Source organism: Streptococcus jiangjianxini (assembly GCF_040225085.1).
GTDB classification, from domain to species: domain Bacteria; phylum Bacillota; class Bacilli; order Lactobacillales; family Streptococcaceae; genus Streptococcus; species Streptococcus jiangjianxini.
The window spans coordinates 1-57,671 of the sequence record NZ_JBEHGL010000012.1; the positions used below are offsets into that span (position 1 = coordinate 1).

A 57,671-nucleotide genomic window follows, 5' to 3' on the forward strand; every position below is an offset into this window, starting at 1 on the left:
TGATGGTAGCCGTTTCAGTACTGGCTGATAAATTGTCAAGCAGGGTGCTTAGCTGTTTCTTACTATCCGTTATTCGGGAATTTAACTTATCTACTTCTGCTTTTTCTGCTTCCGTTACTACACCATCTGCTTCAGCTTCGGCTTTTTTGGTTTTAGCAGATTGAGCAACTTGCTCGGCAGTCGCGACAGCATTTTTAACAACCCTGAGGACTTCAGCTTCTTCAGCATCTTCTTTACCATTACTATCGGCATCGTTGACCTTTACTTCTGAAGTGGTGACTTTTGAAAGACGGTCTTTGAGTTCTTTTGTTTCTGAATTTTCTGGCAAAGTATCAACGAACTGTTCTGCTAATTTTTTGCTCTTAGTTACTTCTGCATTTAATGCATCGACTTCTTGTTTTTCTGCTGGATTGACAACACCATCTGCTTCAACTGCTGTTTTCTTTGCTGCAGCAGCTTTAGCTTTAATCTCAGTTGATGTCGTATAGAAGTCAGCCCTAGCAATGGCAGTGTCCGGTTTATCGGATTTGACCTTATTATCAGCAGTGCCAACAGTGACTTCTGAAGTGGTGACTTTTGAAAGACGGTCTTTGATGGTAGCCGTTTCAGTACTGGCTGATAAATTGTCAAGCAGGGTGCTTAGCTGTTTCTTACTATCCGTTATTCGGGAATTTAACTTATCTACTTCTGCTTTTTCTGCTTCCGTTACTACACCATCTGCTTCAGCTTCGGCTTTTTTGGTTTTAGCAGATTGAGCAACTTGCTCGGCAGTCGCGACAGCATTTTTAACAACCCTGAGGACTTCAGCTTCTTCAGCATCTTCTTTACCATTACTATCGGCATCGTTGACCTTTACTTCTGAAGTGGTGACTTTTGAAAGACGGTCTTTGAGTTCTTTTGTTTCTGAATTTTCTGGCAAAGTATCAACGAACTGTTCTGCTAATTTTTTGCTCTTAGTTACTTCTGCATTTAATGCATCGACTTCTTGTTTTTCTGCTGGATTGACAACACCATCTGCTTCAACTGCTCCTTCCGCTGCCTTGGTAGTTTCCTCCTCATCCGCCTTTGGTTCTTCCCCATTGTCTGGTTGGTCATCCAGTTCTTTTTCAACATCACTTGCTTCAGGTATTTGAATTCTATTAAGTCGGCCAATTAATTCCTTTGATTCAGGAATGCTATTCAACTTGTTAACTAACAAAGTCGCATTGTCTTTTGCATTTTTTATTTCTATAGCATCCCCTGTTTTCTCCGCTTCTTCTGCCGCATCTACTGCTTTTTCAGCCTCTTCAAGAGCATCATCTATATCATCCGGGCGACCATTGTGATTTGTGTCATTGACTTTTACTTCAGCTGTTTTAATACCAGCCAGACGGAGTAGCAACCCTTCTTTGCGTATATCATTTTTTAAATCATGAACCAATGAATATGCTTGTTGCTTTAATTCTTCTACTTCAGCATTCAGTTTCTCTACTAGAAATTTATCCGTTGAGTTAATAACACCTTTACCATTCAATTCAACTATTTTACTTCTAACATTATCTAACGCTTCTTCAGCAGCATTAACAGCTTTTATTGCTTCATCTATTGACGCGCTCTCATCTTTATCTCCACCTTCAGTTCCAGCCTTTTGTTCTACTTTCGGAGTATCTACTTTTGGTACATTAGATTCAGCCGTTTTATCTTCTATATCATCACCGGAAGCTTGACCGTTACTTTCTCTTCCAGTATCTCTCTCTTCGGGTACTTGAATTGGATTAATTTTGTTAAGTTCTTCCGTAAGTGAATTTTTAAACGCATCAGTTCTCAATTCTTGAACCAATTTCCACACTGTATTCTTCTTCTCGGCAAGTGCATTATTCAATTGAGTTACTTCATTTTTATCGGCAGAACTAATCAGAGCACCTTTAGCTTTCAATTCAGCTATTTTAGTTTCAACAGCTTTAAAAGCCTCTTCTGCTTCTCTAAGGGCATTTATTGCAGCTTGAAATACTTTATTTTCAGCATCCCAATCTATTTCTTCTTCACCAGCCTCAGCGTTCAACTGTGCTGGTTGCATTGTTTCTGCTTCAGTACTAACTGGTTGTGCTTCTTCATCAACTTCGGTAGGCGCAGGAGCTGTTATTTCTTGGTTTTGGCTTTCTGACACCTCAGCGTTGCTTGTTTCTGAACTAGCTGAGACGGTAGACATTGCGTCTGTTTCGGAAACCGGTTCTTTGGCAACCGCTTCCATTCCAGTGCTTCCTGCATTTGACTGAGCTACATTATCCGTACTAGAGAATTGCTCAATAGTCCCCTCTTGTACACTATCAGCTGATACTTCAGGTACAGCTAGACCTAAAAGAACAGTTCCTAAAAGAACAGATGCTGCTCCAAATGAATATTTACGAATAGAAAAGCGTTGTTTTTGATTTAAAAACATCGTTACCTCCTGATTTCCTTAAAAAATTGGTCACTCTTTAATAAATTATAAACAGCCATTTTATAATATAATATTTACATTATAAAAACAATATTTAACTGTTATTTTTTTGTATTCTTTTTTACCATAAAATAACAGTTATCCCCCTTAGATGACTTTATTTGATTATCCAAATGGGAAATCCAATAGATAAACCGGATTCTATTTTCATAATAGTGTTACATCCTTAAATTATTCTTAAAGAATGACTCCTTTATTTTTTAATATAACCTTCTCTGATAGTTTTAAAGAGCAAGTTGATGACTTAAGTCATATGTCAGATAACTATCATCTTTCCCCTTCATTTTTCACCAAGTGCCTTCAAAGCTTAAGGTGCTTCCTTCATCTGCTATTACTATCATAAAAAAGCTTACAGGACCCTCTTTCTCAACTTCCAATATTCTTGTCACCGGCTCAGGACACACTAAAAACCACAACCCCTTTTGCAACACTTGTGGTTATCAAATGGGTATGTTGTGGTTTTAGTGTTATTATTTTTTAATTATTCTTTCTTTATTATGGAATTTCTAATCAAGGTAAGTATGCATCGGATAGGTCAAGTATTCGACATCACGCGCTTTTTCACAGGTTACAAAACCTGCTGGTGCATCAAGTACAGTTGGGATACGATTGACGATGGTTGCGCAGGTATGAGCGACTGTATCAGGCTTGCTGACAGAGAATACCAAGTCTGGTTCTCCAATAATTTCCCAATCACACATGTCTCCATCGTCTTCACGATAGACTTTTCCAATACATTCAACTTCTAAAGTGATTCCTTGATGAGTGTGGATGGTTGTTACTGCCGACATACCGGTCACATCACCTGCTGGGATAGAGCGGCCAAGCGTTTCAGAATAAATGGTTTCATCTAAAATATAAGGGACGCTCTTTTGAGAAATGTCTTTGATGGTCCAATTCATTTTCGAACAAATCCCCTCAGCAGCATTCCACATGTAAGATGGCAAGCTTTCAGCAGCGGCAATTTCTTTGTCAAAACGATCTATGTCATATCCTGCACCATGCGCTTCTGCCAGTGCCAAGCCGTAATCTTCAACATTGTAGCTAACTGCTCCTTTAATCTTTGTAATCTTATTGACCCCTGCCATCATTAGACACGGCATATTAATCCAGTAAATATCTTGCATACCAGATCCCATAATCGTTACACCATGTTGTTTAGCCAGTTTATCCAAACGGTTGGTTTCTGATGGGGAAGTTGTCCAAGGGTAGATCGCTTCTTCGCAGGTTGAAATGACGTTAACGCCATGTTTGATGGCTGTTTCGTAAAACTCGTACATTTCCGGCATATAGGAGAAAATAGTAACAATGGCAATATCGGCATCACAGCTTGAAAAAACTGCTTCAGCATCACTTGAGATGGTAACGCCTGTTTTGTAACCTAAGTCTGCAAAATCACCAATGTCCTGTCCGACAACTGCTGGATTATTATCAATAGCACCAACAATCTCAGCCCCATGATCCAACAAGTAGCGAAGCAATACTTTCGACATTTTTCCACAACCATATTGAACGACACGTACTTTAGAGTTTTTCATTGTAAACCCTCCTTTTTATTTGTTATCGTTTTCACAATTATAGTATAATGTCTCTAGTAACTAGAGAGTCAATAGAGAGTCTAAAAAAACATGAAAACTATTTTACGTATCGGAGAATTCTCCAAACTGAACAATATTTCTATCCGTACCTTACGCTTTTACGATAAGATTGGTCTGCTTCGTCCCTACCAGATTGATGAGGAAACGAATTATCGCTACTACCATCTCAATCAATCTTCCATTGTGGACGCTATTCAATACCTAAGACAACTCGACTTTTCGTTGGAAGACATTAAAAAAATCTTGTCAGATAAGACAAGTCCCCATCTTCATCAATTAATCGAAAATCGCTATCAGGAGTTGCTTCAAGAAAAAGAAGCCTTGGAACATCGGATCGCAGAGATCGACGCTTTTCGCAAAGGTGCTCTGCTTTACACCGAGCATAAATCCAGCAGGGAACTTGCTATTGTGACAATGCCCGAGCGTTTCATTTGGACTTTTGAGTTATCCCGAAATATCTATCAAATGACTAATGAAGAGTATGAAATTTATTTGCGCTATTTAAAGCAAGAGATTTTTTCGCATAATCCCTTTTATGAACACTTTGGTAAAATCGGATCTCTCATGCAAGCCGAACAGTTTAGGCAACAGAACTGGGTGTCAACACAATTTGTTCTCTTTCACAATCCTTACTTCCAATCACCTCAGATCCAAAAGGTCACCCTAGCTGCCGGACAATATGCTATCAGCTACTGTTATTCCTTTGAGGAAGAGATTTCACAGCTGCCTCTTTTTTTCAAAGCACTGGAGGCTAAAGGGTTAAAACCAACTGGTCCTTACATCTGCGAGGTCGTCCATGAGCAACCAAACCTGCTTGAACAACAGAGAAATATGTTCATTAAAATGCAGGTCGCTGTTCAGGAGAAAAAGTAACTCTTCTTATCCGCAAAAAAACTCCCCTGAAACCAGGAGAGTTTTTCGATCATCTTGATTAAAGACAGGTAGCGTCATTAAGTCAGCTTCTAAAGCAATGACTTAAGGCTTAAGGCGCTTGCCATCTCCATCCATCCTAGACTTCTTGTCTTAACGACGAAGACCAAGAGATTGGATAAGATCACGGTAACGGTTAACGTCAGTGCGGCGTAGGTATGCCAACAAGTTACGACGGTGGCCGATTTTCTTCATCAAACCACGGTAAGTAGCGTGGTCTTTTTTGTGTTCTTTGATATGTGAGTTGAGGTGGTTGATTTCCCAAGTAAGCACTGCTACTTGAACTTCAACTGAGCCTGTATCACCTTCGTGACGAGCGTATTGTGAAATGATTTCATTTTTTTTCTCTTTTGAGATTGCCATAATATATTCTCCTTTTTTTGCTTTATCCGAGTCCTAGGATTGGCACTCCTAAAACCAAGAAAAAGTTGGTTTAGCTGCTTCCAGCTTTATCTATTCTATCAAATTCCTGACCTGTGGTCAATTTTTTTCTTTTTGGAAAATAGCAGAGCTGCTATCAAGACAGCCGCCATGCTTAGGATAAGGAGGCTGTACAAGCCAAAGACCGCTGTCGGCGCTGGCGCAAATCTAGTTAATAATTGTAGGGCGAAGGCTGTTGAACCTCCTCCCAGATTACACCCTAAGAGTACCAATATGGTTGCGGTGGCGAGCAGATGAGCTGGTATTTTTTCTGCGATGGTGTGAAAGGCATAGGTGACCGCTAGAGAATAGAAGAATCCTGATGTTAGAGCACCAATAACTAGAAGTAACCAACTATCAGCCTGCCAAAGCATTAAGCAAGCTAAACCAAAAATCAGACTAACACCAACTTGAAAATAATTTCCCAAAAAAGCCATCAAGGATGAATAAAGCGTCCCAGCTAAAATTCCCATAATCATCATGGCGCTCAGTAGAATACTAGACTGAGAGGCTGTTCCAAGACCTAGCTGCTCAACGACCTGAGGAATCCGGATAGTAACCGAGGAGTTAACCAGGATAATAAAGCCCGCATAAAAGGCGATACCAAGACTATACATAAACTGCTGACTGGAGAGTTTAGCCGACTTTTCATGATTCTCAGTCAACTTTTCCTGATGGGGCATATCAGGAACAAACGTTAGGTAAAGAAACAAGATAAACAGCCCTAGGCCATAAACGGAGAAAGACGCTGACCAGGAAATGTTTAAGAGTTGACCTGCCAAGAAGGTCAGCAAAGCCGACCCTAGCACTTCCATAGATCCTCTAAGGCCCAGCATACGGGTTCGCTCGTTACCTGTAAAACGCTCGCTGATGATATTAATGGCACGCGCGTTGAGCATGCCAATCCCAGCCCCTAAAAGAAGTCTTGATAGGAAAATAAGAGGATAGGCTTGAAAAAAGACTGGCAAACTACCACCAATAGAGAGTAGCAAAAGCCCGATGACGATCACGCCTCTTTCCTTCAAAAAACGATTAATAAAGGGGGTTAATAGAAGGATGGCGATAATAGCAAAAGACGACAAGGGGATTAAACGCTCAATTTGCGATGCCGTAAAGCCATCTTTCTCAAAATGGGCAATCATTTGAGGGAGGGCCGGTGAAACCGCAAAAGTTGAGACCATCATTAAGGATAAGGAGAGCAAACTAGCTCTTTCAAGGGTTGATTTCATGGGGAACCTTTCTTGCATAATTAAACTATGCTCAGTATAATGAATCTAAACTCATATCAATAGGACCTATGTCCTAAAAAGGATGTTGAAAATGATTTCAAATGTAAAGACACTAGACCATTACCTGAAAGATTCCAATTTAGCTCACTTCTTTCCCAAAAATTACCATAAACAACTTCAAGTAATCACTTATAACAAAGGGCAGGTTATTTGTTCTCAAGGTGACGACTTGGATTTCATCGCTTATTTCTTTGCTGGAAAAGCTAAGGTTATCCGTCAATCTGCCAATGGGAAAGATCATCTGCTAGAAACATTAGAGAAACCGACCATTATCGGTGACATCGAGTTGATGACCAAAAGACCGGCAGTTTCTTCTGTTATTGCTTTGGAAGAATGCACTTTGGTACAACTGCCACTCTTTGACAAAACAGAACTGCTATCAGACCCACTGTTTCTCTATCAGGTCGGTCGTGAAATCGCTCAAAAATGTTACCAACAAAATATTAGCTCTTCTGCCAATGTCAGTTATTCTGTTAAAGAACGTTTGGCCAGTCATATCCTTAACACAGAAAGTCAAGGAATATTTAGTTTAGAATTAACGCTTCTGGCTGATTCCTTTGGGACTTCATACAGGCATTTAGGCCGAGTGGTTAAGCAACTGATCACAGATGAACTCATTTCTAAAACAACTTTCAAACATTATGAAATCATCAATAGAAAAGAACTTGAGCAGCTAGCCATTCAAGAATAACTAATAGCACCCTTACCCATAAAGCAAAATCCTCAGTTAGAATGATATCTAGCCGAGGATTTTTGATATAAAACTTAGTTTTCTTTAGGCGCTGCTGGTAAGACTAAATTGAGGACAACACCAACAATAGCACTGAGGGCTGTTCCTGATAAGGTTAAAGAACCTAGATCAAGCACTGCGCCACCAAGTCCAAGAACAAGCATGGCACTCGCAATGATAAGGTTACGTACTTGGCCAAAATCCACACGACGCTCGATCAGAACTTTAAGTCCGTTGCTAGCGATAACGCCATAGAGAAGGATCGACATTCCACCAAGAACTGCATTAGGAATTGTTGAAATCAAGGCTGTGAATTTCCCAAAGAATGAAAAGGCGATAGCGATAAAGGCTGCATTTCGAATAACAGACACTGAAGCAATCCGAGTCATCCCGATAACACCAGTATTCTCACCATAGGTCGTATTGGCTGGTCCACCGATAAAAGCAGATACTGCTGTCGCCACACCATCACCAACCAAGGTCCGTTTGAGACCCGGATCTTTAAGGTATTGACGACCAGTAATTTGACCAAGTACGGTGTGATCTCCGATATGCTCGGCAATCGTCACAACTGCAATCGGAAGAATGGCTAACATTTCAGGACCAAAATACATCTCATAAGATTTGAAGATACCTGTTTTAAAAGGAAGATAGAATTGTGGCACTTCAAACCAAGCCGCATCTGTCACTGGCTTAAAGTCAACCAAACCAAGTAGCGCTGCTAAAATGTAACCGCCGATAATAGCAAAGAGAAAGGGAATAATCTTGATGAAACCTCTGCCACTGGTATTGATGAAGGCTGCAATCAAGAAAGTGACAAATGCAACTAAAATGTTGCGCCAATCTGCGTCATCAACAAAACCGGCATTGGTAACTGCCGAACTCGCCAATCCCAGACCGATAACAATAATCATCGGACCAATAACAATAGGTGGTAAGAGCTTGTCAATCCAAGATGTTCCAACTAGTCGAACCAAACCTGCTATAAGCACGTAAATGAGACCAACAAAGAAGACACCTGTTTGTGCTGCCGAAATATCTCCCCCCATAGCCTTCATGGCTGTAGCCATTGCGGTGATGTAGGCAAATGACGACCCCAAGTAAACTGGCACCTTAAATTGGGTAGCCACTTGGTAAATCAAGGTCCCTATCCCTGATGCAAAAAGAGCTACTGAGACTGGCATGCCTAAAATTAAGGGAACCAATATAGTGGCGCCAAACATCGCAAAGACGTGCTGGAAACTGAGAAGAAGTCCTTTTCCAAAGGCTGGACTCTCATTAACGTCTAAAAGCAAATCAACTTTATGAAGGTCTACATCGATGACGGAATGATCATCAGCGATGGAATGATTGTGTGACATATTTCCTCTTTCTCTGGGTATACAAAAAGTCATATCCTTTACGAATACAACCCCTTTTGCCTACACAAAAGGACCCAGCTATCTAATATAGTCATAGGCCCTCAAATATTATACTCTAAAAATCATCCGTCATGGTCGCTGAATGACTTTTGAGCTTTCTTTGATGTCTTTTTCACCTCACGGGATGAATTTAAAAACCTACGCTTTAAGTATTTTAGCATAAGCTCATTTAAAAAGCTACTATTTTTTCTAAAATAAACTCCTTAAACGGAACGAGTGAGCAGTTGGAAAGTCCTCTTATCAGGTAATCTTTCAGATCCAGACTGCCAAGTTTTTGGCTGAGATTGTTAATGAAAGGGTTATTGGGATTGTCACTAGCAAACCTAGTAAGCGTTTGGAACGAACCCTCACCAAGTCCCCTAAGACGAAGAAGGTGACAGATATGATTAGCCATTTTTAATCGCCACTTTTGACTGTTACAAGTGTTTCCATTCTCGATGTGGTAACCAGTCCCAGCAAAATCTCCTTAACGCCACTTAGCTCTGGCTGAGGTATGACATCAAGCAATGCTGATATGTCAATAATGCCCAGATTGGTAAAAGTCATCCGGCTACAACTATGGAAAGATAAGTATCCTGCTTTCTTAACAAAAATAACTCACTTTAATAAAGCAATCGTGACTTGTTAAATTTAATGGCGAATTATTTTATCTAAAATCACTTTTTTCTCCATATGATCAAAACTTTAATTGACTTTCATTTTGTGATATAGTAAAAGGTGCGAAATCTATCTATACATTTAGTAAAGGAAATCTTATGTCACCTATTGAAAAAATAACTAAAGCCCCTCATTTAATTGATATGAATGATATTATCCGTGAGGGAAACCCTACGCTTCGAGCAAAAGCCGAAAACGTTACTTTTCCATTATCAGACCAAGAGGTTATTCTTGGTGAAAAGATGATGCAATTTTTGAAACACTCACAAGATCCTGTTATGGCTGAAAAACTTGGTCTTCGTGCTGGTGTTGGTTTAGCCGCACCACAATTAGACATTTCTAAACGTATCATCGCTGTTTTAGTGCCAAATCCAGAAGATGAAGAGGGCAATCCCCCTAAGGAAGCCTACAGTCTCCAAGAAGTGATGTACAATCCTAAAATTGTCGCACATTCTGTTCAGGATGCTGCACTGGCGGACGGTGAAGGTTGTCTATCTGTTGACCGAGCTGTTGAAGGTTATGTCGTTCGTCATTCCCGTGTCACTGTGGAATATTTTGATAAAGATGGTCAAAAACATAAAGTCAAACTCAGAGGTTACAACTCTATCGTGGTTCAACACGAAATAGACCATACCAACGGCATCATGTTCTATGATCGTATCAACCAAGATAATCCATTTGCTATCAAGGACGACATGTTGATTCTTGAATAAAAAAGTCATCTCCCTTTTCGGAGATGATTTTTTGATGATTAAGCCACAATCGCTTTAGCAACTTCTTCAGTTGTCATGCGTGAGAAGTATTGTGTCGTATCAATGGTTTGCAATTTTGCTAGAACATCTTTGTACTCATAGCGAGTGCCAACTAGAAGTTCTTCGATGTCTTTAGCTGGTTTGACACCAAAGAAATCTCCGTAAATCGTTAACCCTTCAATGATTGAGTTTTGAACATTTGCATAAGTTGTGATTTTACCAGCTGGATAACGGACAGCGCGTGAAACAGTGTATTCTGGTGATGATCCAAAGATCCATTCCCATGTATTGAACTGATCCTCATATGATTTTTGGATAGCTGCCAATTCTTCATCTGAAAAGACATACTCTGTCATGTCAGGATATTCTTCTTTCATTTGATCCAAAAGAGCTTCTTGGAATTCCAAAATAGTCATTTTTTCTGGCAATTCATTATTGATATTTGTCACACGAGAACGAACTGACTTAACACCTTTAGACTCAATTTTATCCTTACTTACTTTTAGAGCATCTCCTAAGACCGTCATATCCACATCAAAAAGAAGGCAACCGTGGTGCATCATGCGACCTTTGTGGTAGGCTTGAGCATTTCCAGCGATTTTTTTACCATCAATCTCAAGGTCATTACGACCTGAAAATTCGGCTTTTACTCCTAATTTTGCCAAGGTGTCAATAACAGGTTTTGAAAATGTCTCGAAATCAAAAGAACCTTCCCCAACTTTGTTAGAAATAATGGTGTAGTTAAGGTTGTTCAAGTCATGGTAAACAGCACCGCCACCTGACAAACGGCGAGCAATATGAATACCGTGTGCGTCAGTGTATTCTTTGTTGATTTCTTCTATAGCATTTTGATGACGACCGATGATAATAGCTGGCTCATTGATCCAGAGAATAAACAATTCATCCTCATCAACTAATTCGCGAAAAGCGTAAGCTTCAAGGGCAATATTGTAATGTGGGTTGTTACTGGTATTGACAATATATTTCATCGAAAAACTCCTTTATGTTAGCTAATTTGCGTGTGCAAAATCGTACCCTTTTAGTATAATGCAAACGTTAGCAAATAACAAGATTTTGATATCTCGCAAGTTGGAAACTATACAATAACAGATGATAGTTAGCAAGAACAACTAATTACTAAGAAAATCAACTATGACTTAGCTGATACTTTCTCATCCTTTTGGATACCCTTTATCGTGCCGATCTCTAGGTTGTATTACTTACTGATTACCACAATTATCAAGGCATGCTATCTTTTCTTAAAAAATCCAGCTGAGCAAAAATAGTTCTTAATAAAAATGAACGATTGTCCTCAGTTAGGGTTAGCCTCTTCTTACTGGGATTTTGACCAATGCATACTCTAAAGAAATCAAAAACTAACTGATCATAGACTTATGAAACTAAGGAACTCACACATGACTGAATTAAAAAATTAGTAAAGTCATTAAGCGAGATGCTTTTGGATTTCGAATCTTTGAAAACTTCAAAAAATGGATTTATCTTGCTTTGAACACAACAAAAGAGAGAATCAATCTGATTCTCTCTCGTTATTAGCTCTCTGTCAAGCAACTCCAGTTGATAAAGAGCTGTTTATGGTTTAGGCGAAACACCACACCACGGTATTCGCCCTTTCTTGTCAATTACTTCAGTAGTTAGATAAGAATAAGCTTATTTACGTTTTGGTGGGTTATGGATAGCTTCACCCAATACGTCAGCAAAGGCTTCGTACATCACTTCTGAGAAGGTTGGGTGTCCGTGAATTGAAAGAAGAAGTTCATCTACTGTCAATTCATTTTCCATGATAGTAGCTGCTTCATTGATCATCTCAGCAGCTGCTGGGCCAATGATATGAACACCAAGAATTTCATGGTACTTAGCGTCTGCGATTACTTTTACAAAACCTTGGTCTTCGTTAGAAGCAATAGCACGTCCGTTACCAGTAAAGCTGTTTTTACCGATAAGAATGTCACCGTATTTAGCACGAGCATCTTCTTCAGTCATACCAACCATGGCAACTTCTGGATGCGTGTAAACAGCAGCTGGTGTAAACTCAAGGTTTGCTTTACGAACTTTACCATGGATCGCATTTTCAGCAGCAACTTCACCCATACGGTAAGCAGCGTGTGCAAGCATCTTAGTTCCGTTAATATCACCTGGGGCATAGATACCTGAAATTGACGTTTCTTGATATTCGTCAACTTTGATACGGTTGCGTTCCATTTCAAGGTTGAGGTTTTCAAGTCCGTTCATTTGTGGTACACGACCGATTGAAAGAAGGGCTTTTTCAGCAACAACTTCTGAACCATCATTAAGTTTCAAGGTCAATTGGTTGTTAGCTTCAACAATTTCTTCAACACCGACAGAAGTCTTGATGGTCATGCCTTTTTTCGTAAGGATTTTTTGAAGTTCAAGTGAAACTTCTTTATCCATAGCAGGGATAATACGGTCAGCCATTTCAATAACGGTTACTTCAACACCATATGAAGCCCATACAAGACCAAGCTCAATACCGACAACACCACCACCCATAACAGCAAGTGATTTTGGCATTTCACGAAGGTCAAGAATATCATCAGATGTTAAAACAAGTTTAGAATCAATTCCTGGGATATTGATACGTGAGACTTTTGATCCTGTTGCAAGGATAATGTTACGTCCCTTGATGGTTTCTGAACCAATAGTAACCGTTTTGTCAGGGTTAACTTGTCCAAGTCCGTTGAACATGGTGACTTTGTTAGCTTTAAGAAGACCTGCCACACCACCGGTCAATTTCTTAACCACAGAGTTTTTAAAATCAACGGTTTTATCCATGTCGATTGTGTAGTTGGTTGAAGCAAGGTTGATACCACGGCCTGCTGCATGTTTGATTCCATCAAGGATTTCAGCATTTTTGAGGTAAGTCTTAGTTGGGATACATCCGACATTCAAGCAAGTTCCACCAAATTCTGATTTTTCAACGATGGCAATTTTTCCACCAAGTTGAGCACCTCGAATAGCCGCATAGTAACCTGCAGGGCCACCACCAACAACGATAATATCGTATTCGTTATCAGCGAGCGGTGCTTTTTCAGCAGCTGGAGCAGCTTCTTGAGCTGGGGCTTTTGGCACTTCAAGACCTGCAGCCTCAAGATCTTCAGTAGTACGAGCAACATCAACATCCGATGCCGCTGATGAAGCTACTTCAACTTCCTCACCAGCCTCACCAATGTAACCGATTGTTTCGGTTACAGGAACTGTTTCACCAGCTTGACGAGTGATTTTCAAGAGAACACCTGAGTCTTCTGCTTCGATTTCCATGTTTGTTTTATCAGACATGATTTCAAGAAGAACATCACCTTCAGCGACAGTGTCACCTTCAGCTTTTTTCCACTCGATGATTTCACCCTCGGCCATATCAACACCGAGTTTTGGCATAATAATTTCAACAGCCATTATTGATTTCCTTTCGTAAGATACATTGGGTATTTGAGAAAAGGGTCTGTCTATTAGTCTTACTGAGACAGACAAGTCTAGAAACTTGTGACGACTGACTCTCCTTCAACCCATTTTAGTTTTTGTTCAAAGTAGATTAAATGAATGCACGCTATTGACCTGATCAGATAAGCAATTCAAATGGATTTTCCATCAAGTTCTTGAGGTCAACCATGAATTTAGCCCCATTCATACCATCAACCAAACGGTGGTCAATTGTCAAGCACATTGCCATGATTGGACGTGCCACAATTTCTCCATCAACAACAGTTGGTGTTGGGATAGTAGCACCGACACCAAGGATCGCCGAGTTAGGTTGGTTAATGATTGGGTTAAAGGTCTTGGTACCAAACATACCCAAGTTTGTAATTGAGAAGGTTGAACCAGACATTTCAGCCGCTTTGAGTTTACCGCTTTGAGCTTTCTTGATAACGTCTTTTGAAGCAAGAACAAAGTCTGACAAGCTCATCTTATCTGCACCATGAACAACTGGGACGATAAGACCATCGTCAAGACCTACAGCAATACCAAGGTTAACAAAACGGTGGAGCTCGATATCGTTAGCATCATTGATAAGAGAGGCATTCAAATATTCATGCTCAGGTTTCATCAACGTTTTAACAACTGCCATACCAATCAAGTCGGTAAAGCTGACTTTAAGTCCTGTCTTAGCCATGATTGGGTCGATGAGTTTCTTACGAAGCGCTATCATTTCAGTCATATCAATGTCATAGTTAAGCGTAAACGTAGGCGCTGTGAGGTAAGAGTTTGTCATACCCTTCGAGATCGCCTTACGCATAGCTGACATTGGTTTGTGTTCAACACCTTCAGGAAGTTCGACCACTTTTTCTTCTTTAGCAGGCGCTGATTCTTCAGCTTGGGCTGGTTTAGCTGCAGCAAGTGCCGCTAAAACGTCTGCTTTCTTAACCTTACCGTCAAATCCAGAGCCTGTGATGGTCGCAAGATCAAGTCCTTCTGCTTCAGCCATCTTGCGAGCCAGTGGCGTTGCTTTTGGTTGGGCACCTTTGAAGTTTTCAACATCTTGGGCGTGAACGCGTCCTTTAGGGCCAGAACCAGGAACAAGGCCTAAGTCAATCCCTTGCTCACGAGCTGCTTTACGAGCTGCTGGCGTTGCTCGAACTTTAACACCTTTTCCTTGTGGTGCAGCCGCAGGAGCGGGGGTTGGACTAGCTGCTGGAGCAGGTGCTGCTTCTGTTGTTGAACTTGCTTCCTCTGCAGGTGCAGCTGTTGTTTCTGCAGCCTCTGTAATTTCTTCACCGGCTTCACCAATATAACCAATTGTTTCGGTTACAGGTACCGTCTCACCAGCTTGGCGAGTGATTTTCAAGAGAACACCTGAATCTTCTGCTTCGATTTCCATGTTCGTCTTGTCTGACATAATCTCAAGGAGAACATCACCTTCGGCGACAGTATCACCTTCGGCTTTTTTCCATTCGATGATTTCACCTTCAGCCATGTCAACACCGAGTTTCGGCATAATAATTTCGACAGCCATAGTATTCCTTTCCTAGAATATTTGGGATTAGTCCCTTATTTCGTAAAAATAGATAAGAGGGATCGGAAATCATCCCTCATTTCCCTTCTTATCTTAACAAATTATCGTGATTAGTTACCGTTGTTAGCCATCTTACGAATAGCTTCTTTGATCTTCTCGACATCTGGTAAGATTGCTTGTTCAAGAACACGCGCATAAGGCACAGGAACATCTTCTGAAGCCAAACGAACGATTGGATGATCAAGATAATCGAAAGCTTCGCTTTCCGTTACTTTAGCAGCGATTTCGCCAATGAAGCCACCAGTCTTGTAGGCATCGTTAACTAACATCAATTTGCCGGTTTTCTTAACAGAATCAACGATCATATCCAAATCAAGTGGAATCAACGTACGTGGGTCAACCACTTCAACATCAATACCTTCTTCTGCAACTTCCTGCGCTGCTTGGAGAACGCGTTCTAGCATACGTCCATAAGAAACGATGGTAAGGTCTTTACCTTCGCGCTTGATGTCACCTTTTCCAAGTGGAATATAAAAGTCTGGATCTTGATTAACTTCTTCTTTTTTACCATAAAGTGCTTTTGGCTCCATAAAGATAACAATGTTGTTGTCTTGAATAGAAGACTTCAAAAGCCCTTTTGCTTCGTTAGCATTTCCTGGAGCAACAACCTTGATCCCTGGGATATGAGTCAACCAAGCTTCCAGTGATTGTGAGTGTTGCGCTGCAGAACCGATACCTGAACCTGATGCTACACGGAAAGTCACCGGTGTTTTAAGTCCACCACCAAACATGTAATTGTTTTTAGCACCGTTGTTAACAATAGCATCCATCATGATAGTGATAAAGTCCATGAAGGTAACGTCAACGATTGGGCGCAGACCAGTGATGGCTGCTCCAATTGCCGCACCTGAAATAGCAGCTTCTGAGATTGGCGTATCTTTAACACGTTTGGCACCAAATTCTTCAAGTATTCCTACCGAAGTCCCAAAGTCACCACCATAAATACCAACGTCTTCACCCATAAGGAAGATGTTGTCGTCTTTACGCATTTCTTCAGACATAGCAAGATTTACGGCTTCACGTAATGCCATTAATTTTGTTTCAGTCATTATTTATTTCCTCTACCTTTCTATCCTTAGTCTACCCATACGTCTTCAAAGGCTACTGAAAGCTCTGGGAATGGGCTGTTTTCAGCAAATTCGTAAGCTTCATCAACTTCTGCTTTAACTTGCTCTTGGATAGCATCTAATTCTTCATCCGTCGCAATACCTTCTTCAGTCAAATAAGCGCGGTATTTAAGCATTGGATCTTTTTCTTTCCACTCAGCCACTTCTTCTTTAGAACGGTATTTACCAGCATCAGAAGTAGAGTGCCCAAACCAACGGTAAGATTCAACCTCAACGATAGCAGGGCCATTGCCGCCACGTACATGTTCCACGGCTTTCCCCATTGTTTCGTATACAGCTAAAACATCGTTACCGTCTTCACAGTAGAAACCTGGAATGCCATATGCTTCGGCACGAGTGTAGAGGTGAGGCGTGTTGGTTGCTTTAGTGATATCCATAGAGATACCATAACGGTTGTTAATAATAAAGAAGATGACTGGTAATTTCCATGTTGCCGCCATGTTAACTGACTCATGGAATGAACCTTCATTAGTAGCACCATCGCCTGAGAAAGCAACGGCAATGTTACCAGTTTCTTTATATTGTTGTGTAAGGGCTGCACCAGTAGCTAGGGCAAATCCACCACCAACGATACCATTGGTCCCGTAGTTACCTTTTTCAAAGTCTGCCAAGTGCATTGATCCACCACGACCTTTTGAAACACCTGTCGCTTTACCAGCAAGCTCAGCCATCATCCCTTTAAGATCCATATCTTTAGCGATTGATTGACCATGACCACGGTGGTTAGAAAAGATAAGATCATCGTAGCTCAAGTGTGCAACAGCGCCAACATTGGCTGCTTCTTCACCAACTGAAAAGTGAGTCATCCCTTGAACAAAACCGCGACGAACGAGCTTGTTGATACGCATATCAAATTCACGAATACGTTCCATTTTCAAAAACATATCCATATGTTGTTCTTTAGACAAAGTAACCATACTGTCCTCCAATAATATATTTATCATCCTTCATACTAACGCAATTATTCACAATTTGCAAGAAAATGAACCGCTTTCTATCCTATAACAGTCCCCTTTTGATTTAATTTAAGTTAGTGATTTCACAAACTTTATAAGCCTGCTCTGTGCTCTATTAGTAACAACTGAAGCTTCATTTTTATGAGACTCAGACGACAGATAACGCTTCGAAGCGTGACATGCAATGAAAGTCAAAAGCAGAACAGGCGACACTGATGCCGATAGAACTAGTGCTCACTAAATCAAGTAAACACCGTCTGTTTTTCATTTTCGAATAATATGAAAGGAGTCCTATCAAACCGGATGATAAGGTGAAATGCCACAACAATAGGTCGTCATACTCTTCAAAAAGCTAGCGATAATCCAATCAGAATGATGGCAGTTGTACTATTTTTATTTCATGCACTATATAAATAAGGATCCTAGTACTCATCCAAAATCAAAAAATAACACGATGTATTAAATAGCAAAATAGGATTCCGCAGTGTAGAGCGAACGAAGTAAGCTTGAAAGGATCTTTTCGCCGTAGTGGTATGATTTGTGACAGTATTGCTGTCCCTAATAACGGAATCGTTGAGACCTAGGCTCAAAAATTAGGAATGAAATTCCGAAGGAGGTTACTTCCGCCCGCACTACTGAAGAAAAGATCAAAAAAGTTATTTTTTTGACATTAACTGAGTATAAACAGTAATGGCATAATCTTTCTGAGGCTTTTAATGTCCCAAAAAAGGTTAAAGAAAGGGATCCAAAATGGATATTTTCTTTAACCTTAGTTCTATTTTTATGAGACTGTCAGAGATTATGAGTTGATGGCAGCAAGAAGGGCTTCGATTTGTTTGTCCAATGCTGTTAAAACTTCTTCTGTTGCAAGGAATTTACCGTCCACCCATGCTGAATCGTTAACGGTTGCCGTTGTAAAGTGATCCACAAGATTTGTACGGATGAATGGAAGAAGAGAACGGTATTGGTCACCAGCTTGCTCATGTCCACCATTAGCAACCAATGAAACGGTTGTTACTTTATCGTGAATCGCAGATTCTGCAGCAGGATTTGCTGGGTCAAGTGAACGTGACAACCAGTCAAGAAGATTTTTCACTGTACCTGGCATAGCAAAGTTGTAAACAGGTGAGAAGAACCAAATAGCATCTGAAGCTTGAACAGCTTCACGTGCCTTGGCAACTGCAACTGGCACTGCCGCTTCCAAATCTTGTGAGAACACAGGAACATCTGAGTAGTCAAGGTAGGTCACAGTCGCTTTACCTTCAAGCGCTTTTTCCGCCAATTCAGCCATTTGGTAGTTGAATGACCCCTTACGTAGTGAACCAACAACGAATAAAATGTTTTTCATGTCTTTTTCCCCTTTGAAAAATGTTTTTAATTTAGTCACGATAGTCATAACGACTCTTTCTAGTTAGTAACAAATTATTACTATGTCGTTATAATATCAGATCATTTTTCGCCTGTAAAGAAAAAAGTACTATCTATTACAAATTTTTAAATTTCTTCAAAAGGTCTATGAGTTGTAACTGCTCTTTTTCTGTCAACACTGAAAATGACTCTTCCACACGCGCAATGTGCTCTGGTAACACCGCTTCAATCAAGCGGCGTCCCTCATCTGTCAAACCAATCACATAGGCACGTTTGTCATTATCATCTCGACGACGATAAATCCAGCCATTACGGTCCATATTTTTTAACACCACGGTCATATTTCCTGATGTGGCAAGGATAGACTCAATCAACTTGCTGATAGTCATCTCTCCCTTGGTGTGAAGCACATCTAGTACGCTAAACTGTGTCGGTGTAATCTGGTGTTTCTTAAAAACACTTGATCCGAAGGCATCTAGGGTTCTCTCCGCCTTACGAAAAACAACCATAGCTTTCAGGGCTGCGTTACTATCCAGTCTACTCATCACAATCTCCTTTGACATTTTTCCTAAGCTAGTTAGTGCCATCATATCATCAGAAGACCTATTTGGTCAAGGAAAAACAGGAGTTGAAAGCCTTCAAACTCCTGTTCTGATAAGGTTTTTAATGTTTTGTTATCGTCTGATTATTCTAAGCGAAGAAATCATCAAATAAGCTCAATTGGTTATCTTCTGGAAGATTGCCAAGAATACCCATATCAGACATTTTTTCCACTAAAGTAGATGAGAGACCACCGCGTTTGCGAAGTTCGGTTTTGGAAAGGAATTCCCCATCCTGACGAGCACGTACTACTTGTCTAGCAACGTTCTCACCAAGACCCTCAAGAGCTACAAATGGCGGAATTAAGGTGTCTCCATCAATGATGAATTCAGTCGCATCACTACGATAAAGATCTAACTTTCCAAAATGGTAACCACGCTCTAACATCTCATTAACCAACTCAAGCGTTGTAAAAAGATCATTTTCAACATTACTTGCTTCATTACGCTGCTTCTTCTCAGTAATATCTTTCATGCGAGCTTTGACAGCTGTCAATCCTCCACTCATGGTCTTGAGTTCAAAAGCTTTGGCACGAATAGAGAAATAAGCACAGTAATAATAAAGGGGATGATGAACTTTGAAATAGGCCACACGAAGCGCCATCAATACGTAGGCTGCCGCATGGGCTTTAGGGAACATGTACTTGATTTTTCCACAAGATTCAATGTACCAATCTGGCACATTATTATCGCGCATAGCCTGGATATAACCGTTGCGCTCTTCTTCGGGAATCTTCAACCACAGGCCCTTACGCACCCGCTCCATAATCGTAAAAGCCATCTTAGGCTCGAGCCCTTGGTGCATGAGATAAACCATGATGTCATCTCGACATCCGATAACGGTCGAAAGGTCAGCTATCCCTTGTTTAATCAAGTCTTGCGCATTTCCCAGCCAAACGTCTGTTCCATGGGACAATCCTGACAGTTGAAGCAATTCCGCAAAGGTTGTTGGGCGTGTTTCATTGACCATCCCTCGAACGAAGTTAGTTCCAAACTCTGGAATCCCAAGCATCCCAGTAGGAGTACCAATTTGCTCCTCAGTCACTCCAAGGATTTCGGTTCCTGAAAAGAGTGCCATTACCCCAGGATCATCGGGCAGGATTTCCGACGGATCAATACCAGACAAATCTTGGAGTTTTCGAATCATGGTCGGATCATCGTGTCCGAGAATATCGAGTTTCAAAATATTTTCATCAATATCATGGAAGTTAAAGTGGGTGGTTTGCCACTCAGCTGAAGTATCATCTGCTGGGTACTGAACAGGAGTAAAATCATAAACATCCATATAATTAGGAATAACAACGATACCCCCTGGGTGCTGACCAGTTGTTCGCTTAACGCCAGCTGCCCCCTTGGCTAGACGGTCCACTTCTGCATCTCGGTAGAATTTGCCATAATCACGTTCATAGCCTTTAACAAACCCGTAGGCTGTCTTGTCTGCCACAGTACCAACTGTTCCAGCACGAAAGGCGTACTCTTCTCCGAAAATATCACGAACATCCAAGTGAGCTGATGGCTGGTCATCACCTGAGAAGTTGAGATCAATATCAGGAACCTTGTCGCCATCAAATCCAAGGAAGGTTTCAAAGGGAATATCCTGACCGTCTTTTCTGTACAGAGTGCCACACTCAGGACAGTCTTTATTGGGCAGGTCATAACCTGAACCATAGGAACCGTCTGTGATGAATTCACTGTGTTGACAGTTAGAGCAGACATAGTGTGGCGGCATAGGGTTAACCTCGGTAATCCCAATCATGGTCGCAACAAAGGAAGAACCGACAGAACCCCTGGAACCAACAAGGTAACCCCGTTCGTTAGAACGGTTAACCAACATCTGAGAGGCCAGATAAATCACTGCGAAACCATTCCCCAAAATAGAGGATAGTTCTTTTTCAATACGCAGATCGATAATATCAGGCAGAGGATTGCCATAAACCTGAAAGGCTTTTTCATAAGTCAACTCAGCGACCGTTTCCTCAGCCCGATCAAGGTAAGGAGTGTATAGATCCCCTTTAACGACCTCAATCTCCTCAAAACGCTCTGCAAAAGCTTGAGTATTGGTAACAACCACCTGATAAGCTAATTCTTTACCCAAAAAGGCAAACTCATCCAACATCTCATTGGTTGTTCTGAAGTGGGCTTTGGGGAGCGGCGCTGGCATTGCGCCCTCACCACGTCCGATGGTACGGTTGATCATAGCCCCCTGACCAAGGCTACGAACGATAATTTCACGGTAAATCTCTTCTTCAGGCTCGATGTAATGAACATTTCCAGTCGCTAGAACTGGCTTGTCTAGGCGCCTACCAACTTCGATGAGCTTTTGAATAGCTTCTTGAATACCTACCTCATCCTTGATGGTTCCTTGCGCTAGGAGAGGAGCGTAGATAGCCGGAGGCATGATTTCAATAAAATCATAATATTTAGCAACCTCAACTGCGGCGTCGACCCCCTTGGTCAAGACAGCGTCAAAGACTTCCCCTTCAGAACAAGCTGAGCCGAGCAATAACCCTTCTCGGTGGTCGTTTAGGACTGTTCTTGGGATACGAGCCACTCCCTCAAAATACTTAACATTCGATAGAGATACCAGTTTGAAGATGTTTTTGAGACCAACTTGGTTTTGCACGTAGATCGTCGCATGTTTGACCCTAGCTTTCTTATAGGAATCCTCCGCCACCAATTTGGTATTCAAATCCGCCATATCTGTAATGCCATGACGATCCAAGACGTCATTGATAAAAATAAAGAGCAAACGGCCAGTTGCTTCAGCATCATAATTGGCCATGTGATGGTGTTCAAGCGCTACTTGGAAACGTTTAGTTAGAGGCCCCAAACCATGACGTTTGTATTCTGGGTAGAGATTACGAGCAAATTCCAAGGTATCAATGACAGGTTGCGTTATCAGTGGCAGATGATTGCGTTCGTAATTGGCGTTCATAAAGCCAACGTCAAAGGTGGCATTGTGGGCAACCAAGACGGTATCCTGACAGAAAGCTTGAAATTCTTCCAAAACCTGTTTTAGTGGCTTAGAGCCTTGAACATGTTGGTCAGTAATCCCTGTCAATTCAGTTGTAAAAGCAGATAGCGGATGGCCTGGGTCGATAAACTCATCAAACTGCTCGATGATATTGCCCTTGTGCATTTTTGAGGCTGCAATCTGAATCAAGTCATTGTTAACCGCTGATAATCCCGTTGTTTCCACGTCAAAAACGACATAAGTAGCTTCTTTAAGTGGCATAGAAACTTCATTATACGTAATAGGCACACTATCTTCTACAATATTAGCTTCCATCCCAAAGATGGCTTTAATACCTAGCTTGCGAGCGCGATGATAGCCATGAGGGAAACTTTGCACATTCGCATGATCAGTGATAGCAACAGCAGGATGGCCCCACTCCGCTGCTTTATCAATAAGCGATTCCACCGTTGGCAAAGCATCCATTGTTGACATATTGGTGTGAGCATGAAATTCCACACGTTTTTGGTCGTCTGGCATCAAGTCCTTACGTGGTGTATGGGCAATCTCCTTAATCTGCTGAACATTCATCGTCAAACTATTGGTAAAGCGGTTATTTTCGATATCTCCTTGGACACGGAGCCAAGCCCCTTTGGCAATCATGTCGTATTTTTTGAGCTCATCGTCATCTCTAGCCCATTTTTGCATGGCAAAGCTTGACGTATAGTCTGTCATTTTGAAATTGATGATATGACGCCCAGTACGTGTCGTTTTCTTCTCAACGTCAAAAACCATCCCCTCAAAGGTAATACGATTTTCTTCTGTCTGAATATCGATCATTGGTGTGATAGCAGCTTTTTCAAATCCAGCTTGGCGTTTAGCTGCTCTTTCCTTGTAGTCAAAAGCTGGAGAGGCTTTTGGCTCCTCTGGTGGAGGACCTGCAGCTTCTAAAGCTTTCTGAGCCTCAAGGTTTTCCTGCGCAGCTTGCTCTAAGAGTGCCTCACGATTACTTTCAAAAGAGGACTTCAGCTTCTCTGTCATGGCTTGGTCAGAAACCACTTCAAATGTCAGATCACCAAAGCCGAATAAGGCAAATTGTTGGGCTAGTTTTGGGATGTGATTCTTTTTGAAATGATCCTTGTTAGCATATTCTGGTCCTGTAATGATAACTTTTTGGCCATCGTAGGCAACTTGCAGTTTTGAAAAGGTAGCTTTAAAACCGGCACTGGCACAAAGTGGATGGTCAAAAGCTTCTTGATAATAAGCCTGCAAGAGCTCCTGATCAAATTCAGGATTGGTCACTTTAATATCAAAAGAAGCCTTGATGTCAGCATTCTTAAAGGTTGACACCAACCGCATCTCCAGTTCACGGTAAAGCTCGATTGGAAGAATGTGATCAAATGAAAAATGAAACTCCCAACGACGACTAAGAGAATGTACCTTAACCTCGGTAATATCGGCAGACGAAAAGGCCCTTGAACGACGATGTTCAAGCGGCATTTCGATTTGTTCCATGAGTTTTTCAAACAAGTCTGACATGATTTCTCCTTGATAATAACTGCTACTATTCTAACACAAAATCGAGGAGGACGACCATTAAAAAAAAGCTGGTAACCCAGCCTAAACTAATCTTTGTCCTAATCTAACCCAATCTGTTTGCCATATTTTGTTCCAATCATAGTCGCAATAATGGCTTTGACGGTGTCTCCTGGAATGAAAACCAAATTTGACAAAAGTGATGGAAGCAGCGCTGCATGGGTATAGTGTGCTAAGTAGATCGCACCGATGACATCCACGACTAAAACACCTGATAACCAGACAAGAGCAAAACTAACCAGCGGTTGAGCAAAAGGAAGTAGTCGACGTAGACCAGCAAACACAAGAGGCACGATTAACCATCCCATTACGTAACCTGCCGTCGGACCAGCAAACACAACCAAAGTCGTGCTACCACCTGTAAATACTGGCAAGAACAAACCAAGAATGAGAAAAATAAGAATGGACAAGGTTCCTTTTTTAGGTCCTAAAAGGATGGCAGCTAGCATGACGCCCATATTCTGAAGGACAATCGGAACAGGAATAAATCCTAATGGCAACGGTGGCATTAGTCCTAAAATAACCATCAAGGTTGCCATTAGGGCTATTTGAATAAGCGATTTAGTGCTAGTCATCGTGAGACTCCTTTAAAAAATAGATGTGATCATGAAGCTGACAGTTAGGATTAAAAACAGACCCACAATGTGGACAAGACCCAGACTTGTAGCCTGTAAGGGTCAGATAGGTTTGACAAGCACCACAAATAACAGGATAGCCTTCATCACTTGAAGTGGCTTCAAAGGGATGGTTTTCCATAGCATTATGGCACTTATAACAAGCATAATAAGACTGACAAGTCGCGCACTTTAAAGCGACAATATCCTCTTCAGAGTGATAGTGTTGGCAACGACTATTCTCATCTAGATTGATTCCCTTAAATAGCATAGTATCCTTTCCTAGGCTTCTACCGACTAGTTTAGCTTAGTCTTTTATTTGTGTCAACCATATACAATATAAAAGTTTACACTTTTTGTGTCCTTTTGATAGACCAGAAGGTCGATATAACGTCTAAAGGACAGAAGAAAGAAAAATGTGACATTGGATTACCAGTAAACCAAGGCTGAGAAATGTCGTTTTCATAATCTCTCTGCGCTTTTTCTATTTTTAACCTCAATAAAAAAGGCTGAAGGCGATCGTCCTAAAAGGACTTCCCCTTCAACCTGCTCATTTACAGAGCTTATTGCCACTATTAGAAATTACGGTTTGACTGATTGTAACCATAACGCTCTACAAAGTCTTCACGGAATTCAAGTAAATTGTCATCCATGATGGCTTGGCGCACCTTCTTCATCAAATTGACCAAGAAGTAGAGATTATGGTAAGAGGTCAAGCGCATACCAAAGGTTTCATCAGCTTTGAGTAGGTGACGAAGGTAAGCACGCGTGTAATTTTGACAAGTATAACAATCACAGTCATGGTCGAGCGGTGTGAAATCTTCGGCATACTTGGCATTTTTAACCACTAGACGACCTTCACTGGTCATGCAAGTTCCGTTACGAGCGATGCGTGTTGGAAGGACACAGTCAAACATATCGATCCCACGAATCACCCCATCAATCAAGCTATCTGGCGCTCCCACTCCCATTAAATAGCGAGGCTTATTTTCAGGCAAGAGCGGTGTGGTAAAGTCCAAGACAGCATTCATTTCTGCATGGGATTCACCAACAGCCAGACCGCCAACAGAGTAACCGGCGAAATCCATGGCTACCAAATCCGCAGCCGACTGACGACGGAGGTCCTCAAAGCCAGCACCTTGTACAATCCCAAAGAGTCCTTGATCGTGAGGGCGGCGATGGGCTTTTAGCCCCCGCTCTGCCCAGCGACTAGTCCGTTCAATAGAATGTTTAACGTAATCGTAAGGTTGGTAAAATTGAGGACATTCATCAAAACTCATCATGATGTCTGACCCAAGATTGTTCTGAATTGAGATCGCTTTCTCTGGAGAAAGGAACATCTTTGAACCGTTCAAGTGATTCTTAAAGGTTACCCCTTCTTCAGTAATATTGCGACTATCAGCCAATGAATAAACCTGAAAACCACCAGAATCCGTTAGGATAGCTTGATCCCAATTCATAAACTTATGAAGACCACCCGCACGGGCAATCAGCTCATCACCTGGGCGCAGCCAGAGGTGATAAGTATTAGAAAGGATAATGCCTGAACCCATTTGCTTGAGTTCTTCTGGAGACTGCGTTTTTACCGTTGCTTGTGTACCAACTGGCATAAACATGGGCGTTGAAAAGGTTCCGTGTGGGGTTTCGATTTCTCCCAAACGAGCACCTGTGTGTTTTTCCGTCTTAATGAGACGGTATTTAATTGGATGTTCTGTCATATTGACTCCTTATTGTGTTACTCCTTGAGTATTGATTTACTAGAAAAGACAGTCCTAGGGATGAGCTAAGATTTGGAATGCCCAAAATGGCGATTGCAATCCTCTCACCCTGCACCATAACAAGTCAGCTATGCTATTTTACCAAATAAAGCGTTTTGTGTCAGTCACTTCTACTAAAAAATCTTGTTTTTGGTGTAACGCTCTGGGATTTTCTGATGAAAACATTTTTCACTCATTTTATCTTATGTTATAATGTGCTCAACAGTTCCATAGTACCCTTTTAGATTGGAGTCTTTTATGATAACAAGTATCAAACAACAAGCTAAGGCACTCTTAAAAAATCTGCCTGGCAAGTACGCTCTTTTTACACTACCGATTATTTTATCCATCGTTAACATTAGTGTTTCTGTTAGAGAAGGTCTCAGTGACACTAGCGGATCAGAATCAAGTGTTTCTGTGACTTTTCCAACTTTAGTAACTTTTTTATTGGCCTTTTTTACCATCTCAGCTCTCTATACCATGCTGGAAGTGGTTCGTCAACAACGCCAATCCGTTGAATTTGGGGATTTAACACAAAGTTTTTCAGGCAGTCGCTTTCTTAAATTATTTATAACACTTCTTGTTCGTAACTTATTGCTACTCCCTTGGACAATTCTTTTTCTATTAGGGTTAGTGATAATGATAGTTATTCCTCTTATAGCAGTTTCTAATCATACTAACATAGGCAGCGCAGAATTGTTCATCATCCTAGCTGGCTTCGTCTTGTTTCTCTTAGGTGCTGTTCTCAGCATTTGGAAATCTCTACAATACTCGCAAACAGAATTTGTCATTTATGACCAAGTGGCTCAAAATCGTTACCAAGGTCCGTTAGCAGCTATCAGAGAAAGCAAACAACTAATGAAAGGTCATATTTTTGAACTCTTCAAACTGTATTTGAGTTTTATCGGCTGGTTCATCCTTGGGATATTCACTTTTGGTCTGATATCAATCTACCTTTTACCTTACTTCACGACAACCCGGTCAGTGTATTACCAACACCTATTAGAACAAAAGGATGCTGCAACTATGGAAGACGGAGCCATCCTTACCCAAGGATCGCCTTTTGATGTTCACTAATACGCTTCGAAAACTAAAAGTAGTGTCCTTGACTCGTTTTGGTGACTTCGGGTCTATCTGTATCGACATCGCTTAGTCTGCTTTCAATCCTCATAGCGTATGAGACACTTAAAAACTCATCTGGTTTCACCCAAATGAGTTTTTTTCTTATTTTCCGCTATAAACAGTTAAGTGTGATGGTAAAATGCTAACATCAACTGGTAGATCATCACCCTCGTCCCCATCAACATTGGTTCCCAAAGACCTTGCATTTTTTAAAGCAATGTGAGCCTTAGTAAAGGTACGATAGCCAATGCTTTGATTAGAGTCGGTAACTCCCTTGGCTAGACCTGGGACTGCTTGGAAAGATTCTAACATATTAGTATCTTTGAGATAGACCAGATGCAAAAGCCCATCATCAACTTTCGCGTCAGGTAGGAAATTCTCATGACCACCGATAGAATTGGTCAATCCAACTAAAAGTGTTGTCGACGTAACGGAAATGTGTTCACCATCAACATCAAGTTCAAACTCATAGTTCTCATTTTGAGCAATCTTCTTCAGTCCTGAGATAAGGTAAGCCATCTTGCCAAATTTCGTTTTTTCTTCAACTGAAACGTCACGAACAGCTTCAGGAATGGACCCGATAGCGATAACATTCATAAAATAATGGTCATTTATTTTGCCAATGTCCAAAGATTTGGTTTGCTCGAAATCAAGTTTATCAATAGCTTCTTGAGGATCAATAGGCATATTCAAAGCGCGTGCTAGATCATTGACCGTACCTAGTGGGAAAAATCCAAATTTTGGACGGTAGTCTTGCTCTGCCAAACCACTAATGCCTTCATTAACCGTGCCATCACCGCCCATAACAAAGACACTGTCTATCTTTTCTTTAGCAGCTGCTGTTGCAAAATCACGTGCATCGCCACCTTTTTGAGTCTCTTTAACCTCTACCTCGTCAAAGTAGGATTCTAATTTTTTTAGGGCAGCCTCTTGAAATTCTTGGGCTTTTTCACCACCTGCACTTGGATTGACAACCAACAAAGCTTTTTTCATAACATCACCTCACTCGTTTTCTTATTCTCATCATACCATATTACACTGAAAAACTCCTAATACGATTACTGAAAACATCCAGAAAGATAATTTGTTAAGATCTTTGGGCAGTTAAGCTTTTTTTAAGCATCATATCCTATAATACAATTATCCTAAAACTTTTTCATAATCTCCTAAGCCAGACAGTTACTGTCTGGTTTTTTTGTCGTACAAAAAACACCTTAATCATAAGATTAGGGTGTTGATTTGTAAGCTAATGATTTACCAAATCACGACGCGGTCTGCTGGCTCACGCCACATGCCATCGCCTTCTTTGACATCAAATGTTGTAAAGAAGTCATCAAAGTTTGGTAATTGTACATTGGTGCGGAGTTTTCCTGGAGCGTGAACATCAATTGAAAGCAAGAGTTGTAGGTACTCTTCACGAGCCTTCATGCGCCAGATAGTCGCAAAGTTAATGAAGTAGTCTTCTGCTGAGAAGTCATCATCTTTCTTAGCTGCTTCAAGTGCGGCTGCAAGTCCACCAAGGTCTGCCACATTTTCAGATACGGTTAATTTCCCATTGGTCTTACCACCGGCGAAATCAATACCATCAAACTGATCAACTACTTTATCAGTACGCTCTTTAAAGGCTGCATAGTCTTCTTCTGTCCACCAGTTGTTGAGGCTACCGTGCTCATCAAAGGAAGCACCATTCGTATCAAAGGCATGTGAAATTTCGTGAGCGATAACAGCTCCAATGCCTCCGTAGTTAGCTGATGAGGATTGCTCTAGGCTATAAAACGGCGCTTGTAAAATTGCTGCTGGAAAGACGATCTGGTTTTGTTGCGGATCGTAGTAGGCATTCACCATGTGAGCCGGCATGTGCCATTCGTCACGGTCCACGGGCTTGTTCCACTTACTCCAAGAGTGTGCGATGGAAATCTTAGCTAAGTTCTTAGCATTGTCAACTAACGAAAGGTTCTCGTCAATCACTTTTTTAGCATAGGTTTCCGGTAATTTTTCAGGGTAACCAATGTGAGGTGTGATGACATTTAGTTTTGTGATAGCCTTCTCAATGGTTTCTTTTTGCAACCAAGTGTTGTTAGACAAACGATCTTTGTAAACGTCAATCATGGTTGCCACTTTAGCTTCCACATCTGCTTTAGCTTCTGGTGAGAATTTCTCACCCGCATACCAGAGACCCAAAGCTTGAGTGTATGGTCCTTGAGCGAGATAGTAAGCCGCTTTTTTCTTGTCCATAGCTTGCGGTGTTCCTGACAAAGCACGACTGTAAACACCTGAAAGCACACGAATCTCATCGGTTAAGTAAGCATTGAAGGCGTTAGCTGCACTGTACACCAACTCTGCCTTGAGCCATTCCCAGTTTTCTTCAGAATAATACGTCGCAGCAAACTCGGTCCAAAAACGCTCTTCTGGTACGATAACCTTGTCTGGTGTTTGACCCAAGATATGTGTAAAAATAGCATCCAAAGGCAATTCTGGAGCTAATTTGGTGAACTCCTCCCAGTCGTAGGGATGATAGAGTTTCACATATTCAGCTGACTCTTCACTTGAAAGAACATACTTAGCCAATTTGGCATCCAAATCAAGTATCTTATCAAGCATATCTTTGATGTCATCAGCTGAGAAGCCAAATTTAGGCAATAAAGCTTCTTGTGACTGGCGCCATAGGGCTAACAACTCTTTGCCTTTTTCATTACCTTCAGCGTAGTAGGTCGTATCTGGCAAGATAAGGCTTGGTGCTTCTGCCCAAAGGACATTGGTTTGGGCATCCATGAAGTCTGGGGCTACGCTAAATGGCAAGAGATTGGGTTTTCCTTCCATCTCATAAACACCCATTTGTTGGGCAAACTCAGCAAATGACGCTAAGCCTTGATACTCCTTAATGAGCGCTTGAACAGGCTCTGTCCCTGCTGCTTCACGCCCATCGTAGTCAGCTACTAATTTGTGGAATTTAACAAAATTAGCCAAAATAGCATCATTGGGGAGATTGTTTCCTGCTAGCCACTCATCAGTCGTGTCTAACATGAGGTCTTCAATCTCATCCGCTAAATCTGAGAAGCCACCTGTACGGGGCTTGTCCTCAGGGATAACAGCTGTTTTTTCCCATTCACCATTAACGGCTTCAAAAAAGTCATCTTGTAAACGTGTCATATGTGTCTCCTTTTTATTTCAATCACTTACGAACAAGCGATTGTTAAAAACTATTCTAACAGAAAAAAGTGAAAATAGACGTTAAAAACTATAAAATTATGGCAAAAAGATGAAAAATAGTTTAACAATACACAAAAGAGGTGATCTAAAAGCCATATTCTTCGATAGAGAAGTTTCTTTTCTCTACGAAAACCAAGACAACAAGGTCTGCCAGTAAGTTTCAAAGAGCAGTCATCACAGCATTTCCTTAACCTTGCTCTCAATAAAGGCAATTTCTTCCTCTGAAAGCCCATATTTTCGAGAGCTTCACGTCAATCTCCACCACTGACTGTGACCAGTCAATGTCAGAGCTTGACGTGAACTCATTAACTAACATCAACCCTACCCCTAGTTCATTCTTTTAACGTTTGTTTTTAACTCAGCAACTATATTATCTGGTACTTCAAAATAGGCATAAAGCTGTTGCTCAATTTCTTCAACCGATTTTGACCAATCAATAATAGAATAGTCAGAAAAATCAAACCAAGGGACATTGCTCCAAACTACTTTAGTTGCATTATCTTGAGTAATTTTTAAAGTCCCTAGCATTGCACGAGCAATATCAGTTTTGATATACTTCAAACAATTCTCAGCTTCTTTTTCAGTATCAAAAGCACCAAAAGAAATAAAGGTTTGCGTGTGACCCACGAGTGGGGTACCCACGAGTGGGGTCGATAGGACTTCGCCAATCGACCCACTTCCGTTTGACTTCGGAAGTAAAACTTTGTATTTATTCAAATTATCATGGTCTTGAACATATGTTTTCTTAATCCATTTATAAACTCGCTCATTATTCTGTCTACCATAAACACGAATGCAATCTTTATTTTTAGGAGTATCCGTAAAAATTTCAGGTAATTTATCAAAAATATTTGAGCCAATTGACTTTTCTTCACTTTGCTTAATCCGCCCTTTTAATTCCGGATTTTCCTCATAAACCAATTTAGTCAATTTATAACTACTACGTCCGTAGAGATATTCATTAAATGACCTCTTAACTTTATGACGAACTAAATGTAGCAAGTCATTTAACCATTCAATCGGTGTAAAGGTTTCAATAGCACCAAAATTTTCTTGGGTATTTCGATAAGTAACGACTACACCACCCTTAATGTCTGTATTAGGAAAAACTGCTTCCGACTTCTGGGAAAAGTAAATTACTTTAAGATGCTCATCTTCTAGCATCTTCTTATTCCATGTTTTAGGGGTTTGTCCAGCATTGAAAAGGAATCGAGCTGGTGTGATTAAAATAGCTTTATCTGCAAGTTCATAAGCTAAATCCATAAATTTGTGATATATTGGCTCATCACGTGCAACTTCTCCAATTCCTTCGTTTTGATAAGGAGGATTGCCTATCACTACATCAAATTTCACGTTGTTAAATGCCTCCTCAACTAGCTTTTTGCCTTTTTCGATATCTGATTTCAGGGTATCGGTTAGATTTTCAATATAGGTCACATTGGTCTTGTAATGGTGATAACCTGCCAATGTTCGCTCGGTAATCGTCTTTGCCATTGGCGTTTTGGCGATGGCATAGATGTTATTTTCCAGAATCTCACGGTAAACCTTATCAGCTTCGAAATGATAATCCTGATTATCAACCATTTTCTTATAATAGAGACTCATGGCGGCATGAAGGGGATAGAGACCCGTTTTTGAGTTAATTTCTAATAGATGCGTATCGTCTTTATAGACCTCATCCGTAGCATCTCGCTCTACCCAATGAAGATTTGAGGTGGCTGCGTTTGTTGTGGCGGTAAACTCATCATCAAAGAAATTAAGCCCCCCGATACCTTTTGATAACTGCATATTGACCACGCGCCAAGGCGTTAAAACGGTCTCTTTATCTGGATTTTTAAAGGTTCCAAAAAGGTCTGCTATGGCTTCGGCACGGTCAATAAAGTCTAAGCTGTCAAAAGATTTAGCTTTTTGACGAATAATACGACCGGCTTCTACAAAGACTTCGGCATCATAGTATTTAGTGATGTCTTTAAACATCCCTTTGGTGAAGCCTTTAGGCATAAACTCTTTCCATGACTGATCATCAACTGCTTTGATAAAATCGTTAATCGTAATATCTGTGCTAATATCCATAGCCATACCGTAAATCATCATTGGAATACGGATCGATACGCCTCGTAAAATGGAAATCATCGCCTTACGTTGCTTTTTAGCCTCGCTAATCTTATCAATTAATTCTTGCTCTTCCTTAGTTCGCTCTTTTTTCTTTTTCTTCTTAGCTCGCTCACCTTTTTCATATTCTTCATCTGTTAGACCATTTTCATTGACGACAATTTTTTTGACCTCAGCCTTAGAAGCAGAGCCAACAATCGCATTCAAATCTTTGAATTTTTCAACCTCATCTGACTCAAGTGTCAATAAACTATCATTGTAAAGACTATCGTCTTCAAAGCCAGATCTAACCGCTTTTTCTGCATAAACTTTTTTAAGTTGCGTTAGGAGCTTATCGACATTGTAAGGCTTCATCTCATTACCAGAAGCCCCTAGAATAGGCATGAAGTTTAACAGACGCGTCATCGCATCCTTTTGCTCTTGCGTGTTCTTCTTACCAACACCGGAGTTGATTTGCGCACTTTCTGCCATTACTGACAAGGCTCGGTCCGGTGCGAAATCAAAGATATAACAGTTCTCTTTGCGTCCCAATTTCTCATGAGAGAAAGGGGTTTGCGCACGAAAGGCTGCTTGAAGATAATTCATGGCACTGTTCGTATTTGATAAAAAGAGTACCGCCGTCCACTCAGGAATATTAACACCTGTTGTTAACTTTCGAACCGTTAAGGTAATGGTTTTTGTCTTTGACGGATCATCTGAGATAGCATTCCTAACCATGTCTATATCCGCTTGACTAGCAATGCCATCATCACTTTTCGAATCTTTGACAACATTCACAATCTTATATTCTTGACCAAAAATGACATGTTGTTTTAACAATTTTTCAAAAGCATTGGCTTCTTTGACACCAGGCATGAGCCATAGCGTATGTCTCAGTTCGTTACGGTAGTCTTCTGTTGAAAAAGGATAATGGTTTTCACTATCGTAATTGGTGATGTTATCCAAAAAGGCATTGACATCTTGTTGATAAACGAGTTCACCAGCTTCATTTACCTTGAAAAATTCTCTAAAATTAAAGGACCTCGACTCGTCTGAGAATTTTTCTTTGTGTCGCATGTCAAAGGTAAACATATTGACTTGCGGTAATTTTTCATAGGGATTGGTTTCGTTAGGGTGCTTGTATTTCCACTCCGTTTTGGCGTGTTGCTCCATGGTGTAATCCCATGTGTAGACTTGCTCATCTTCAAATTGGTCTAAGAGATTAAACGGTGTTCCTGATAATTCCAAAATCTTGGTCTTGTCATTAATCAACTGCGACATAACGCGGTCACTCAACTCCGTCTGTGTTCCCTCATGAGCTTCATCGACGATGATCAAATCCCAGTCAACTTCTGAAAAGTCTTTTAAATTGGTTTGTCCGTTATTATAACGAAGTTTTTGAATGGAAGCAAAGTATAAAAATGGTCTGTCAGCCGTCTTGAGCGATGCCAATGAAGCCCCTTGAGAATCCGAGCCATACTCATACCCTGCATCAGACATCTTCATTTTTTGAAAATCTTTAAACCAAGAATCTTTTACCACTGGTCTATGGGTCATAATCAAGACTTTTTGAAACCCTTGATTTTTGATCAATTGTAGAGCTGTCAAGGTTTTACCAAATCTCATTTTGGCATTCCATAACATCCGTTGGTGTTTTTTAAAGGTTTTTTCTGTCTGTTTAACGGCAGCTGACTGTTCGGGACGTAGGATAATCTCTTCTTCTTTATCCAAATCCAATTCTGCCGAACTGTGAAGATACTCTCGTCCTTCCTTGACTGCTTTTATAGCACTTTTGGCGGTTTCAAGATCCGTTTGATACCATTCATTTCCTTCTAAAACATCTGATTGTTTGATACCGGATCGTTTAAGAATATTGTGCACATCATAATCATGAAACCAAGTTTTGTTGGCTTTTCGATAAGCCAACTCCACCCATCCCAACTCAAATTTAAGTCCAGCGGTTGTCATGTATTGCTTAATTCGTTTTGGAGCAACCGTCCTTAAAAAATCACTATTAGGTCTCCAGTCAGTTTCAATTTCATCTTCTGCTACTGAGCCTTCCCCAATTTTTTGCGTGCCTTCGTAGGCTGGAAACAGGCCACTGTCATTATTGACCGTTTGAACATAGATAAATTTTCGTTCTGTCGCACGGTACAAGGCTTGAGCTTGAGGTTCTAAAAAGCGTTGATAAAGATAGGACTTTATTTCAGGATCAACGTATTTTCGCATGTACCACACCAGGATAAAAAATAGCTGCTTTAAGGCTTTTAAAGCATTATCCTTTGTGGCATATCGAGGGTTAATATTATGAGCCGAATCATTTCCTAAATCTTTAATGGCAAAAAAGCAATCTACAACCGTGGTATCATCAATCGTATATTTTACCGTTTGAAGAACCTTATGAAAGGTCGCCCGTTCGTCGATCTCTATATATTCTTGATCCGCAACCATTCGAGAAAGAGCTTCTGCTAACTTGCGCGCCTTCGTCAAAGCTCCCTCATAATCTTCTTGAGCATAGTTCTTTTCAGCATTATTAGCCGTTAGAAATAGCTCTGTTGTATCGTAATCCAATTTCAAAAATTCAAAATTTGATTCCATAACCCTAATCTCCCAATTTGTAAACTTTTTGAATGGCGATAGATGTCACTTCTTTTTCCATCTCTACTGTGAGATCATCTGTACCGTCACCATCAAGATCAAATAAACTTAGCTGGCCTTCCACAATATAATCTTCCTGATTAACAGCCTCATCAAATAAATCAGCAAAGAAAAAATCAATCTTTTCAACCACTGTCGTCTGTTTATTTTTAAAATGCCATTCACTGAACTTTAATGGGGCACCTGTCATCGGGTGCTTTTTAGTCAAGGTATTCCCTCGGATAATATTTTTATGAATGAGGTAATTCGCTGACTGATAAACATCATCTTTACTACTTAAATGAATCCCTAGATGTTTTTCAAACCAATCAAGATAATGCAAAAACATCTTTGATCTCGCTAATTCTAAATTATCCTCAAGAAATTCAATGCCATAAATAGAAGTCAGTGCTATCAAAGACTTGGCTTTCCAATATTTTTTGTCGTATTGCTCAATCACAGCGCTGAGCTTTCTTTCTAAAATAGCTAACAGAAAGTTACCATCTCCAGCAGCCGGTTCTAAAAAAGTAGCGTAAATATCGTCACAAGCTTCTTTAACACCTGGGGTATCCAACATTTTTTGAACCATCCAGGAAGGGGTGAACACTTCTCCGTGTTGTTGCACACGCTGTTTTGATTTGATTAAACTTTCTTCCAAAATCCACTCCTTAAGGGGGTTGTATTAGTTTCCATTATACCATTTTTTCATCAGTAGTTCGGTCTCTTTCAAGAGATTTGGCTTCTCCTCCAAGTTCTAAGCGCTATCCACAAATTTATCAGTCGCCATCTTTCAAAAAATAAGGATAGAAGATTTTTGGCACAAACAGTCGTGTAGCCTAGACATTCTTTCGTCAGCCATTTTGCAAGAAACTGATTGAATCAAACGCACATTATAGAACGTAACGATGATTTCAGAAAAAAACTAAAAACTCCTAGAAACGCTTAAACAAGTAGTTCTAGGAGCTATGTTATTAATCAGTCAAACGATGAGGAAGATTAGGTTGTTTAGTAGGTCTGGGTTTGATGTCTCTTCTTTCAGACCTTTTGACCTATTTGGCGGTGTTGGTTGTTATTCTTTAATGGTTTCTTCCTCACGTTTTGATAAAATGAGGTAACCCACAGCAGAGAAGGCTGATAAAGCAGCGATAACGATATAGGACCAGAACCAACCAAAGCTATCTGCGAGAATAGGCATGAGCCAGTTGGCTCCCATATTTCCAATAAGATAGGCTGTAACACCAACAAAACCGATGGCAGTACCCGCAACATTTAAAGGAACAAAATCGATAGTCAAGATATTAACAATTAACTGAGGTCCGTAGATAAGAGCCCCAAGAATCCCTGATATGATTAGGAGTAATGGGTAATTAGGGTGACCGCCAGCAGTCATTTGTTCATAGATAATGACAAAACCAGTCATTGAAAAGAGGCCGATAGCTCCTATTTTCGCCATTTTATTAGGGTATTTAATCGCTAACCAAGCAAATACAAGCGAACCTGGGATCGCTATCCATTCTAAAATGGAGATGGCAATTTGAGCTTGTTCTGTTGGTAGCTTAGCAACTTCACTGAGGTAGATGGGCATCCAGTCTTCAATCCCAAAACGAATAAAGTAGAGGGCGACATTGACTGCAGCCACCAAAAGTAGGGCAGGGTTACAAAAAACGTATTTCCAAATTAACTGACCATAGGATAGTGAATTTTTCTCTTCCTCAGTTGCCACATTAGATTCACCAGCATCGCCATACATAGTTCGCAAGGAATCAAGACCTTCTGATTCAGGATTGTCTCCTCCCAATTTCCAACAAATCACAGCAAACCCTAAAACTAGTACGCCGGGTACTAAAAAGGCCATATAGATGTTACCAGTTTCAGGTGTAATAAAGCCAGCGCTTGTTAAAAAGGCAATCATCATCGGTAGGAGAGCAGAGCCTGCATTTTGAGAAATATTCCAACCTGCAATAGCTCCTCCCCGCGTTTTATTGGGGAAGAAATTAGCAATCATAGCTTGTGAAGCAGGTGCTAAAGCTCCTTGAACAATACCGCAGAGAATCAAAAGAACACCAAGTGTTAGCATAGACGTGTTGAAAAAACCAATGATAATGCAGATTAAGGCACTACTTCCCAAACAGACGGCAAAAAGTTTACGTAAGCTGACTTTATCTCCTAAGGCACCCATGAAAAATTTAGCAAGCCCATAGGAGACGGTTAGGCAAGACAAAAGTGTAGCAATATCAGCCTTATCCCAGCCGTTATTGATCATGATGCTGTTAGACATCAATTTAAAATTATTACGTACCAAATAGGCACAGACGTAGCCAAAGAAGGCGATGAGAAAAACAACCCGTTGGCGTTTAATAAATGTGGCAAACTTTTCAGGGTGCTGTTGTTGATAATCTGTTTCCATAAAAAACCTCTTTATAAAATTGTAACTGTTTTCACAAAAAGATTATACCCTAATTACCTAAGACTTGACAAGAGCAATTAAAAAAATAGTTCAAAGTAAGCGAATCAATGAGACTATCTCTAGCGTTTACAAGGTTTAAAAGAGTCTCCTCGGTCGTTAGTTTTAACAAATGAGACAGTTCTGTCCTAATCATTGTCTTTTACTAAGTGGAAACTTGTTCCTACTCTATGCGGTTGATTTTGCTGTCCACTGCCGCAGGGTTGTACAAGCCAATATTATCAAATGAATGAACTTGCAGATAAGAAACTGAGACGAGGACAATATTTTAGTACAGTAAGTTGAAAGTGATGCTGCCTAAAAGTTAATTCAAAAAACTGTGCTAGATATTCTTTCGTCAGCCATTTTGCAAGAAACTGATTGAATCGAACGCATACTCCTCCAAAATACAAAAAGCTCTAAACCACCATTCTTTCAGGTGATTCAGAGCTTCTTTAACAATCTATTGTTCAAACATTTAACAGTGAAACAACCTAGTCTTCATTTGATGTGACTAAGATTGCTATCGTCTGATACGGTTTGAGTGTTACTTTTGTCCCAACTGTTTCAGTGTCATAATTGCTGATGAGAACCTGAGCATGTTGGTAATCAGCTGGCAGGTCTAAATCAACCTCCTTGTCGTAGAAGTTGTTAAGGACAAGTAGTTTTTGCCCGTCTAATTCACGCTCAAAGGCGTAAACAGACTCGCTATCTTGATAAGCTGCCTTGTAATCCCCTTCGGAAATAATTGGCATGGCTTTACGGAGTCGGATAAGCTCTTGATAAAACTTAAAGATAATACCGTCTTTTTCATTAGCCACGTTAATCGCTTTGTAAGATTTTCCTGCCTTGAGCCATGGAGTACCTGTGGTGAATCCAGCATTCTCACTGGCATCCCACTGCATCGGTGTCCGTGAGTTATCACGCGATTTGGCCTTGATAATCTCGAAAGCTTCTTCTGGTGTCTTACCCTCATCTAGCATGATTTGATAGGCATTGAGACTCTCAACATCCACATAGTCAGCCATTGACTCAAAATCAGGGTCAATCATCCCGATTTCTTCACCCATGTAGATGTATGGTGTACCGCGTGATAGGTGGATAGAAGCTGCAAGCATGGTTGCTCCTTCATTGCGGAAATGCTTAATATCCACAAAACGATTAAGGGCACGTGGCTGGTCATGGTTGTTGTAGAACAAAGCATTCCAGCCGTTGCCTTGGCTCATGCCCTCACCCCATGAATGAAAGAGATCACGCAGAGCTTGGAAGTCAAAATCCATAATCGTCCATTTTTGACCGTCTTGGTAATCTACTTTCAAGTGATGAAAGTTAAAAGCCATTGACAATTCTTCACGGTCTGGAGCTGTGTACATGATACAGTTTTCCACCGTTGTCGCTGACATTTCCCCAACGGTCATGAAAGACTCATCCTGTCCAAAGCTGGCTTGGTTGAGTTCATGAAGGTAATCGTGCGTAATAGGGCGGTCAGTATAAGCTGGTTTACCATCATTGATGGGACAATCTTCCAGAACCTCATCTTTTCCAATCAGATTAATCACGTCAAATCGGAAACCTTTGACCCCTTTGTCTTGCCAGAATTTAACCACTTTAAAGAGTTCCTCACGGACATTGGGATTGCGCCAGTTTAGGTCAGCTTGCGTCACATCAAAGAGGTGGAGATAGTATTTTCCAGTATCACCAAAGGGTGCCCAAGCATTGCCACCAAACTTAGAAACCCAGTCAGTCGGCTCATCACGTAAGATAAAGAAATCTTGGTAATAGGAATCACCAGCTAGAGCTTTCTGGAACCATTCATGCTCAGTTGAACAGTGGTTTAACACCATATCCAACATAAAATCAATACCTAACTCTTTACCACGTGCTACCATAGCTTCAAAGTCTGCCATAGTGCCGAAGTCTGGATTGACAGCTGTGTAATCTGCCACATCATACCCGTTATCACGTTGTGGACTTGGGTAAAAAGGATTGAGCCAGATCATATCAATTCCTAGCTCTTTGAGGTAAGGTAACTTTTCAGTCACCCCATTGAGGTCACCCGTACCACTACCAGTTGTGTCTTTAAATGATTTTGGGTAAATTTGGTAAACAACCTTACGCTTGTCGATTGCCATGATCAGTCCTTTCTATAACTTACAACTCTATCGTTACTGGTCTTTAAGATAGTCTTGATATTGTTTATGCCAGTAGTCTTTATCTGCATCTGTAATTGGCCGTATCACACGGCAAGGATTTCCTGCAGCCACCACATTGCTTGGAATATCTTTGGTTACAACCGAACCTGAACCAATAACAACATTATCTCCAATCGTCACACCTGGGTTGATCACCACATTTCCTCCGACCCAAATATCTGATCCTAATGTGACTGGTTTTGCATATTCTAACTCAGTATTACGGACAGCGGCATCTATGGGATGTCCAGCCGTATAAATACTGACATGTGGCGCTAAAAACACATTGTCTCCAAACGTGACATTATGTTCGTCTAAAATAGTCAAACCTGTATTCGCATAAAAATGCTTTCCAAATCGAATACGATTACCATGATCAAAATAAACTGGAGGGGTTAAGACCATGTCTTCAGGTGCTTCTAAAAAGCAAAGGCGTAGAGCTTTTAAGGCAGAATCATCGTGCCAAAACTCAGATTCATTAAACGTTTTTTGTGCTTGGTGAACCTTTTGCCATGAATCACCACCAACCTTATAAGGGTTGTATAATTTTTGATCCATTAGCTTATGCCATTCTTTTTGTGAAACCATGCTTCGTTCTTATTTCCGTTATTGTTTCTTTGTGGTTAAAAGATCCTCTCCACGCGTCAGCTGACGAGGCAGATTGCCTGTAATGTCAACTTGATAATCACTATGATTGGTTACAATAACGGGTGTCTCAACCGGATACCCTGCTGCTTTAATAGCTACTATGTCAAACGAAATCAAAGGATCACCAACAGCCACCTTATCCCCTTGGGCAACATGGGCTGTGAAGCCTTTTCCGTCAAGGTTTACGGTATCCATACCGATGTGTATCAGCATTTCTACGCCGTCATCGCTTACGAGTCCAACAGCATGTTTTGATGGGAAGAGAACCGAAACAGTTCCTGCCACCGGTGACACCAATTCGCCTTCAGATGGTTCAATAAGAACTCCTTGTCCCATAACACCTTGGGCAAAGACTGGATCAACAGCTTCTGACAGTGGTTTTGCTTCACCGGAAAGTGGGCTATGGATTGAGGAAACTGTTCCTACTGCTGATCTTGTCGCATCAGGTACAGCTGCCGGCTTTTCAGCTTCTGCACTAGCAAGAGCCGCTTGTGACGCTAATTTTTCATCTTCAGCTTTTGTTAGGATCTTAGCTTTACGGAAAACAATGGTCAGGATAAATGGTACGATGAGAGCAACTGCCATACAGATGAAGAATGGGACCATGTATTTAACGTTAATGGCAAGGAAGCCTGGAATACCACCAACACCGATAGCGTTGGCTTGAACATTCATAGTCGTTGATAAAAGCCCTGCAATACCAGAACCAATCATACCTGCTACAAATGGGTATACATATTTAACATTGACACCAAAAAGGGCTGGTTCGGTAACACCGAGATAGGCTGAGATTGCAGCTGGAAGTGAGATTTCAGCTTCACGTTCGTTTTTGCGGTTCATGAAGAAGTAAGCCAATACAGCTGACCCTTGCGCCATATTTGAAAGAGCGATCATTGGCCATAGACCAGTCGTTTTTGAAGCCGTGTCTGCAATAAGCTGCGTATCAATTGCATTAGTCATATGGTGAAGACCAGTGATAACAAGTGGCGCATAAAGGGCACCAAAGATAGCTCCAAATAGCCATTTCACAGGGCCTGTCAATCCAGCTAAGACGACAAATGAAATGCCTTTACCGATGGTCCAACCAAGTGGCCCCAAGACAGTGTGAGCCAAGATTAGGGCTGGAAGTAATGATAAAAATGGAACAAAGATCATCGATACCATTTCTGGGATACGTTTGCGCCAGAATATCTCAAGGTAGGACAAACTAAGTCCTGCTAGAAGGGCTGGAATGACCTGTGCTTGGTAACCGATACGGTTGATGGTGAAAGCACCAAAATCCCACACCCAATCTTTAGCGATTTCAGTTGCTGGTGTGCCAGCTACGGCATAGGCATTGAGCAACTGTGGTGACACCAAACAGATACCAAGAACGATACCAAGGATTTGAGTTGTTCCCATTTTACGAGAAACAGACCATGTAATTCCTACTGGTAAGAAGTGGAAAATCGCTTCACCTGGTAACCAAAGGAAATGATTGACACCGCTCCAGAATGGTGACACCATTGTTATGGTGTTCCAGACAGGATTACCATCAGCATCAAAAACTTTGGCACCATCTGCTATTTGTTGTCCTAGCCATGGCATCCCCACAGATTCTAGGACATTACGGAAACCCAGAATCAAACCACCAACGATAATCGCTGGAATGATTGGAGTGAAAATCTCAGCCAACATCGTCATGACACGTTGGACAGGATTTTGATTACTTTTAGCAGCAGATTTTGCTGCTTCCTTAGAAACCCCTTCAACACCTGAAACAGCTGTGAAGTCATTATAGAAAATAGGCACATCATTACCGATAATAACTTGGAATTGTCCAGCATTAGTAAAGGTGCCTTTAACAGCTGAAATCTTTTCGATTTCAGCAACATTAGCTTTGCTGTCATCATTCAAAACAAAACGCATGCGTGTCGCACAGTGGGTAACAGCCTTGATGTTTTCTTTACCACCTATGGCAGTCAAGAGATCTTTAGCTTGAGATTCAAATTTTCCCATTTGAGTCAAACTCCTTTTATAGTTTACTAGGATTGCTCCAGATTTTTTGGCGTAAAGCGTAGATAAATTTATTTACAAGATAAGTGTAATCGATTTCAAATTTGTAGGCAAGTTGTTTGGCGACATTTTGCCTCAATTTTGATAAAATAAGGTATCTTGTCTGTAAAAAATAGACAACTTAGAAAAAGTATGAAATTATGAAAAAATACGAGAAAATTTTCCGAAATTTAGAAGCTGCCATTAATCAAGGAACCTACCAGGTTAATGATTATCTACCAACTGAAGAAGAGTTAGCCCAGCAATTTTCTGTTAGCCGCGATACCATCCGAAAAGCTTTGAAACTCCTAGCACAACATGGCCTCATTCAAAAACGTCAAGGCAGTGGCTCACGAATTATCAAGCATGAACGGATTAATTTTCCTGTCTCCACCTTGACCAGTTTCCAAGAAATTGCACAAGCACAAGGGATGACGACAACAACCAATGTCATCGCTATCGATAAACTCATCGTCGATGGGAAATTATCAGAACTAACAGGTTTTCCACCCAAGAGTCATGTTTGGCGCATCACGCGCCAACGTGTGATGGAAGGTGTTGCTTCTGTTCTTGACATTGACTATTTACTGACCACATTTGTTCCAGAAATTGATCGTTCAATTGCAGAAAAGTCTATTTATGACTACTTAGAAAATCACTTACACCTCATGATTGATCTAGCTGAAAAAGAGATTACTATCGATCAGACCAACCAGCAAGACAATATTCTTTTAGATCTTGCTGGTGAGCATCATGTCGTCTCCATCAAATCCAAGGTCTTTCTGAGCAATGGGCAACAATTTCAATTCACCGAAAGCCGCCATAAACTAGATAAATTTAGATTTGTGGATTTTGCCAAGAGAAGACCTCAAAAACGTCACTATCCTTCAAAATAGTGACGTTTTTTACGAAGAATCTTTTCAAAAGCCATTTACTAACCCACTATTAATCGTTAATACCTAAGAAATGGCTTTATAGTTAGTCATAAAATACATTAGGAGTGTGCATAACTCATACCATAAATTAGGATTTAACCCTGTCATATCAGTGATACGCTGCAGCCTGTAAGCTAGCGTATTTCTATGGATATGGAGTTGCTTTGAAGTTTCATTATAATTACAGTTGGTCTTAGCAAAGACAATCAGTGTTTCATAATAGTCTTGATAAATTTCCTTTACACTATCGAAAATCTTATCATCTAATGTTTCAGATACTGAATTTAAAAAAGTGAAGGCCTTGATATCTGACGGAACAACCTTATTGGCTAGTTGAAAAAAATCAGCAAGATACCAATAATCAAGTGTTTCCATAATCATAGATGGTGTTGGGAGTTGCGGCTCACCAATAATGATAATATCACTTAAATCGCTACTTTCTAATTGCCCACTAAGGACTGAGTGCATCTCAGAGGAAACTAGACAGAAGTAAAATGATTCATAGTAAAATATTTCATGATCGTCCAATATCTCTTCCAAATCCTTTTTGTTTTTACTTAGGATACAAGCATTTTCTTCCATCAAATTAACTTTATAATGGTCTAACCCTTCTGTAATAAGCTCTTCGTCGTAGTTTCCATCAATGTTGTCGATCATTTTTTTAACAAAATGCTTTTTTTGATTGAGTCGTTTTTGTTCATTCTTGAACTCGCTCTTTTCTTGAATCAATAACACCACAAACGAGCTGACAATATTAGCAAATGGAGTAACTTGGGATGGTTCACCACTAATGCCTACTACTCCAATGATGTCGTTTTGGTAAACAATAGGAGTGTTTGTTCCTTTTTTCTCATAGACTGTATCCCTATACACCTCAATTCTCTTTTGTTTGCTTATCGACTGCACTGCTGCATAATGGCGATGTCCTATTCTGTCCTTCTCCCCACTTGCAATAATGATACCTTGTGCATCCATAATATTAATATTAAATGGAATATCTTCCATCAGCCTATCAACGATAACTTGGGCTTGTCTTGCCTCAATGACTTGCATGTCAACTCCTTTTGCACAACATTTTTCTTATTAATTAATAAAGCAACAAGAGTTATTATATTGATTACACTTGTTCTTTATACTCAATGACAATCAAAAACTGACTAGGTGACGCCGAGGCAGAAGAGAACTAAAGGTCATCAAACCAAATCAACAACGTCTACTTTTGATTCTCAAAGAGTATTAGAAGCAGTATGACATAGCATTTACACTTGGTGCAAAACCATATGGTCATATCTTGCTTCAGTAACACTTAAACAAACAACTATATTATACCATTTAATATTAGCAATAATTTTAAGCTAATAAGATGGAGAAATCCTTTTAAAAATGGGTTTTATAATATGTCTTATTGTTGTGTTAGCGACAATACCCTAATGATATTTTCAGTTGTACGTTCAATATTTGCCTTCCCATCAGCTAGTATATCTTCCAAACTACCATTTCGTGATAATATTCCAAATATTGCTGTCATTCCCTCATCGTATAGAACATCAACATTTTCACCAATATGACCGGCACAAGCAAATACAGGTTTTCCATATTTCTGAGCTAGCTTAGAAACCCCATAAGGTGCTTTACCAAATTTGGTTTGAAAATCCATTCCACCTTCACCGGTAAACACATAATCGGCTTTTTTGATATACTCCTCTAATCCTGTGACGTCAATAACAATATCAATACCAGATCTTAATTGAGAATTAGTAAAAGCCAGTAATCCTGCACCTAATCCACCAGCTGCACCGGCACCAGGGACTTGATCGACATCCACATCGAACTCGTCATTGATAACTTTGGCATACCTTTTTAGATTTTTATCCAAAATGTCAACCATCTCAGCAGTTGCACCTTTTTGTGGTCCAAAAACTCTCGAAGCACCCTCTTCTCCTGTTAAAGGATTTGTCACATCTGATGCAATCAAAACATCTATCGTTGATAACCGAGGATCTATGCCTGATATATCTATTTTATGTAGCCTATCCAATGATCCCCCACAAGGTTCAATACTTTGACCACTGATATCTAAAAAGTTAACTCCTAGCGCATTAGCCATGCCGGATCCGCCGTCATTTGTCACACTCCCACCAATACCAATGATGATTTTCTCTGCTCCATGGTCTAGAGCAGCTTTGATCATTTCTCCTGTACCATAAGTTGATGTTTTCATCGGGTTTCTCAATGACTTTGGAAGTAAGTCGATACCATTCGCTTTAGCCATCTCAATGACAGCCGTTCGCCCATCTCCTAACATACCAAAATACGTGGAAACAGTCGTACCTAGCATTGGACCGGTAACTTGAACCGGAATCCTCTTACCATGTGTGGCGTCAACTAGGGCGTCAACTGTTCCTTCACCACCATCAGCCATTGGCACATGTAAAACCTCAGCATCTTTCCAAACTTTTTGTATTCCTCTTTCCATTGCTTCACAAACTTCTTTAGCAGTCATGCTCTCTTTAAAAGAGTCTGGGGCTAATACAATTGTTTTTTTCATTCTTAATCTCCTTATCTATTTCTGAAAACCATATAAAACAACAGCGACTAGGGTCATCACACCACCAATACATACTTCGTACGGAATAATTTGCAATCTCTCCTTTATTGTCATCTTCATGCTGTCTGCACTAACATGGAAATAATTTCCTTGTGGAACAGCATCAATAACTGTAGAACCTGTATGAACCATGACCGCAGCAGACAGCGGATTGAGACCTGTACTTAATATAGCATCTCCAAATGAACCCGTCGCTAAGATAACTGCCGTCGATGTTGACCCTACTGCTAGACCCATAATAACCCCTGAAAGTGGTGCTAGGAATACTCCTGAAAGGCCCAACGACATAATCACATGAACGACTTGAGTTGATAAATCTGATGCTGAAATTAATCCTGCAATAGCTCCGGCACCAATTAAAATCAGAACTGTATCAGTTACCCTTCTAACCCCTGATGTAGCATACGCAGAAATGTTTCCTGCGTGTCCCATTGCTATTGCACCAACAACTGACGCAAAAGGTAAAATGTACATCGCATCTATTTTTATATTTTGAAGTATCGCCATGTTCAATAGATTGCCTAGAGGATTTAATAGTAGTAGAACAACAGATAGTAAAGGCGTAATCAACGCTTTCTTCAACGGCATAAACTCCTTTTTGTTACCTTTTACATCTTTATCGGCAACCGTCACACCTTTATGTTTAATCATATTAGCAATAATAACGGTTGCTAACAATCCAAAAAGAGCAGGAATGAATCCGCCAATCATGACGTCACTCAAAGTTAACTTGAAACCTTCAGTTGCGGCAATAGTGTTGGGATTTGGTGAAATAATATTACCAGCTTTTCCTCCGCCAGACAAAGCCGTTAGTAAAGCTAGTTTACTCATACCGGTCTGTTTACCAACCGATAATGCAATCGGTGCTACAATCAAGACAGCTACAGGTATAAACACACCTACTGCTGTTATAATCATCGTCGACAACGCTAAGGCTAATAATATTTTATTGGCCCCTAATTTATTAACAATCGCATTAGCAATAGACTCAGCTGCCCCAGATTCCATCATCACTCCCGCCAGCATGCCGGCTGCTAGAACTCTTATTGCTGTCCCCATTATACTCTGTGTTCCTTTTATCAAGATGTCGACAGTATCAACTAAAGAAACACCACCGAAAAGACAACCTACTATCGCCCCTAAAAAGAGAGAATAAAGTGGATTGAATCTCCTTAAAATAAGAAAAATAGCTAATAATAATCCAATAATTGCTGCATACCACGAAATCATGCCAGTATCCATACATGTCTCCTTTTTCACAAAAAAATGTTTACGCTTACATCATACAGAATGTTAGCGTTTTTTTAAATTGGTAAAATAACATTCTTTTTTGTGCAAATGAACAATAACTAGAAGGATTGTTTAGAAAATACTATCAACTTGAGTCAGATAATTATCAGAAAAAATCCATGAAAATGATAGCGCTTACTTAGATTTGTGATATAATGAACTTAAATCATATTCTGTAAAAGGAGACTTGTTTATGGTAACTTATCAACACTTCGCTGAAGACCTTATGCGCAAAAGCGCTCCTTACTTTTCCCCTCTCAAAGCAACTATTGAGACGGCTTTTTATGAAAATCATGTCGAAGCGGTTACGTCGTTGGAGAAAGCTTATACACTAGCCAGCCAAGCACCAACAACTATTGTGCTTGATATGGAGGTAGCACATGCTGACGAATTAGGACTTCCAGAAGGTGCCAAGATACTTCTCTCAAATGGCGGAGCAGTTGTTGGACGGACTGCTAAAGCTAGACGCATTTTGGGACAAAATCCTGAGGAAGATGCCAAGCTTCTCCCCATCGTGCGTGACGCTATTTTTAATGCTCGTCACCGTACTTTTTATCGTGCTGATGCCGTTGTTGGACTGGACGAGGCCTTCATGCTTAAAGCACATCTCATGGTCCCAGAAGATGACATCAATAATCTATACTCCTGGTTAATTAATTTTCAAATCTTAAACGATGATTATCAAGAACGGTTGGATCAGTCAGTCTTGTATGAAGACAATGATATTTACATTTTCTCTGATCCTGAGTGGAGTCACCCAGATTACCCTGATGGGTTGGCTTATTTTGATACCAACCACAATTGTGCGGTTATTCTTGGTATGCATTACTTTGGAGAGCTTAAAAAATCCACTCTCACCCTAGGTTGGGGAACGGCTGCCAGAAATCATTACGTTTCTTGTCACGGAGGATTGAAAATCTTCAAAAAAGACGGTCAAAACAGCCACGTCGCTTCTTTCTTTGGTCTTTCTGGTTCAGGAAAATCAACCCTAACCCATGCAAAGCATGACGGCAAATACGACATTAAAGTGCTTCACGATGATGCTTTCATTATTTCAGAAAAAGACGGTTCTTCTATCGCCCTAGAACCTTCCTATTTTGATAAAACACAGGATTATCCGTCAGGGCATCGTGAACAAGATTACTTTGTAACGGTCCAAAACTGCGGAGTTACCTTGGATACCGAAGGACGTAAACGCTTGGTAACAGAAGATGTTCGAAATGGTAACGGTCGCACCGTCAAATCTCGCTATTCAACACCAAACCGTGTTGATCGTATCGAAGATGGTATCCAGTCTATTTTCTGGATTATGAAAGACGATTCCTTACCACCACTGGTTAAAGTCAACGACCCCGTTCTTGCTTCAACTATGGGCTGTACCCTGATGACCATGCGTTCCAGTGCTGAAAACACTTCTGATAGCCTCAACAGCTTGATCATTGAGCCTTATGCTAATCCATTCCGCGTTTATCCTTTGGTAGACGATTATCAAAAATTCCAAAACCTCTTTGAATCAGGAGTTGATTGCTACATCATTAACACTGGTGCTTATATGGGAGACAAAATTCCCAAGGAAACAACCCTCAGCATTATTGAGCAAATCGTCGACAAGAAAGGCCTCTTTAGACCATTTGGACCAACTTCTAACCTAGAATTTTTGGATTGTCCAGAGTTTCCAGTTAAGGCTTTCGATGACGATTACAAACAATTGATCAGAGACCGCATGCAAGCTCGTCTTGATTTCCTTCTCAACTTTAACCACAGCAACCTCGAGAATCCGCTACCTGCAGAAGCCATTTTACATATGGAAGATTTGCTGAAAGAGTTAGAGTAGCAGACTGATTTATACCAATCTTAACTAAAAACAAAAGCGAGAAACTCACATAAGGTTTCTCGCTTTTAACGTTTTATCATCAATCGGTCTTCACTGCCAGCCACTTCTAGCAGATCTCCGAATAACTTTCCTTTTAGACAACAAGTGCTTAATGCGCCAAAAACATCGCCACTAAAATCAACACATCAACCACCAGCCGAATCAATTGAGGTTTTAGATTAGGTCTCTGTCCCATATTAGCGGCATTGTTGAGGGCTATTCCTGACATTGCGAAAAGGCCACCGGCAACACCATAAATAGCACTGCTGTTGTCCTGCCAGAAATAAAGGTAGGTAAAAGCAATGGTCACAAGCACTCCAAAAAGTGTCAATAACATATTACGTTTGGTAATGATTTTAGCTCCCAAACTACCTAAGACAGCTGAAAAAGCTATTACAGACAAGTATAGACCTAGTACAATTAACACAACAATTTTCATAAAAACCTACCTATTCTTGGTATCTAAAATAATGGTCACAGGACCGTCATTAACCAAGGCGACCTTCATATCTGCTCCAAAAACACCTTTTTCAACAGGGAGATGCTCTGCTAAAGCTGTATTGAACTGGTCATAAAAAGCGCTAGCCATATCAGGTTTCGCAGCACCAGTGAAGGCTGGTCGGTTGCCTTTTTTGGTATCAGCATAAAGGGTAAATTGCGAAACAGACAGAATGCTTCCTTTAACATCGCAAACCGACAAATTCATCTTGTCATCGGCATCTGAAAAAATACGCATATTGACAATCTTACGCACCGCATAATCCAGATCTTCCTGACTATCCTCTGGTCCAACACCGACCAATAGCACAAGTCCTTGATCGATCTGACCTACTATTTTCTCATCTATCGTCACAGACGCTTCTGAAACTCTTTGAATAATAATTTTCATAAATGCATTGACTTTCTAACAATCAAGAAACACTAACTGCCCCAAAATCCAATTCTAACAATAACCCTACCTTGCCACACTCGTAAGAAATACACAGTTGTTCACTTCCAGCCAGTCCTTTTGAAGTCACCTCTCAACAAGGAAACAAAGCCCTAAGCTAGCTGTGTGAATGATTGATAACATCACTGAAGTAAGCAAACAGTTACGATGGCCTTACCTAACACTAAATACTACAAAGATGACACTGATCAAGCTATCTAAGACGAGACAGTCTAGCAAAGCCATGGTTGAAATGAAGCACAGAGCACTAACAAAGTTTAGAGACAAATCCCCTATCAATTCAAAATCGAAAGCTAACGCTTTCCCTATCTGCAACCTAAAAGGTGCTACCCCCAGCACCCTTTAGCCATTGGTACGCTTAACAGAGTAGACATCCGGAATAATCTTAATCTTATCCACCACATAGGTGAGTTCTGAAACGTTTGGAATACCGAAAGTCACGTGTATGTTAGCAAACTTCATGTCTTTACTTGGCTGCGCATGAAAAGAGGAAATATTCTTCGTGACATTTGACACTACTTGGATAACATCGTTGATAATACCAGAGCGATTAAGGGCGTAAATATCAATCTCAGCTTGATATTCTTTGCGTGAATTGGCATCATCCCACTCTACTTCGATCAAGCGTTGTTCATAGCCCTCTTGACTCTTGATATTGTGACAATCTTGACGGTGAATAGCTACACCTCGCCCTTTGGTAATATAACCTTCAATAGGATCACCCGGGACAGGATTACAACATTTAGCGATACGCATGAGTAAACCAGACGCGCCCTGAATAATGACACCATTTTCATCACTCTTAACCTTGAGAACATCTTTCTTCTCAGCCTTGACTTCGCCACCTTTCATGAGCTCTTCAGCCTCAGCTTTAGCACGGGCACGCTCTTCTTCACGGCGTTCTTTTTCAGTTAATTTATTAAAGACACTGACAGGACCAATATCGCCAAAGCCAACCGCAGCATATAAGGACTCTTCGCTCTTGACACTAAGCCTTGGTAGAATCTCTTCAATATGTTTTTTCTCAAGGTATTTATTAGCGACGTAACCTTGTTCTTGAAAGAAATCCACGAGCATTTCGCGTCCTTTATTGATCGACATTTCTTTGTCTTGGTTTTTAAAGAATTGGCGAATTTTATTACGAGCCTTGGTTGTCTTAACCATGTTGATCCAGTCTCGACTTGGTCCGAAAGAATTGCTATTGGTGACAATTTCGACAACGTCACCTGTTTTAAGTTTAGCTGTCAAAGGGACCATGCGTCCATTAACCTTAGCCCCCGTTGCTTTTTCCCCAACCTGCGTATGAATAGCATACGCAAAGTCAATCGGTCCAGAATCTTTTGGTAATTCTTGCACAGCACCTGTCGGTGTAAAGACATAAATGCGCTCTGAGAAAATATCTTCCTTAACAGAATCTACAAAATCAACTGCGTCACCATTAGAGGCATCCTGCAATTCCACCAGATCTTTAATCCAGTTCATGCCAAGAGCCGATTCTTTCTGATCAACTTTGGTGGTAATTCCTTTTTTGTAGGCCCAGTGAGCGGCTACCCCAAATTCTGCAACTTGATGCATCTCTTTGGTACGGATTTGAATTTCAATAGGTCCTTTGGGCCCATAAACCGTGGTGTGGATAGACTGATAGCCATTGACTTTGGGGTTGGCAATGTAGTCCTTAAAGCGCCCTGGCATGGGGCGCCACAGTTCATGAATATAGCCCAGCATCGCATAAACATCGCTCTGTGTTTCCATGACACAACGGATCGCGATCAAATCATAAATTTGATCAAAGCGTTTCTTCTTGTCGCGCATTTTACGGTAAATCGAATAGATGTGTTTGGGACGTCCATAAACCTCACCAAAAATTCCTTCTTCTTCCGTTGTTGACTTGATTTTATTAACAATTTCATCCACAAGTTCTTCACGTTCACGACGTTTTTCCTTCATCATGTGGGAAATTTTATAAAATTCGACTTCGTTGAGATAGCGAAAAGACAAGTCTTCTAGTTCCCATTTAATGCGGCTAATTCCCAGACGATGGGCTAAGGGCGCATAGATTTCCATGGTTTCACGAGAAATCCGCTCTTGCTTACTTTTAGGCAGGTGCTTCAAGGTGCGCATATTATGCAGGCGGTCAGCCAATTTTACCAAGATAACACGAATGTCCTTAGACATGGCCATCAGCATCTTGCGATGATTTTCTGCCAGCTGCTCTGCATGGGATTTATACTCTACTTTACCAAGTTTTGTAACGCCATCGACAATATTACGGACGTCCTTGTCAAAGAGTTCTTCAATATCACCCAGGGTAAAGTTCGTGTCTTCGACAACATCATGAAGAAAGCCACAGGCAACTGTCACAGCGTCCAAATGCAGACCTGCCAAAATCCCTGCCACTTGGATAGGATGAATGATATAAGGCTCACCGGATTTTCGGTACTGTTCCTCATGCGCCTTTTCGGCACACTCCAGTCCCTTCTTAACCAATGCAAGATCTTCTTTTGTCATATATTCCGCTGCTAAAGCAACGACTTCCTGACCAGTTAAATCAACTGTTTTTGCCATTCTAACTACCTATCCCATCTTAGACTCTTATCGTGTAACTATTTTAACACGATTTCTAAGAAAAAGGAAAGAAGGTCTTTGCAAAATGCTCAATTGACAGCCCCACGGCTAACAAACCATTAACATTGATTGGCAAAATGCTTAACAAAAAAGAGACCTTTCCCAAATAATCTTCCCTTATTGGCTTTAAAGCATTCTTCGCATACTGACAGCAAGCCTGTACATAGGATACTATCATAACAAGCTAAGATAATACTATCTTCTGATTAGAGTTAGCGTTATAATATTAAGAAAAGAGAAGAAGAGAGGTAGTCTTGTGACACTTTCAATCGAACACATCGGACTCTGGTGCCAAGATTTAGAAACTATGCGTGCTTTTTATGAAACCTATTTCAAAGCCAAGTCCTCCGAAAAATACTATAATCCTAAGTCTGGATTTTCGTCTTACTTTCTAACCTTTACATCTGGGGCTCGCTTGGAGCTGTGCCACCGCGCAGATATCAAAAAGGGTGACAAAGATACCTTTGGACTGACCCATCTGGCTTTCTCGCTAGGATCAAAAGATGCGGTGGATGACTTTGCTTATGGCGTGCAGGCACAAGGATTTCCAATCATCAATGGCCCACGAACAACTGGCGATGGCTATTATGAAGCAGTTATCCTTGATCCTGAAGGTAACCAGCTGGAACTGACTATCTAAGAAAGAAGAGGTGTTATGATGACATTAACTTTGAAGGATTTCAAGTGGACTCGTCCACCTAAAACTTACCAAGTCACCGATTATCAGGTGTCCTTGACAACCGAGCCGCATACTGATCTTTGGCAAAAAACTTACTATCACTTTGTGAATGACAATGCCCCCCTTTTTCAAATGACAACCGAGGAACCTTATTTTTCCTTTACGGTTAAGACTAATTTTGAAAATAGCGGCCACCGCTTTGACCAGTGTGGCATCATTCTCTATCAGGACAGCGACAATTGGATCAAAGGATCGATTGAGTATGAAAATGAAAGATTTCAACATCTCGGTAGTGTAGTGACCAATCATGGTTATTCTGACTGGGCGACCACAGAGATTCCGACGACTGTCAAAAGCATGTGGTATCGTCTGAGCCGTCGAGAACAGGATTTTTGTATTGAATCTTCAAAAGATGGCAAGACTTTTGAACAGATGCGGATTTGTCATCTTCACGAAGCGAAAGGAGCAGTTAATATTGGTGTCTATGCCTGCTCACCGGAAGCATCCAGTTTTACCGCCCTATTTACTGATTTTGATTATGGCGACTGCGTTTGGCAAGCTCACCATGGACAAGCACCAGATGAGGAGGACATCAAATGACTGTTAAAGTATTTGCGACCGATATGGATGGTAGTTTTCTTAATTCTCAAAATGAGTATGATCGAAAGCGTTTTAAACGAGTGTTCAACACCATTCAAGCATCAGGTGCTCGTTTTGTAGCTATTTCGGGCAATCAATATTATCAAATTCGGTCCTTTTTTAAAGATTACGAAAAGGAGATGACTATCGTTGGGGACAATGGTGCTTATATTGTTGAAAATGGACGCTTTTTAACCTCCTTTACCATTGCTAAATCCGTTATTAAAGAGGCAATCACCTTCATTGAGCGTGAGATTCCCCAAGCGAGAATCCTACTTTGTGGTGAAAAATCAGCCTATCTCAAATCATCTATGCCGCAAGACGACAAGGATTATTTTGGACTTTATTACCATCGACTCACAGAGGTAGATACCTTTGATACACTCCCAGACGATAACTTTCTCAAATGTTCCATCAATATCCCACCAGAAAAAACCTCCGCTATCAGTCATTACTTTAACCAAGCATTTCCCGGACAAATGACAGCCACCTCAGCTGAAGATGGCAATATCGATCTCATTGCCACAGGTGTCCATAAAGGGGCTGCTTTATCGCTTTTACTGGAAAGATGGGGATTAACTAGTCAAGAATTAGCCACTTTTGGCGATGGCGGCAATGATTTGGAAATGTTGGAGTTAGCTAACTATTCTTACGCCATGGCTAATGGCTCTGAAAAAGTGAAAGAAGTGGCGCAGTATCAAGCCCCTTCTAATGACCAGTCGGGAGTCCTGGCGACTATCGAAGAACTTTTGAAAGCAAAATAGGGTTATGATGATTAGCTCTTGAAATACAATAACCACTGTTAACCATCTGCAAAAATAACTATATTGCTACTGTTTACCAAACCACCTGAACAAAACATTCGTTTTATTCAGGCGTTTTATTGATGAAAAGGGTTTCTTTTTGTATAATGTTTGTGGAAATATTTTTTATCACAAAGGAGATCTTATGAAAAAGTATTATTGGTCCAAAAGCGCCCTTTTGTTATCTCTTCTGGCAGCCGCAACTAGCGCTAGCCTCGTTCAAGCAGAAGAAACAACAAACTCAACAGCCTCCACTGACCCTAATATTGCCAGCCAAGCGACATCGACTACTCCAGCTTTAGAAACACCTCCTACACCAGTCGGAAATACAGTAACAGAGCAAGCTCCTGATACCAATACAGCTGACCTATCTGAACCTACTACGACAGGTGCTGCCGATGCCACATCGACAGCAGCCCAACCCGTTGCAGCTGATACTAACGATACCGTTGCTCCTCAAGAAGGGCAAGCTGTAGATGTCCGCATCCTCTCAACTACTGACCTTCACACTAACTTAGTCAATTACGATTACTACCAGGATAAAGCCTCACAAAGTATTGGCTTAGCCAAAACGGCTGTTCTGATCCAAAAAGCCAAAACTGAAAATAGCAACGTCCTCCTCGTCGACAACGGTGATCTTATCCAGGGAACACCACTTGGCACCTACAAAGCTCTAGTTGACCGTGTTGAAAAAGGCGAACAACATCCCATGCACGCTGCCCTAAAAGCTCTTGGCTTTGATGCTGCAACACTTGGAAATCATGAGTTCAACTATGGTTTGGACTACCTCCAAAATGTCATTGCCACAGCAGGACTGCCAATCGTCAATGCTAATGTTATCGATGCAACCAGTAAACAACCACTCTTTAAACAATACGAAATCCTCACCAAATCTTTCAAAGATGCTGACGGTAAGCAAGTCAATCTTAAGATTGGTATTACAGGAATCGTGCCGCCACAAATCCTCAACTGGGATAAGGCAAACTTAGAAGGCAAGGTCCTTGTTCGCGATTCAGTCAAAGCCTTAGAAGAATTAGTTCCAAAAATCCGCCAAGCAGGTGCTGACATTGTCCTCGTTCTTTCTCACTCTGGTATCGGCGATGATGAATATCACGAAGGCGAAGAAAATGTTGGTTACCAAATCGCTGGAATCAAAGGGGTTGATGCTGTCGTAACCGGTCACTCACATGCCGAATTCCCTTCAGGAGATGATACTGGATTTTACGAAAAATATGCCAACGTTGATGGGGTAAATGGAACTATCAATGGGACACCGGTTACTATGGCTGGTAAATATGGAGATCATCTTGGCGTTATCGATCTTGGTTTGACTTACACTAATGGCAAATGGGAAGTCACTAAGAGTCATGCTGAAATCCGCGAAATTGACAAGAAAAGCGATGTGGCTGACCCAAATATCGTAGCCCTTGCTGACGAAGCCCATCAAGGCACCATTGCCTATGTGCGTAAGCAAGTCGGCACAACAACAGCCCCTATCAACAGCTACTTTGCACTCGTCAAAGATGATCCTTCTGTTCAGATTGTGAATAATGCACAGCTTTGGTACGCTAAGCAAGAACTGGCTGGAACACCTGAAGCAGAACTTCCTCTACTATCTGCAGCAGCACCATTTAAGGCTGGTACGCGAGGTGATGCATCAGCTTATACTGATATTCCTACTGGTCCAATCGCGATTAAAAATGTGGCTGATCTCTATCTTTATGATAACGTCGCAGCGATCCTAAAAGTAACCGGAGCTGATTTAAAAGAATGGTTGGAAATGTCTGCAGGTCAGTTCAACCAGATTGATCCAACAAACACTAAACCACAATCGCTCGTCAATATGGAATATCGCACCTACAACTTTGATGTGATTGATGGTCTCACCTACGAATTTGATGTTACCCAACCAAATAAATACGACCGCAATGGTAACTTGGTTAATGCTGATGCGAGCCGCGTTCGAAACCTCAAATATAATGGTCAAGTCATCGATCCCAATCAAGAATTTATGGTTGTAACCAATAACTACCGTGCTACTGGAAGCTTCCCAGGGGTTAAAAACGCAAGCATCAATCGTTTGCTTAATCTTGAAAATCGCCAAGCCATTATCAACTACATCTTGGCTAAAAAAACCATCAATCCTTCGGCGGATAATAACTGGCGTTTTGCAGACACCATAAAAGGGCTTGATTTACGTTTCAATACAGCAGATAACGCTAAAAACTTAGTCAAAGACAGTGAAGAATTGGTTTATCTCAATCCATCTGCTACGATGGAGGGATTCGGAGACTATCGCTTTGTCTACACAGAGGCTAAGACTAGTGAAACACCTGGTGGCAATGAAGATTCCCACCAAAATGCTCAAACACCATCTCCTCTAGATCCAGAAACACGCACTGCTATTCATCATCTGGTTGCCACAGCCTATGCACAAACACAAGCAGCCAATGCGACTGAAAAGCAAGCTCTCGCTGCAACCAAAAATGACCAAGCAACTTTACCAAATACCGGTGAAACAAACTCACTTTGGATGACCATCCTAGGAATTATGAGCCTTGGCTTTGTGGCTAAAGTCAAAAAACACCGCAACAACGAAA

39 protein-coding genes and 2 pseudogenes (1 of these 41 running past the window's edge) are annotated in these 57,671 nt (G+C 40.8%); 10 read left to right on the forward strand and 31 right to left on the reverse strand.

The annotated features are described in order from the left end of the window. A partial coding sequence (locus ABP870_RS06420) for a GA-like domain-containing protein (RefSeq protein ID WP_350014622.1) occupies positions 1 to 2,419 on the reverse strand: 2,419 nt, incomplete at its 3' end. A gap of 566 nt (positions 2,420 to 2,985) precedes the next feature. Beyond that, positions 2,986 to 4,017: an NAD(P)H-dependent amine dehydrogenase family protein gene (locus ABP870_RS06425; RefSeq protein ID WP_350014623.1), complete on the reverse strand. Its 1,032-nt coding sequence runs from the start codon at positions 4,015 to 4,017 to the stop codon at positions 2,986 to 2,988. A gap of 90 nt (positions 4,018 to 4,107) precedes the next feature. On the opposite strand from ABP870_RS06425, the gene ABP870_RS06430 reads away from it, so the two are divergent. Beyond that, a complete protein-coding gene (locus ABP870_RS06430; RefSeq protein ID WP_350014624.1) occupies positions 4,108 to 4,950 on the forward strand; it encodes a MerR family transcriptional regulator in 843 nt (280 codons plus the stop codon). A 150-nt stretch (positions 4,951 to 5,100) separates the two neighbouring features. Here ABP870_RS06430 and rpsO read toward each other — a convergent pair whose 3' ends face one another. Continuing rightward, positions 5,101 to 5,370 (reverse strand): 30S ribosomal protein S15, encoded by a 270-nt coding sequence (rpsO, locus tag ABP870_RS06435; RefSeq protein ID WP_350014625.1) that lies wholly within the window; start codon positions 5,368 to 5,370, stop codon positions 5,101 to 5,103. Between the two features lie 98 nt (positions 5,371 to 5,468). Continuing rightward, positions 5,469 to 6,656, reverse strand: a complete 1,188-nt coding sequence (locus ABP870_RS06440; RefSeq protein ID WP_350014626.1) for an MFS transporter — start codon at positions 6,654 to 6,656, stop codon at positions 5,469 to 5,471. A 91-nt stretch (positions 6,657 to 6,747) separates the two neighbouring features. Here ABP870_RS06440 and ABP870_RS06445 point away from each other — a divergent pair, with 91 nt between their 5' ends. Continuing rightward, complete coding sequence (locus ABP870_RS06445; protein ID WP_350014627.1) at positions 6,748 to 7,407, forward strand: cyclic nucleotide-binding domain-containing protein; 660 nt, start codon at positions 6,748 to 6,750, stop codon at positions 7,405 to 7,407. Between the two features lie 74 nt (positions 7,408 to 7,481). Here ABP870_RS06445 and ABP870_RS06450 read toward each other — a convergent pair whose 3' ends face one another. After that, complete coding sequence (locus tag ABP870_RS06450; RefSeq protein WP_350014628.1) at positions 7,482 to 8,807, reverse strand: uracil-xanthine permease family protein; 1,326 nt, start codon at positions 8,805 to 8,807, stop codon at positions 7,482 to 7,484. Between the two features lie 815 nt (positions 8,808 to 9,622). Here ABP870_RS06450 and def point away from each other — a divergent pair. Further along, positions 9,623 to 10,237: a peptide deformylase gene (gene def / locus ABP870_RS06455; RefSeq protein WP_350014629.1), complete on the forward strand. Its 615-nt coding sequence runs from the start codon at positions 9,623 to 9,625 to the stop codon at positions 10,235 to 10,237. 38 nt (positions 10,238 to 10,275) lie between these two features. Here the strand turns inward: def and ABP870_RS06460 are convergent, their stop codons facing one another. The 12 genes and pseudogenes from ABP870_RS06460 to tgt form a co-directional block, all read right to left on the reverse strand. Then, positions 10,276 to 11,265 carry a lipoate--protein ligase gene (locus ABP870_RS06460; protein ID WP_350014630.1) on the reverse strand — a complete coding sequence of 330 codons (990 nt, stop codon included), beginning with the start codon at positions 11,263 to 11,265 and terminating at the stop codon, positions 10,276 to 10,278. Between the two features lie 679 nt (positions 11,266 to 11,944). Further along, on the reverse strand, positions 11,945 to 13,708 hold the full coding sequence (gene lpdA / locus ABP870_RS06465) for a dihydrolipoyl dehydrogenase (protein WP_350014631.1): 1,764 nt from the start codon (positions 13,706 to 13,708) through the stop codon (positions 11,945 to 11,947). A gap of 163 nt (positions 13,709 to 13,871) precedes the next feature. Continuing rightward, positions 13,872 to 14,939 (reverse strand): annotated as a pseudogene (locus ABP870_RS06470) (dihydrolipoamide acetyltransferase); the annotation flags it as partial. Between the two features lie 159 nt (positions 14,940 to 15,098). Continuing rightward, a pseudogene (locus ABP870_RS10660) lies at positions 15,099 to 15,263 on the reverse strand (biotin/lipoyl-containing protein); the annotation flags it as partial. A gap of 110 nt (positions 15,264 to 15,373) precedes the next feature. Then, the gene (locus ABP870_RS06475; protein WP_350014633.1) at positions 15,374 to 16,372 is read right to left on the reverse strand and encodes an alpha-ketoacid dehydrogenase subunit beta; all 999 of its coding nucleotides are present in this window, start codon (positions 16,370 to 16,372) and stop codon (positions 15,374 to 15,376) included. Positions 16,373 to 16,398: 26 nt separating this feature from the next. Further along, a complete protein-coding gene (locus ABP870_RS06480) occupies positions 16,399 to 17,367 on the reverse strand; it encodes a thiamine pyrophosphate-dependent dehydrogenase E1 component subunit alpha (protein WP_062711320.1) in 969 nt (322 codons plus the stop codon). An 838-nt stretch (positions 17,368 to 18,205) separates the two neighbouring features. Beyond that, positions 18,206 to 18,754, reverse strand: coding sequence for an NADPH-dependent FMN reductase (locus ABP870_RS06485; protein ID WP_350014634.1), 549 nt, complete (start codon positions 18,752 to 18,754; stop codon positions 18,206 to 18,208). A gap of 136 nt (positions 18,755 to 18,890) precedes the next feature. Continuing rightward, positions 18,891 to 19,319 (reverse strand): MarR family winged helix-turn-helix transcriptional regulator, encoded by a 429-nt coding sequence (locus ABP870_RS06490; RefSeq protein WP_350014635.1) that lies wholly within the window; start codon positions 19,317 to 19,319, stop codon positions 18,891 to 18,893. A 145-nt stretch (positions 19,320 to 19,464) separates the two neighbouring features. Then, positions 19,465 to 23,865 carry a PolC-type DNA polymerase III gene (locus tag ABP870_RS06495; RefSeq protein ID WP_350014637.1) on the reverse strand — a complete coding sequence of 1,467 codons (4,401 nt, stop codon included), beginning with the start codon at positions 23,863 to 23,865 and terminating at the stop codon, positions 19,465 to 19,467. A 98-nt stretch (positions 23,866 to 23,963) separates the two neighbouring features. After that, positions 23,964 to 24,497 carry a biotin transporter BioY gene (locus ABP870_RS06500; RefSeq protein ID WP_350014638.1) on the reverse strand — a complete coding sequence of 178 codons (534 nt, stop codon included), beginning with the start codon at positions 24,495 to 24,497 and terminating at the stop codon, positions 23,964 to 23,966. Continuing rightward, on the reverse strand, positions 24,490 to 24,807 hold the full coding sequence (locus ABP870_RS06505) for a CHY zinc finger protein (protein WP_350014639.1): 318 nt from the start codon (positions 24,805 to 24,807) through the stop codon (positions 24,490 to 24,492). The genes ABP870_RS06500 and ABP870_RS06505 overlap by 8 nt, the downstream gene beginning before the upstream one ends. 304 nt (positions 24,808 to 25,111) lie before the next feature. Further along, the gene (gene tgt / locus ABP870_RS06510) at positions 25,112 to 26,254 is read right to left on the reverse strand and encodes a tRNA guanosine(34) transglycosylase Tgt (RefSeq protein WP_350014640.1); all 1,143 of its coding nucleotides are present in this window, start codon (positions 26,252 to 26,254) and stop codon (positions 25,112 to 25,114) included. A 297-nt stretch (positions 26,255 to 26,551) separates the two neighbouring features. On the opposite strand from tgt, the gene ABP870_RS06515 reads away from it, so the two are divergent. After that, positions 26,552 to 27,370 carry a DUF975 family protein gene (locus tag ABP870_RS06515; RefSeq protein ID WP_350014641.1) on the forward strand — a complete coding sequence of 273 codons (819 nt, stop codon included), beginning with the start codon at positions 26,552 to 26,554 and terminating at the stop codon, positions 27,368 to 27,370. Positions 27,371 to 27,517: 147 nt separating this feature from the next. On the opposite strand, the gene ABP870_RS06520 is transcribed toward ABP870_RS06515, so the two are convergent. From ABP870_RS06520 to treP, 8 genes are all read right to left on the reverse strand, one after another. Then, positions 27,518 to 28,408: a diacylglycerol/lipid kinase family protein gene (locus ABP870_RS06520; RefSeq protein ID WP_350014642.1), complete on the reverse strand. Its 891-nt coding sequence runs from the start codon at positions 28,406 to 28,408 to the stop codon at positions 27,518 to 27,520. Between the two features lie 261 nt (positions 28,409 to 28,669). After that, positions 28,670 to 30,565 (reverse strand): M13 family metallopeptidase, encoded by a 1,896-nt coding sequence (locus ABP870_RS06525; RefSeq protein WP_350014643.1) that lies wholly within the window; start codon positions 30,563 to 30,565, stop codon positions 28,670 to 28,672. Between the two features lie 387 nt (positions 30,566 to 30,952). Beyond that, positions 30,953 to 35,314 carry an Eco57I restriction-modification methylase domain-containing protein gene (locus ABP870_RS06530; RefSeq protein WP_350014644.1) on the reverse strand — a complete coding sequence of 1,454 codons (4,362 nt, stop codon included), beginning with the start codon at positions 35,312 to 35,314 and terminating at the stop codon, positions 30,953 to 30,955. A gap of 4 nt (positions 35,315 to 35,318) precedes the next feature. Beyond that, entirely contained in the window at positions 35,319 to 36,011 is a 693-nt protein-coding gene (locus ABP870_RS06535; protein WP_350014645.1) for an N-6 DNA methylase, read from the reverse strand. A gap of 411 nt (positions 36,012 to 36,422) precedes the next feature. Beyond that, a complete protein-coding gene (locus ABP870_RS06540; RefSeq protein ID WP_350014646.1) occupies positions 36,423 to 37,760 on the reverse strand; it encodes an MFS transporter in 1,338 nt (445 codons plus the stop codon). 530 nt (positions 37,761 to 38,290) lie between these two features. After that, positions 38,291 to 39,928, reverse strand: a complete 1,638-nt coding sequence (gene treC, locus ABP870_RS06545) for an alpha,alpha-phosphotrehalase (RefSeq protein ID WP_350014647.1) — start codon at positions 39,926 to 39,928, stop codon at positions 38,291 to 38,293. 33 nt (positions 39,929 to 39,961) lie between these two features. After that, on the reverse strand, positions 39,962 to 40,546 hold the full coding sequence (locus tag ABP870_RS06550) for a sugar O-acetyltransferase (RefSeq protein ID WP_350014648.1): 585 nt from the start codon (positions 40,544 to 40,546) through the stop codon (positions 39,962 to 39,964). A gap of 48 nt (positions 40,547 to 40,594) precedes the next feature. Next, entirely contained in the window at positions 40,595 to 42,634 is a 2,040-nt protein-coding gene (gene treP, locus ABP870_RS06555; protein ID WP_350014649.1) for a PTS system trehalose-specific EIIBC component, read from the reverse strand. A 197-nt stretch (positions 42,635 to 42,831) separates the two neighbouring features. Between treP and treR the strand changes: the two genes are divergently transcribed. After that, complete coding sequence (gene treR, locus ABP870_RS06560) at positions 42,832 to 43,566, forward strand: trehalose operon repressor (protein WP_350014650.1); 735 nt, start codon at positions 42,832 to 42,834, stop codon at positions 43,564 to 43,566. A 63-nt stretch (positions 43,567 to 43,629) separates the two neighbouring features. On the opposite strand, the gene ABP870_RS06565 is transcribed toward treR, so the two are convergent. The 3 genes from ABP870_RS06565 to ABP870_RS06575 all read right to left on the reverse strand — a co-directional run bounded on the left by ABP870_RS06565 (position 43,630) and on the right by ABP870_RS06575 (position 47,443). Continuing rightward, complete coding sequence (locus tag ABP870_RS06565; protein ID WP_350014651.1) at positions 43,630 to 44,658, reverse strand: CdaR family transcriptional regulator; 1,029 nt, start codon at positions 44,656 to 44,658, stop codon at positions 43,630 to 43,632. A gap of 349 nt (positions 44,659 to 45,007) precedes the next feature. Then, complete coding sequence (locus ABP870_RS06570; RefSeq protein ID WP_350014652.1) at positions 45,008 to 46,153, reverse strand: glycerate kinase family protein; 1,146 nt, start codon at positions 46,151 to 46,153, stop codon at positions 45,008 to 45,010. Between the two features lie 15 nt (positions 46,154 to 46,168). Beyond that, positions 46,169 to 47,443: a GntP family permease gene (locus tag ABP870_RS06575; protein WP_405054645.1), complete on the reverse strand. Its 1,275-nt coding sequence runs from the start codon at positions 47,441 to 47,443 to the stop codon at positions 46,169 to 46,171. Between the two features lie 253 nt (positions 47,444 to 47,696). Between ABP870_RS06575 and ABP870_RS06580 the strand changes: the two genes are divergently transcribed. After that, a complete protein-coding gene (locus tag ABP870_RS06580) occupies positions 47,697 to 49,337 on the forward strand; it encodes a phosphoenolpyruvate carboxykinase (ATP) (RefSeq protein ID WP_350014654.1) in 1,641 nt (546 codons plus the stop codon). Between the two features lie 148 nt (positions 49,338 to 49,485). On the opposite strand, the gene ABP870_RS06585 is transcribed toward ABP870_RS06580, so the two are convergent. The 3 genes from ABP870_RS06585 to ABP870_RS06595 all read right to left on the reverse strand — a co-directional run bounded on the left by ABP870_RS06585 (position 49,486) and on the right by ABP870_RS06595 (position 52,890). After that, positions 49,486 to 49,815: a hypothetical protein gene (locus ABP870_RS06585; protein ID WP_350014655.1), complete on the reverse strand. Its 330-nt coding sequence runs from the start codon at positions 49,813 to 49,815 to the stop codon at positions 49,486 to 49,488. A gap of 6 nt (positions 49,816 to 49,821) precedes the next feature. Then, on the reverse strand, positions 49,822 to 50,265 hold the full coding sequence (dtd, locus tag ABP870_RS06590) for a D-aminoacyl-tRNA deacylase (RefSeq protein ID WP_350014656.1): 444 nt from the start codon (positions 50,263 to 50,265) through the stop codon (positions 49,822 to 49,824). A gap of 402 nt (positions 50,266 to 50,667) precedes the next feature. After that, a complete protein-coding gene (locus ABP870_RS06595; RefSeq protein WP_350014657.1) occupies positions 50,668 to 52,890 on the reverse strand; it encodes a RelA/SpoT family protein in 2,223 nt (740 codons plus the stop codon). A gap of 316 nt (positions 52,891 to 53,206) precedes the next feature. On the opposite strand from ABP870_RS06595, the gene ABP870_RS06600 reads away from it, so the two are divergent. The 4 genes from ABP870_RS06600 to ABP870_RS06615 all read left to right on the forward strand — a co-directional run. Beyond that, on the forward strand, positions 53,207 to 53,590 hold the full coding sequence (locus tag ABP870_RS06600; protein ID WP_350014658.1) for a VOC family protein: 384 nt from the start codon (positions 53,207 to 53,209) through the stop codon (positions 53,588 to 53,590). Between the two features lie 15 nt (positions 53,591 to 53,605). Beyond that, positions 53,606 to 54,229, forward strand: a complete 624-nt coding sequence (locus ABP870_RS06605; RefSeq protein ID WP_350014659.1) for a DUF1349 domain-containing protein — start codon at positions 53,606 to 53,608, stop codon at positions 54,227 to 54,229. Next, on the forward strand, positions 54,226 to 55,032 hold the full coding sequence (locus ABP870_RS06610; RefSeq protein WP_350014660.1) for a Cof-type HAD-IIB family hydrolase: 807 nt from the start codon (positions 54,226 to 54,228) through the stop codon (positions 55,030 to 55,032). The genes ABP870_RS06605 and ABP870_RS06610 overlap by 4 nt, the downstream gene beginning before the upstream one ends. 184 nt (positions 55,033 to 55,216) lie before the next feature. Further along, positions 55,217 to 57,671 carry the 5' portion of a bifunctional 2',3'-cyclic-nucleotide 2'-phosphodiesterase/3'-nucleotidase gene (locus ABP870_RS06615; protein WP_350014661.1) on the forward strand. It continues 11 nt past the right edge of the window, so 2,455 of the gene's 2,466 nt are visible here — the first part of the coding sequence; the start codon lies at positions 55,217 to 55,219; the stop codon falls past the right edge of the window.

Excerpts from the sequence above, each read along its gene's own strand:
- ABP870_RS06425 (WP_350014623.1), bottom strand. The coding sequence starts at position 4,017 with ATGAAAAACTCTAAAGTACGTGTCGTTCAATATGGTTGTGGAAAAATG.
- ABP870_RS06430 (WP_350014624.1), top strand. The coding sequence starts at position 4,108 with ATGAAAACTATTTTACGTATCGGAGAATTCTCCAAACTGAACAATATT.
- rpsO (WP_350014625.1), bottom strand. The coding sequence starts at position 5,370 with ATGGCAATCTCAAAAGAGAAAAAAAATGAAATCATTTCACAATACGCT.
- ABP870_RS06440 (WP_350014626.1), bottom strand. The coding sequence starts at position 6,656 with ATGAAATCAACCCTTGAAAGAGCTAGTTTGCTCTCCTTATCCTTAATG.
- ABP870_RS06445 (WP_350014627.1), top strand. The coding sequence starts at position 6,748 with ATGATTTCAAATGTAAAGACACTAGACCATTACCTGAAAGATTCCAAT.
- ABP870_RS06450 (WP_350014628.1), bottom strand. The coding sequence starts at position 8,807 with ATGTCACACAATCATTCCATCGCTGATGATCATTCCGTCATCGATGTA.
- def (WP_350014629.1), top strand. The coding sequence starts at position 9,623 with ATGTCACCTATTGAAAAAATAACTAAAGCCCCTCATTTAATTGATATG.
- ABP870_RS06460 (WP_350014630.1), bottom strand. The coding sequence starts at position 11,265 with ATGAAATATATTGTCAATACCAGTAACAACCCACATTACAATATTGCC.
- lpdA (WP_350014631.1), bottom strand. The coding sequence starts at position 13,708 with ATGGCTGTTGAAATTATTATGCCAAAACTCGGTGTTGATATGGCCGAG.
- ABP870_RS06475 (WP_350014633.1), bottom strand. The coding sequence starts at position 16,372 with ATGACTGAAACAAAATTAATGGCATTACGTGAAGCCGTAAATCTTGCT.
- ABP870_RS06480 (WP_062711320.1), bottom strand. The coding sequence starts at position 17,367 with ATGGTTACTTTGTCTAAAGAACAACATATGGATATGTTTTTGAAAATG.
- ABP870_RS06485 (WP_350014634.1), bottom strand. The coding sequence starts at position 18,754 with ATGAAAAACATTTTATTCGTTGTTGGTTCACTACGTAAGGGGTCATTC.
- ABP870_RS06490 (WP_350014635.1), bottom strand. The coding sequence starts at position 19,319 with ATGAGTAGACTGGATAGTAACGCAGCCCTGAAAGCTATGGTTGTTTTT.
- ABP870_RS06495 (WP_350014637.1), bottom strand. The coding sequence starts at position 23,865 with ATGTCAGACTTGTTTGAAAAACTCATGGAACAAATCGAAATGCCGCTT.
- ABP870_RS06500 (WP_350014638.1), bottom strand. The coding sequence starts at position 24,497 with ATGACTAGCACTAAATCGCTTATTCAAATAGCCCTAATGGCAACCTTG.
- ABP870_RS06505 (WP_350014639.1), bottom strand. The coding sequence starts at position 24,807 with ATGCTATTTAAGGGAATCAATCTAGATGAGAATAGTCGTTGCCAACAC.
- tgt (WP_350014640.1), bottom strand. The coding sequence starts at position 26,254 with ATGACAGAACATCCAATTAAATACCGTCTCATTAAGACGGAAAAACAC.
- ABP870_RS06515 (WP_350014641.1), top strand. The coding sequence starts at position 26,552 with ATGATAACAAGTATCAAACAACAAGCTAAGGCACTCTTAAAAAATCTG.
- ABP870_RS06520 (WP_350014642.1), bottom strand. The coding sequence starts at position 28,408 with ATGAAAAAAGCTTTGTTGGTTGTCAATCCAAGTGCAGGTGGTGAAAAA.
- ABP870_RS06525 (WP_350014643.1), bottom strand. The coding sequence starts at position 30,565 with ATGACACGTTTACAAGATGACTTTTTTGAAGCCGTTAATGGTGAATGG.
- ABP870_RS06530 (WP_350014644.1), bottom strand. The coding sequence starts at position 35,314 with ATGGAATCAAATTTTGAATTTTTGAAATTGGATTACGATACAACAGAG.
- ABP870_RS06540 (WP_350014646.1), bottom strand. The coding sequence starts at position 37,760 with ATGGAAACAGATTATCAACAACAGCACCCTGAAAAGTTTGCCACATTT.
- treC (WP_350014647.1), bottom strand. The coding sequence starts at position 39,928 with ATGGCAATCGACAAGCGTAAGGTTGTTTACCAAATTTACCCAAAATCA.
- ABP870_RS06550 (WP_350014648.1), bottom strand. The coding sequence starts at position 40,546 with ATGGATCAAAAATTATACAACCCTTATAAGGTTGGTGGTGATTCATGG.
- treP (WP_350014649.1), bottom strand. The coding sequence starts at position 42,634 with ATGGGAAAATTTGAATCTCAAGCTAAAGATCTCTTGACTGCCATAGGT.
- treR (WP_350014650.1), top strand. The coding sequence starts at position 42,832 with ATGAAAAAATACGAGAAAATTTTCCGAAATTTAGAAGCTGCCATTAAT.
- ABP870_RS06565 (WP_350014651.1), bottom strand. The coding sequence starts at position 44,658 with ATGCAAGTCATTGAGGCAAGACAAGCCCAAGTTATCGTTGATAGGCTG.
- ABP870_RS06570 (WP_350014652.1), bottom strand. The coding sequence starts at position 46,153 with ATGAAAAAAACAATTGTATTAGCCCCAGACTCTTTTAAAGAGAGCATG.
- ABP870_RS06575 (WP_405054645.1), bottom strand. The coding sequence starts at position 47,443 with ATGATTTCGTGGTATGCAGCAATTATTGGATTATTATTAGCTATTTTT.
- ABP870_RS06580 (WP_350014654.1), top strand. The coding sequence starts at position 47,697 with ATGGTAACTTATCAACACTTCGCTGAAGACCTTATGCGCAAAAGCGCT.
- ABP870_RS06585 (WP_350014655.1), bottom strand. The coding sequence starts at position 49,815 with ATGAAAATTGTTGTGTTAATTGTACTAGGTCTATACTTGTCTGTAATA.
- dtd (WP_350014656.1), bottom strand. The coding sequence starts at position 50,265 with ATGAAAATTATTATTCAAAGAGTTTCAGAAGCGTCTGTGACGATAGAT.
- ABP870_RS06595 (WP_350014657.1), bottom strand. The coding sequence starts at position 52,890 with ATGGCAAAAACAGTTGATTTAACTGGTCAGGAAGTCGTTGCTTTAGCA.
- ABP870_RS06605 (WP_350014659.1), top strand. The coding sequence starts at position 53,606 with ATGATGACATTAACTTTGAAGGATTTCAAGTGGACTCGTCCACCTAAA.
- ABP870_RS06610 (WP_350014660.1), top strand. The coding sequence starts at position 54,226 with ATGACTGTTAAAGTATTTGCGACCGATATGGATGGTAGTTTTCTTAAT.